The 57,671-nt window shown below is 31.3% G+C and carries 48 protein-coding genes (2 of these 48 only partly in view); 19 read left to right on the top strand and 29 right to left on the bottom strand.

All coding sequences use genetic code 11. From position 1 onward, the window contains the following. The 3 genes from Q0842_RS03645 to Q0842_RS03635 all read left to right on the top strand — a co-directional run. Positions 1 to 1,448, top strand: the 3' portion of a protein-coding gene (locus Q0842_RS03645; RefSeq protein WP_298494440.1) for a hypothetical protein. It extends 217 nt beyond the left edge of the window; only the last 1,448 of its 1,665 coding nucleotides appear in the window; its start codon lies beyond the left edge, outside the window; it ends in the stop codon at positions 1,446 to 1,448. A gap of 73 nt (positions 1,449 to 1,521) precedes the next feature. Further along, positions 1,522 to 3,147 (top strand): Ig-like domain-containing protein, encoded by a 1,626-nt coding sequence (locus tag Q0842_RS03640; RefSeq protein WP_298494438.1) that lies wholly within the window; start codon positions 1,522 to 1,524, stop codon positions 3,145 to 3,147. A gap of 84 nt (positions 3,148 to 3,231) precedes the next feature. Then, positions 3,232 to 3,672, top strand: coding sequence for a hypothetical protein (locus Q0842_RS03635; protein WP_298494436.1), 441 nt, complete (start codon positions 3,232 to 3,234; stop codon positions 3,670 to 3,672). A 6-nt stretch (positions 3,673 to 3,678) separates the two neighbouring features. Here the strand turns inward: Q0842_RS03635 and Q0842_RS03630 are convergent, their stop codons facing one another. Continuing rightward, on the bottom strand, positions 3,679 to 4,728 hold the full coding sequence (locus Q0842_RS03630; RefSeq protein ID WP_298494434.1) for an endonuclease/exonuclease/phosphatase family protein: 1,050 nt from the start codon (positions 4,726 to 4,728) through the stop codon (positions 3,679 to 3,681). A gap of 133 nt (positions 4,729 to 4,861) precedes the next feature. On the opposite strand from Q0842_RS03630, the gene Q0842_RS03625 reads away from it, so the two are divergent. Genes Q0842_RS03625 through Q0842_RS03615 form a run of 3 tightly spaced genes read left to right on the top strand, consistent with a single transcriptional unit; the run spans position 4,862 to position 9,536 of the window. Next, the gene (locus Q0842_RS03625) at positions 4,862 to 7,663 is read left to right on the top strand and encodes a TonB-dependent receptor (protein ID WP_298494432.1); all 2,802 of its coding nucleotides are present in this window, start codon (positions 4,862 to 4,864) and stop codon (positions 7,661 to 7,663) included. Positions 7,664 to 7,673: 10 nt separating this feature from the next. Then, entirely contained in the window at positions 7,674 to 9,119 is a 1,446-nt protein-coding gene (locus tag Q0842_RS03620) for a DUF5689 domain-containing protein (protein WP_298494429.1), read from the top strand. Between the two features lie 39 nt (positions 9,120 to 9,158). Then, complete coding sequence (locus tag Q0842_RS03615; RefSeq protein WP_298494427.1) at positions 9,159 to 9,536, top strand: hypothetical protein; 378 nt, start codon at positions 9,159 to 9,161, stop codon at positions 9,534 to 9,536. Here Q0842_RS03615 and Q0842_RS03610 read toward each other — a convergent pair whose 3' ends face one another. After that, the gene (locus Q0842_RS03610) at positions 9,537 to 10,376 is read right to left on the bottom strand and encodes an endonuclease (protein WP_298494482.1); all 840 of its coding nucleotides are present in this window, start codon (positions 10,374 to 10,376) and stop codon (positions 9,537 to 9,539) included. It lies immediately after the preceding gene. A 187-nt stretch (positions 10,377 to 10,563) separates the two neighbouring features. On the opposite strand from Q0842_RS03610, the gene hflX reads away from it, so the two are divergent. Beyond that, complete coding sequence (gene hflX / locus Q0842_RS03605; RefSeq protein ID WP_298494425.1) at positions 10,564 to 11,787, top strand: GTPase HflX; 1,224 nt, start codon at positions 10,564 to 10,566, stop codon at positions 11,785 to 11,787. A gap of 156 nt (positions 11,788 to 11,943) precedes the next feature. On the opposite strand, the gene Q0842_RS03600 is transcribed toward hflX, so the two are convergent. From Q0842_RS03600 to Q0842_RS03525, 16 genes are all read right to left on the bottom strand, one after another. Beyond that, entirely contained in the window at positions 11,944 to 12,870 is a 927-nt protein-coding gene (locus tag Q0842_RS03600) for a DUF3078 domain-containing protein (protein ID WP_298494423.1), read from the bottom strand. 74 nt (positions 12,871 to 12,944) lie between these two features. Continuing rightward, positions 12,945 to 13,451 carry a DUF2480 family protein gene (locus Q0842_RS03595; protein ID WP_298494421.1) on the bottom strand — a complete coding sequence of 169 codons (507 nt, stop codon included), beginning with the start codon at positions 13,449 to 13,451 and terminating at the stop codon, positions 12,945 to 12,947. 44 nt (positions 13,452 to 13,495) lie between these two features. Then, positions 13,496 to 13,819, bottom strand: coding sequence for an SUF system Fe-S cluster assembly protein (locus Q0842_RS03590; RefSeq protein ID WP_298494419.1), 324 nt, complete (start codon positions 13,817 to 13,819; stop codon positions 13,496 to 13,498). 1 nt (position 13,820) lies between these two features. Beyond that, positions 13,821 to 14,243 carry a SufE family protein gene (locus Q0842_RS03585; protein ID WP_298494417.1) on the bottom strand — a complete coding sequence of 141 codons (423 nt, stop codon included), beginning with the start codon at positions 14,241 to 14,243 and terminating at the stop codon, positions 13,821 to 13,823. A gap of 38 nt (positions 14,244 to 14,281) precedes the next feature. Continuing rightward, complete coding sequence (locus tag Q0842_RS03580; RefSeq protein ID WP_298494415.1) at positions 14,282 to 14,707, bottom strand: hypothetical protein; 426 nt, start codon at positions 14,705 to 14,707, stop codon at positions 14,282 to 14,284. An 82-nt stretch (positions 14,708 to 14,789) separates the two neighbouring features. Next, positions 14,790 to 15,863, bottom strand: a complete 1,074-nt coding sequence (locus Q0842_RS03575; protein WP_298494413.1) for a zinc metalloprotease — start codon at positions 15,861 to 15,863, stop codon at positions 14,790 to 14,792. Positions 15,864 to 16,035: 172 nt separating this feature from the next. Then, complete coding sequence (locus Q0842_RS03570; protein WP_298494411.1) at positions 16,036 to 17,250, bottom strand: cysteine desulfurase; 1,215 nt, start codon at positions 17,248 to 17,250, stop codon at positions 16,036 to 16,038. Between the two features lie 147 nt (positions 17,251 to 17,397). Next, positions 17,398 to 18,711: a Fe-S cluster assembly protein SufD gene (gene sufD / locus Q0842_RS03565; RefSeq protein WP_298494409.1), complete on the bottom strand. Its 1,314-nt coding sequence runs from the start codon at positions 18,709 to 18,711 to the stop codon at positions 17,398 to 17,400. Positions 18,712 to 18,721: 10 nt separating this feature from the next. Then, positions 18,722 to 19,474 carry a Fe-S cluster assembly ATPase SufC gene (gene sufC, locus Q0842_RS03560; protein ID WP_298494406.1) on the bottom strand — a complete coding sequence of 251 codons (753 nt, stop codon included), beginning with the start codon at positions 19,472 to 19,474 and terminating at the stop codon, positions 18,722 to 18,724. A gap of 1 nt (position 19,475) precedes the next feature. Continuing rightward, entirely contained in the window at positions 19,476 to 19,898 is a 423-nt protein-coding gene (locus Q0842_RS03555; RefSeq protein WP_298494403.1) for a hypothetical protein, read from the bottom strand. 11 nt (positions 19,899 to 19,909) lie between these two features. Further along, positions 19,910 to 21,358, bottom strand: coding sequence for a Fe-S cluster assembly protein SufB (gene sufB / locus Q0842_RS03550; protein ID WP_298494401.1), 1,449 nt, complete (start codon positions 21,356 to 21,358; stop codon positions 19,910 to 19,912). A gap of 14 nt (positions 21,359 to 21,372) precedes the next feature. Beyond that, entirely contained in the window at positions 21,373 to 21,702 is a 330-nt protein-coding gene (locus tag Q0842_RS03545) for an iron-sulfur cluster assembly accessory protein (protein WP_298494399.1), read from the bottom strand. 522 nt (positions 21,703 to 22,224) lie between these two features. After that, positions 22,225 to 23,286 carry a cytochrome c peroxidase gene (locus Q0842_RS03540; protein WP_366941098.1) on the bottom strand — a complete coding sequence of 354 codons (1,062 nt, stop codon included), beginning with the start codon at positions 23,284 to 23,286 and terminating at the stop codon, positions 22,225 to 22,227. 5 nt (positions 23,287 to 23,291) lie between these two features. Further along, positions 23,292 to 24,062, bottom strand: coding sequence for an MbnP family protein (locus Q0842_RS03535; protein WP_298494397.1), 771 nt, complete (start codon positions 24,060 to 24,062; stop codon positions 23,292 to 23,294). Between the two features lie 22 nt (positions 24,063 to 24,084). Continuing rightward, on the bottom strand, positions 24,085 to 25,449 hold the full coding sequence (locus Q0842_RS03530) for a hypothetical protein (RefSeq protein WP_298494395.1): 1,365 nt from the start codon (positions 25,447 to 25,449) through the stop codon (positions 24,085 to 24,087). A 1-nt stretch (position 25,450) separates the two neighbouring features. Further along, positions 25,451 to 26,953, bottom strand: a complete 1,503-nt coding sequence (locus Q0842_RS03525; protein ID WP_298494393.1) for a choice-of-anchor B family protein — start codon at positions 26,951 to 26,953, stop codon at positions 25,451 to 25,453. 83 nt (positions 26,954 to 27,036) lie between these two features. On the opposite strand from Q0842_RS03525, the gene thiL reads away from it, so the two are divergent. After that, on the top strand, positions 27,037 to 28,083 hold the full coding sequence (gene thiL, locus Q0842_RS03520; protein WP_298494391.1) for a thiamine-phosphate kinase: 1,047 nt from the start codon (positions 27,037 to 27,039) through the stop codon (positions 28,081 to 28,083). A 9-nt stretch (positions 28,084 to 28,092) separates the two neighbouring features. Here thiL and Q0842_RS03515 read toward each other — a convergent pair whose 3' ends face one another. The 3 genes from Q0842_RS03515 to Q0842_RS03505 all read right to left on the bottom strand — a co-directional run bounded on the left by Q0842_RS03515 (position 28,093) and on the right by Q0842_RS03505 (position 29,519). Next, positions 28,093 to 28,353: a hypothetical protein gene (locus Q0842_RS03515; RefSeq protein ID WP_298494389.1), complete on the bottom strand. Its 261-nt coding sequence runs from the start codon at positions 28,351 to 28,353 to the stop codon at positions 28,093 to 28,095. A 73-nt stretch (positions 28,354 to 28,426) separates the two neighbouring features. Further along, entirely contained in the window at positions 28,427 to 28,681 is a 255-nt protein-coding gene (locus tag Q0842_RS03510; protein WP_298494388.1) for a hypothetical protein, read from the bottom strand. A gap of 61 nt (positions 28,682 to 28,742) precedes the next feature. Then, the gene (locus tag Q0842_RS03505) at positions 28,743 to 29,519 is read right to left on the bottom strand and encodes an alpha/beta hydrolase (protein WP_298494386.1); all 777 of its coding nucleotides are present in this window, start codon (positions 29,517 to 29,519) and stop codon (positions 28,743 to 28,745) included. A 35-nt stretch (positions 29,520 to 29,554) separates the two neighbouring features. On the opposite strand from Q0842_RS03505, the gene brnQ reads away from it, so the two are divergent. After that, entirely contained in the window at positions 29,555 to 30,835 is a 1,281-nt protein-coding gene (brnQ, locus tag Q0842_RS03500) for a branched-chain amino acid transport system II carrier protein (protein WP_298494383.1), read from the top strand. Here brnQ and Q0842_RS03495 read toward each other — a convergent pair. After that, entirely contained in the window at positions 30,832 to 31,488 is a 657-nt protein-coding gene (locus tag Q0842_RS03495) for a hypothetical protein (protein WP_298494381.1), read from the bottom strand. The two genes, brnQ and Q0842_RS03495, sit on opposite strands and share 4 nt — an antisense overlap. A 117-nt stretch (positions 31,489 to 31,605) precedes the next feature. Between Q0842_RS03495 and Q0842_RS03490 the strand changes: the two genes are divergently transcribed. After that, a complete protein-coding gene (locus Q0842_RS03490; RefSeq protein WP_298494379.1) occupies positions 31,606 to 32,928 on the top strand; it encodes an aspartate kinase in 1,323 nt (440 codons plus the stop codon). A gap of 55 nt (positions 32,929 to 32,983) precedes the next feature. On the opposite strand, the gene Q0842_RS03485 is transcribed toward Q0842_RS03490, so the two are convergent. Next, positions 32,984 to 34,276, bottom strand: a complete 1,293-nt coding sequence (locus tag Q0842_RS03485; protein ID WP_298494377.1) for an aminopeptidase P family protein — start codon at positions 34,274 to 34,276, stop codon at positions 32,984 to 32,986. A 106-nt stretch (positions 34,277 to 34,382) separates the two neighbouring features. Here Q0842_RS03485 and Q0842_RS03480 point away from each other — a divergent pair, with 106 nt between their 5' ends. The 6 genes from Q0842_RS03480 to Q0842_RS03455 all read left to right on the top strand — a co-directional run bounded on the left by Q0842_RS03480 (position 34,383) and on the right by Q0842_RS03455 (position 42,906). Further along, positions 34,383 to 36,224, top strand: a complete 1,842-nt coding sequence (locus Q0842_RS03480; protein ID WP_298494375.1) for a T9SS type A sorting domain-containing protein — start codon at positions 34,383 to 34,385, stop codon at positions 36,222 to 36,224. A gap of 235 nt (positions 36,225 to 36,459) precedes the next feature. Continuing rightward, positions 36,460 to 38,268: a T9SS type A sorting domain-containing protein gene (locus Q0842_RS03475; RefSeq protein ID WP_298494373.1), complete on the top strand. Its 1,809-nt coding sequence runs from the start codon at positions 36,460 to 36,462 to the stop codon at positions 38,266 to 38,268. A gap of 163 nt (positions 38,269 to 38,431) precedes the next feature. Continuing rightward, positions 38,432 to 39,112, top strand: a complete 681-nt coding sequence (locus tag Q0842_RS03470) for a succinate dehydrogenase cytochrome b subunit (protein ID WP_298494371.1) — start codon at positions 38,432 to 38,434, stop codon at positions 39,110 to 39,112. Between the two features lie 2 nt (positions 39,113 to 39,114). Beyond that, complete coding sequence (locus Q0842_RS03465; protein ID WP_298494369.1) at positions 39,115 to 41,130, top strand: fumarate reductase/succinate dehydrogenase flavoprotein subunit; 2,016 nt, start codon at positions 39,115 to 39,117, stop codon at positions 41,128 to 41,130. A gap of 9 nt (positions 41,131 to 41,139) precedes the next feature. Further along, positions 41,140 to 41,883: a succinate dehydrogenase/fumarate reductase iron-sulfur subunit gene (locus tag Q0842_RS03460; RefSeq protein ID WP_298494367.1), complete on the top strand. Its 744-nt coding sequence runs from the start codon at positions 41,140 to 41,142 to the stop codon at positions 41,881 to 41,883. A 108-nt stretch (positions 41,884 to 41,991) separates the two neighbouring features. Next, positions 41,992 to 42,906 carry a M28 family peptidase gene (locus tag Q0842_RS03455; protein WP_298494365.1) on the top strand — a complete coding sequence of 305 codons (915 nt, stop codon included), beginning with the start codon at positions 41,992 to 41,994 and terminating at the stop codon, positions 42,904 to 42,906. Between the two features lie 9 nt (positions 42,907 to 42,915). Here Q0842_RS03455 and Q0842_RS03450 read toward each other — a convergent pair whose 3' ends face one another. The 4 genes from Q0842_RS03450 to Q0842_RS03435 all read right to left on the bottom strand — a co-directional run bounded on the left by Q0842_RS03450 (position 42,916) and on the right by Q0842_RS03435 (position 52,310). Beyond that, a complete protein-coding gene (locus Q0842_RS03450; RefSeq protein ID WP_298494363.1) occupies positions 42,916 to 44,049 on the bottom strand; it encodes an efflux RND transporter periplasmic adaptor subunit in 1,134 nt (377 codons plus the stop codon). A gap of 4 nt (positions 44,050 to 44,053) precedes the next feature. Further along, complete coding sequence (locus tag Q0842_RS03445; RefSeq protein ID WP_298494361.1) at positions 44,054 to 48,367, bottom strand: CusA/CzcA family heavy metal efflux RND transporter; 4,314 nt, start codon at positions 48,365 to 48,367, stop codon at positions 44,054 to 44,056. A gap of 69 nt (positions 48,368 to 48,436) precedes the next feature. After that, positions 48,437 to 48,829 carry a hypothetical protein gene (locus tag Q0842_RS03440; RefSeq protein WP_298494359.1) on the bottom strand — a complete coding sequence of 131 codons (393 nt, stop codon included), beginning with the start codon at positions 48,827 to 48,829 and terminating at the stop codon, positions 48,437 to 48,439. A 58-nt stretch (positions 48,830 to 48,887) separates the two neighbouring features. Continuing rightward, positions 48,888 to 52,310, bottom strand: a complete 3,423-nt coding sequence (locus tag Q0842_RS03435; RefSeq protein WP_298494357.1) for a hypothetical protein — start codon at positions 52,308 to 52,310, stop codon at positions 48,888 to 48,890. A 270-nt stretch (positions 52,311 to 52,580) separates the two neighbouring features. Between Q0842_RS03435 and Q0842_RS03430 the strand changes: the two genes are divergently transcribed. The 3 genes from Q0842_RS03430 to Q0842_RS03420 all read left to right on the top strand — a co-directional run bounded on the left by Q0842_RS03430 (position 52,581) and on the right by Q0842_RS03420 (position 55,521). After that, entirely contained in the window at positions 52,581 to 53,342 is a 762-nt protein-coding gene (locus Q0842_RS03430; RefSeq protein WP_298494355.1) for an exodeoxyribonuclease III, read from the top strand. A gap of 21 nt (positions 53,343 to 53,363) precedes the next feature. Further along, a complete protein-coding gene (locus Q0842_RS03425) occupies positions 53,364 to 54,320 on the top strand; it encodes an OmpA family protein (RefSeq protein WP_298494353.1) in 957 nt (318 codons plus the stop codon). A gap of 169 nt (positions 54,321 to 54,489) precedes the next feature. Further along, complete coding sequence (locus Q0842_RS03420; protein ID WP_298494351.1) at positions 54,490 to 55,521, top strand: aldo/keto reductase; 1,032 nt, start codon at positions 54,490 to 54,492, stop codon at positions 55,519 to 55,521. 21 nt (positions 55,522 to 55,542) lie between these two features. Here the strand turns inward: Q0842_RS03420 and Q0842_RS03415 are convergent, their stop codons facing one another. Continuing rightward, positions 55,543 to 56,835 carry a hypothetical protein gene (locus tag Q0842_RS03415; protein ID WP_298494349.1) on the bottom strand — a complete coding sequence of 431 codons (1,293 nt, stop codon included), beginning with the start codon at positions 56,833 to 56,835 and terminating at the stop codon, positions 55,543 to 55,545. A 181-nt stretch (positions 56,836 to 57,016) separates the two neighbouring features. Then, positions 57,017 to 57,671: the 3' portion of a glycosyltransferase family 2 protein gene (locus Q0842_RS03410; protein WP_298494347.1), read on the bottom strand. 53 nt of this gene lie beyond the right edge of the window; 655 of the gene's 708 nt are visible here — the last part of the coding sequence; its start codon lies beyond the right edge, outside the window; it ends in the stop codon at positions 57,017 to 57,019.

Below are 57,671 nucleotides of genomic sequence, written 5' to 3'. Positions count from 1 at the left end.
AAGTAATACCAGACTTTTTAGCAGATAAATACCCTGTTTGGGGAGAAGGTTCTTTAGTTAATGTTACTTATGATTTATATGATGAAACTCTGTTAGAAGTAATGTCTACTACAGAAACATTATCAAATTTAAATGAAGTTGATGGTTACTTAGGTACTAACTATGAAACAGCACTTAACGGAACTTTTGTAGAGTTAACTTATAATGCAGATATATTATCTTATACATTATCTGATGATGATTTTGAAACTATTGGTAATGCTTTAAGTGCTGCATATCCAGAAGCTACTGAAAGTGCAATTAGATTTCAAAATTTTGATAGAAGATCAGATAGAGATGCATATTGGTCTGATGAGATGTTATTAGAAGGATTTACAGAATTATTAGGAGGCGAATATAACCTTGGTCAAGTTGTAGCAATTACATTTGCTATTTATGATGGTGGTACAAACTTCTCTGAAACATTTACAGTTCAATATAACGGATACGGGTTTACAAAACTAGACGTTGAGGCAAGTGGAACAACTGCAACAGAATATACATTAACTGGAACAGATTATGATATGATAGCTACCGATTTAGGAGCTACATACCCAGGTCCTGCTGAAAACTTAGGACGCTTTGGTAGCTTTGATGTTAGACCTACTAGTGATAATTACTGGAGTGAAGATATGATTCTTGAAGGTTTAAATATTATTTTACCAATGGCAACAGAAGGTGATGTTTATGCTGTAACTTATGCTGTTTACAATGGTTCTGTTGCCACAGAAACTGTAACCTTATTATATACAGCTGGAGCCTATGTTCCTAATGCAACTATTGTAGAAGTTACTACTGTAGTCGCTAAAAACGATGGCGATTGGCAATTCCCTTATGTGTTTACTAAAAAAGATTTCGATTCATTCGGGTTTAGATTTCCAAACTTTAGTAGTAGTAATATCTACATCTTAGATATCTTTTTAGAAGGATTATTCCCTTATGCTCAAGCAGGTGATGTAGCAATGGTTCAATATGATTATTTCTCTGGATCTACAAATGCTAAATACGGACACAGTATTTTTGATGGTGATAAATGGACTTTAACTCCAGATATTATTGAAACATCTTTCCAATATGGTTTTGAAGATGGTGTATGGGTACCAGATAATACTATTAACTATACATTACTATCTGCAGATGTGGCATTTATTTCAGATGCTTTTATAGATATTTATCCTGGACCTGCAGATAACGTTGGTTTCTTTGGAAGTTTTGATAGAAGAGATGGAAGTGATAATTACTGGAGTGACGATATGTTGATAGAAGTAGCTAATGTATTATTAGACTCTATAGACCCAGGTGCTCTAGAAGGTCAAAAATATGTTTTAAACATGGTAGTTTATACAGGTGCAACAGGTATTGAAAGCATTAGTGTTATCAAAACAGGTGGCGTTTGGGTAGCAAACTAAAACCTTAATTCAATTTTAAAAAACCTCTTACTAACACTAAGAGGTTTTTTTATCTTTATATAAAACTTTTATTATGAAATATGTTTATCTTTTTTTAGTTGTATTACTTTTTGGATGTGGCGGAAGTGATGATGGTGTTGAAGAAAATCCTCCAGTTGCAGCCAATGATACAGCAATTACTTTAGAAAATACATCAATATCCATAAGTGTTTTAAATAACGATACACTTACTAATAATGCAATGCTTACCGATTTTGATGCAACCTCAGTTAATAGCGGGACAATTAACGAAGCTTCTAACAAACTAATATATACACCTGCGAATAATTTTACTGGTACAGATACATTTACATATACAATTTGTGATGGTTTAAGTAATCCAAATTGTGCAGTAGCAACTGTAACTGTAACAGTTTCAGATACAGGAAATCCAGTTGCTGAAAATGATACTTTTGAAGTCACAGAAAATACCACAACAATATTTACAACGCTTTTAGATAACGATACTATAGTAGATGGAGCTATATTAACTTCTATTGATGCGACATCAAGTACAGGTATTGTAATTTTAAATAATGATAGCACAGTATCTTATACAGCAATGAATGGTTTTTCTGGAGAAGATACATTTACATACACATTGTGTGATAATGATGCAATAGCAACTTGTGTAACAGCAACAGTTACAATTAATGTATTAGATGAAGGTGTACCAGTTGCAAATAATGATGCTGTTAATATTTTTGCAAACGCAACATCTAACACATTAAATATCTTAGAAAATGACACAGTAATTGATGATGCAGTAATAACAGCAATAGATAATGCTTTAACTCAAGGAACAGTTGTATTAAATGCAGATGGTACTGTTAGTTATTCTCCACAAACAGATTTTACTGGTATAGACTCGTTTACCTATACCATTTGTGATGACGATTCACCAACCCCAACATGCTCTACAGCTACAGTTACTGTTACAGTAATTGCACCTTTAGACTTTAACATACCTGCAGAAATTATAGATTATTATAATGATGTTATTTTTTCAGAAGATGGCGATTTAATGTTTGATGAATTAGAAGATCTTACAGTAACTAATCATACCACTATTCTTGCTTACACACAACGACATAATTATTTATATCTAGCCGACGCCGATTTAAGTAATAGTGATAATGTTATTTTAATGTATTCTGGTGAAAGTAGGTATTGGGAAGAGTATACTTCAGGTTCCAACGCATACTCACCACAAACATTTAATACAGAGCACATATATCCACAATCATTATATGCAGGAGGAGATGGTGGTGCTGAAAAAGATGAAATTGTTAAGGCAGATTTACATCATTTAAGATCTTGTGATGCAACAGTAAATAGCGATAGACTTAATTATGCTTTTACAGACGGAAGTGGAACATATAAGCTTATAGGAGAAAAATGGTTTCCTGGTGATGAATGGAAAGGAGATGTTGCTAGGATGATTTTATATTTAAATATAAGATACGGAGAATCTTTTAATACAATTGGTAGTTTAGAGTTGTTTTTAAAATGGAATCTTGAAGATCCTGTTTCTGCATTCGAAGAGCAAAGAAATAACGTTATTTATGCTGCACAAGGCAACAGAAATCCGTTTATAGACAATGCTTATCTAGCTACATTAATTTGGGGTGGTGATGCTGCGGAAAATAAATGGAACTAAATAATATTTTAAAACCGCTTTTTAACAAAGCGGTTTTTTTATGCTTTTAATTATTACATTTGCTTTTAATAAAAATAAAGAATCATGTACGACGTTGTAAAATCACTTCACTCTTATTGGGCTTATTTAGTGCTCCTAATTTTAATAATTGCAACAGTAAATGCCATTTTTAAGACAATTGGCGATAAAGAATATGGAGCAAACGATTTTAGAAAATCATTATTTGCACTTATAGTGTCTCATATTCAATTACTAATTGGGTTAGTATTATATTTTGTGTCACCAAGATTGCAACTTTTTAGCGAATCTGGTATGGGCGAAATAATGAAAGATTCTATAAATAGATTATATTTAATAGAGCATCCTTTAATAAACATTATTGCTGTAGCATTAATTACAATTGGCTACTCAAAACATAAAAAGAAACTAACATCTAGCGCTAAATTAAAGACCATAGCAATTTTCTATACTATAGCATTAGTCTTATTTTTATCTAGAATTCCTTGGAGTACTTGGTTGGGATAGAAACACTTAATTAACCGCTTTAATTAGGTACATGTAAACTGGAAAATGGTCGCTAAATCCATTGCTAAATCCACCATCAGACCAACTTCTATATGGGTACCCTTTATAGGTGCCTGTTTTGTGAATTAAATAACGTTTATTAAAAATACCAGCTTTATAATATCTAAAGGAAGCATACTCTTTTTCTACTAAAGGTTTTGTTATCATAATTTGATCAAATAAACTCCACGAATCTCGGTATGCTGTAGTCCCTAATCCTTTTTTATAAAAATTTGTAAATGGATTATAAATACCTTTTAAACCTACTTTACGTTTTTCATTTTTTGCTTTTAATACAGTTTTTACACTTGCATTATTGGGGTTATCGTTTAGATCTCCCATAATAATAACTTTAGCATAAGGATTAATCGCTTGAAGCGAATCAACAATACGTTTATTTAGTTTTGCAGCTGCAACACGTTTTGGTCTACTCTTGGATTCTCCACCACGTCTAGATGGCCAATGATTAACTATAAGGTGAATTAAATCACCATCTAATTTTCCACTTACCAACAATTGATCTCTAGTATAAATCCTTTTTTTGTTTTCATCATCATAAATTTTTAAAATATGAGAACTTGAACTAATTGGTGTGAATAAGTTTTTTTGGTATAATAGTGCAACATCTATTCCTCTAATATCTGGAGAATCATAATGAATTATAGCATATTGTTTTTTAAGTAAAGCGGAATCATTAACAAGATCTTCTAAAACTTCTTTATTTTCTATTTCGCAAACACCTAAAATAGCTGGTGTATTATGAGTTATATCCTTACCAATCTCAGATATAACACGCGCCATATTACTTATTTTTTTCTTGTATGCTTCTCCACGATTAGTTTTAAGTTCCATCATTGGACTATACTCATCAAATTTCGTAGGATCATTTATGGTATCAAATAAATTCTCAAGATTATAAAAGGCAACAGTATGTATTTTAAATTTTTTGTCTTGTGCATTTAAATTAATAAACAGACTTAAAAATAAAATTGGAATACTAAATTTTATAAATTTCATGTAATTATTTATAGATTTTTTTCCTCATTGCTATAATACAAAACTTAAGCCAAAGTTACGATTTATAATAATTGTTGTAAATTCCTGCGAGAAACTTGTTACTTTTTAATATTTTATGTGTCTCATAATTATTATGAATAAAATAACCCTCATTTTTTTATTCGGATTTTTTTCAATTTCCATAAATGCTCAAAACACCTTAATTAAAGGTAGTGTTATAGATGCTGTAAGTTTAGAACCTATTGAAGGAGTTACTGTAACAATTCAAGATTCTGGAGCAACTCAACTTACAAATGCTTTAGGAACATTCATTTTTAAAGAAAATATTCCCTTAGGAGAACAAATTCTAAGAATTTTCAAAACTGGATTTATTTCTAAGCGCTATCCTATAACTGTAAATGAGGGAGAAACTGTTAATATAACAGATATGGTTTTAGAAAGAGATCCTTCTCTAACCGCAGATTTATTTACTATTACTCTTTCTGATGATGAGTTGAATGACGATGTTAGTGGCGCCGATAATATTTCAGGGCTGTTAGCATCGTCACTAGATGTTTTTCAAAGAACTGCAGCTTTTGAGTTTAGTTCCTCATTCTTTCGAGTACGTGGTTTAGATTCTAATAACGGGTCTGTTCTAATCAATGGCATCGAAATGAATAAAACCTATAACGGAAGGCCACAATGGAGTAATTGGGGTGGTTTAAATGATGTATTGCGTAATCAAGAATTAACATGGGGACTAACACCATCAAATTATAATTTTGGTGGCGTTTTAGGAAGTACAAATATAAATGTTAGAGCTTCAAAGGCTAGACCAGGTAGTAGATTAACCTATTCGTCTTCAAATAGAAGTTACACTAATCGATTCATGGCAACTCATGCTTCAGGGTTATTAAAAAATAATTGGGCATATACAGTTTCTATAGGCAGACGCTGGGGAAATGAAGGCTATCAAGATGCAACAAATTATAACTCTAATTCTTTTTTTACTTCCGTAGAAAAGAAAATAAATGACAACCACAGCCTTAATTTAACCGCTATGTATACGCCTAATCGTAGAGGTAAATCATCTCCAAATACTCAAGAGGTTTTCGATTTAAAGGATATAAAGTACAACGAATATTGGGGCTGGCAAGATGGCGAAAAACGAAATTCTAGAATTAAAGAAGTTAATGAGCCTATAATTATGTTGAATCATTATTGGAACCTAAATAGTAAAACAACTTTAAACACAAATATTGGCTACCAATTTGGGAAATTAAGCAACAGTCGTTTAGATTATAATGGTACCGATTTAATTGATGGATTTCCTCAAGGAGGCGGTGCAAACCCAAGCCCAACGTATTACCAAAAGTTACCTAGTTATGCCGAACGTAATTTTCCTGATGATTTAAGTGTTGCTTATAAAGCTTTAAAAGCATTTCAAGATAATGGGCAAATAGATTGGAATGCTATGTATACTGCTAATATTGGAAATGCCAATAACGGAAGGAATGCCATTTATGCATTATATGAAGACCGGGTAGATGACACTCAAATATCTGTAAATTCTATTTTAAATAATGAAATTAATGATAATGTTATACTAAATGCAGGTATTCACTTTAAAGCTTTGAAATCTGAAAACTTTGCTCAAGTTTTAGACTTGTTAGGTGCTTCAACCTATTTAGATGTTGATGGTTTTGCAACAGAAATTAATGAAGCTCAAAACGATTTACTAAACCCAAACAGAATTGTTGGCGAGGGCGATAAATTTAAATACAACTATAATCTTTTTGCAAACGAATTAGGTATTTATGCACAATCTCAATTCACGTATAATAAAGTCGATTTTTACGTTTCTGGAAGTGTGAAAAACACCCAGTATCAAAGAGAAGGAATTTATCAAAATGGAGGTTTTCCAGATAATTCATTTGGTAAAGGAAACAAACTCAAATTTATAGGCTTTGGGGCAAAAGCAGGATTAACATTTAAGCTAACAGGAAAACATGTGTTCGATTTTAATACGGGTTATATTTCAAGAGCACCATCAATACAAAACACGTATTCAAATTCTAGAGAAAATCATAATACGGTTCCTAATATTTCAAATGAAAATATAGCATCTTTAGATGCGAGTTATATATTCCGTTCGTCAAATGTAAAAGCAAAATTAACGGGTTATTATACTAAAATTTCTGATGCTAGTGAGATATCTTTCTTTTTTGCCGATGGTATTGGTGGCGATAATACAGCCTTTGTTCAAGAGATTTTACAAGGTATAGACAAAAAACATTTTGGAGGAGAATTAGGAATAGAAGCGCAAGTTACACCAACAATTAAATTGAAAGGAGCAGCAGCGGTGGGGCAATTTACATATGCTAATAATCCCAATTTATTTCTATCTACAGAGCCAGATGCTGAGGCTGAAGCCGCTGGATTTGTAAACGGATTTAAAGATTTTGGGCAATCAAACCTAAAAGGGTATAAGTTAGCGTCTGGTCCACAACAAGCATATTCGGTGGGTTTTGAGTATCGCGATCCCGATTTTTGGTGGTTTGGTGCTACTGTAAATTTTTTCCAAAATACGTTTGTAGATGTTAGCCCATTAACCAGATCGTCAAATTTTAATACCGATTTTGATGGCAATGTGTTTAATGATTACGATGAAGATTTGGCAAGAGAATTATTGCAGCAAGAACGTTTTGATGATTATATGTCGGTGAATTTGGTAGGCGGAAAATCATGGAAAATTGGCAAATACTATGTTGGATTCTTTGCAAGTATTAATAACCTATTAGATGCTGTTTATAAAACTGGTGGTTTTGAGCAAGGTAGAAATGCCAATTATAGAGAATTACGAGACGATAAAGCTTTAAATTCTCCTGTTTTTGGCCCGAAATATTGGTATGGTAGAGGTGCAACCTATTTTCTGAATTTAAATGTAAGATTTTAAAAAACATATTATGAATAATATTTATAACATTAAAAGAATATCGTTAGTCATTCTAATTCTTTTCTTAGTTTGGTCTTGTGTTAAGGATGATGATTATAGTATCCCAGATATTTCTGTAACAGAACCAAGTATTCCACAAGAAAAAATAACAACATTCAAAGCTATTAAATCACTTTATGAGCAAGCTGTAAATGGTGGTAATTCTACCGTGGTTATTGATGATGAAACCGATTTATATATTGAAGGTTATGTGGTGTCTTCTGATAAATCAGGGAACTTTTTTGAAGAATTAATCATTCAAAATAAAACAGATGATAGTAGTACTGATAGCGACCCAAGACTAGGTTTTAAAATTGATATTAATGTGAGTAGTTTGTCTGATACCTATCAATTTGGGCAAAAAGTATATGTAAAAATGGATGGTTTAACCATTGGAGAAACTAGTGGCGTTATTACCATTGGAAAAGGAGATGCGGTTCAAGTAGAACAAATTCAACCCGCTGAATATAAAGATATTGTTATTAGAAGTAATGAAATAGTCTCTATAACACCTAAAATTTCAGGTTTAGCAGATTTAAATGAAAATGATGAAAACACTTTAATTCAATTAGATAATATGCAATTAAATCGATTTGAATTAGGGGCAACTTATGCAAGCGAATCTTTTGATGAGTTCGATGGGCTTCGTTTATTAGAAAGCTGCGATTCTGGTATACAAATGATTATGCAAACCAGTACCTTTTCTGATTTTAAAACCTTAATTGTGCCTCAAGGACAAGGTAGTATTTTAGGTATTTTTAGTCGAGATTTTAGAGATAATTTTAATGTGTTAGTTATTAATAGCTCTGCTGATGTTAATTTTGATAGCGAAACACGATGCGACCCTAAGGAATTAACTTGTGGATTAGCACCTACTGTAGGTTCAGGAAATATTTTGTATGAAGATTTTGAACCTCAAAAAAATAATAAACCAATAGCGATTGATGGTTGGACAAATTATATAGAAACAGGTACAGAAGCTTGGGAAGGCTATTCGTCAACATCATCAAATGCATCATTAGGGCGTTCTGCTAGATTTCAATCTAGTAGTTCTGGAGATATAAGTAATATAGGTTGGTTAATTACACCAAGTATAAATTTAGATGCTCAAGATGGCGAAACGTTGCGTTTTAAAACGTCTAATAGTTTGGCTGATAGTAGTTATATGGAAGTATTATATTCTGTAGATTGGGATGGAACCGAAGCTAATGTTACCTCTGCTAAATGGGGAGTGTTATCTGCCGCTTATGTAGTAAAGGATTCCGATTCTTTTGTCGAGTGGTTTAGCTCTGGAAATGTCGATTTATCTTGTATTACAGGAATAATTCATATCGCATTTAAATATACAGGAAGTGGGCAAGATACGTTTGATGGTATTTATGAATTAGATGAGATTAGTATAGATTATGTTGAATAGTAAAACTTTAGTTTTACCTTTGGCATATTAAACAACTAGATGACAACATTCGATTCCTTATTTTTTCATTTCTTCCAGCATTACAAAACCAAAAAAAGTAAAAATGCTAATAGTATTGCTACGTTTTACATAACTGTTTTACAATGTAGTTTGCTATTACTTTTAGGTGTGTTTTTTGCCGGTTTTTTTAGGCAAATGCATGTCAATACAATGTCGGCCCCAAAAGCATGGACCTTATTTGTATTGGTCACTATTTTTCTTTATTTCAAAAACTGGATGCAATACGGCGGCAGAAAACGAAAAGTATTAAATGCAAAAATGCTTAAAAAGAAAAAACTGTCTTATAATATTTGGTTACTTTGGTTATTTCCTGTTGCTATTTTAGGATTAACATATATTCTTTATCAAGCAACGTAATTATTTTTTTAAAATCATATATACAGGGAAGTGGTCACTATAGCCACCTTTGTATTTAGGGCCAACATAAGTTCTAAAAGGAGACCCTTTAAAAGGACCTTTAAAAAGTTTCAGAAAATCTTCGTCAAAAATATTAGCTTTAAAAAATTCGAATTCATTTTTAGAACTCTTAAAAAAGTTGGTAGATACTAAAATTTGATCGAAAGTAAACCATTGTCGTCTATGCTTTACAGAACCACGAGTAAAAGAGCGCAAAGTTTCCATAGGATTAAATAAATCAAATTCATCTACTAAACGTTTAAGACTATTGTTTTGTGGGGTATCATTAAAATCGCCAATAACTATAATTTTGGCGTGTTCTTCATTTTGTTTTATAGATGAAATAATCTCGCTTACTTTTTCTGATGATGCTAAACGTTTAAATTCAGTTTCCTTTTCACCTTCACGTCTAGAAGACCAATGGTTTACAATTACATGTACTTTTTCATTATCTAAAATACCAGAAACTAATAAAACATCTCGAGTGTAATCAGGTGTACCATCATCATCTATTAGGCTTACAGCAAATGCTTCAGAATCTAATACTTTAAAAGCAGTAGTATCATATAACAAAGCAACATCAATACCGCGTTCATCTAAAGAGTCAAAATGTATATAATCATAATTACAATGCTTTAAATGCTTAGAAGCCATTAAGTCTTTAATAACTGTAGCGTTTTCAATTTCAGCTAAACCAACTAGTGCTGGGTGTTTTCCCGTTTCTCGTCTCCCAATATTAGATATAGCATAGCCAATTTTTCTTAACTTATTTTGGTAACGTTTTGGTGTCCAGTTTTTAATAGAACCAGGTAAAAAATCATTATCATGTTTAAGTTTGTTTTTGTTTATATGTTATTTTCAACATTATAAAACGCAACAGTTTGCATATCGTGGCGTACTGGAATATCATTAAAAGGTTCTGTCATAGGTCAAAAATAGGCTTAAAAATATAAATATTAAAATGCCCACAATTACGTAACTTTGTAACATGATAGAAAAGAAAGATGTTAGCCTAGAAAGAGCAGTTTTAATAGGCGTTATTACCAAAGAACAAAACGAAGAAAAATCTAAAGAATATTTAGATGAGTTGGAGTTTTTAACTTTTACAGCTGGAGGTTATGCAGTAAAACGATTTACTCAAAAAATGGATATGCCAAACCCTAAAACCTTCATAGGAACAGGGAAGATGGAAGATGTGCGCCAATTTATAGAAGAGCACGATATTAGTACCGCTATTTTTGACGATGAACTTTCCTCTGCACAAGAACGAAATATTAGTAAAATTTTAAATGTAAAAGTTTTAGATAGAACCAATTTAATACTAGATATTTTTGCCCAACGTGCACAAACTAGTTATGCTAGAACACAAGTAGAGTTGGCTCAATGCGAATATTTATTACCACGTTTAAGAGGTATGTGGACACACCTTGAGCGCCAAAAAGGTGGAATAGGTATGCGTGGACCTGGTGAAACCGAAATTGAAACAGATAGACGTATAGTTCGAGATAAAATAACATTACTTAAAGCCCGTATTAAAACCATTGATAAGCAAATGGCTGTACAGCGTGGTAATCGTGGTAAAATGGTTCGTGTGGCACTTGTAGGATACACCAATGTTGGTAAATCTACGCTCATGAATGTTATTAGTAAAAGCGAAGTGTTTGCAGAAAATAAATTGTTTGCAACTTTAGATACTACTGTTAGAAAAGTAGTTATTCAAAATTTACCTTTTTTATTAAGTGATACTGTAGGGTTTATTAGAAAGCTACCAACACAATTGGTAGATAGTTTTAAAAGTACTTTAGATGAGGTAAGAGAAGCCGATTTACTGCTACATGTGGTAGATATTTCGCATCCTAATTTTGAAGAACATATAGAATCTGTAGAGAAAATCTTAGGTGAAATAAAAAGTGGTGATAAACCAACTATTATGGTTTTTAATAAAATTGATGCCTATGAGGCAGAACCATTAGAAGCTGATGATTTAGAAACAGAACGTACCGAAAAACATTATTCATTAGAAGAGTGGAAAAGCACTTGGATGAGTAAGGTAGGAAACAATGCTTTGTTTATCTCGGCATTGAATAAAGAAAATTTAGAAGATTTTAAAAAGCGGGTTTACGATGAGGTTCGCGAAATACACGTTACACGTTTCCCATACAACCATTTTTTGTATCAAGATTATAATGAAGATGGTATAATAGAAGAATAGTACTTGGGCGTTACCACAAGGGGCGGGCTATACATTACAAGTCCTCGCTAGTACCTCGCTGTGGGCTTTTCATTACTATCCCTAACGCAAAAAATGCGCTTCCTTAAAAAAGGAAGCGCATTTTTTTATAAATTTATTAAATCTATGTATATAGTATTAAAACTTGTAGCTTAAACCAAAAGTGTAATAAGATTGTAAATCGTTATCAACACTATCAAAAGTTTCTCCAGCATTACCTAAAGTTTCAATAGAGTAGTTTAAAGCTTCTTGTTTATTACTTCTTAAACCAAAATCAAAACCAACACCAATCATTTTCCATAGTGTATAGCTAAAAGAGTTTGTCCAAGTCCAGTTTGAAAAATCTCCAGACTTATAGCTTTGGAAAGCAGATAAGTTTGTTTTGAAATTTACAGCTCCAATTTGTCTTGTATAATCTGCAACAATTTTAGCACCTAAAGAAGATTCGAATACAGAATCACCATCAGCAAAAACAAAATTGTAGTTTAATGGGTGTACCACTAATATAAAGTTTTCAATAGGAGTCCAAGTAGCACCTACACCAACGTCTAAGTAACCTGGGTCGTTAAAATTATCTAATATTGTAGTTCTGTACTCAGCTAAACCAGAAACTGCTAAGTTTTTAGCAATATTTCTACCGTATAAAGAAGAAATGTTAAAAACATCAGTAGTAGGACTAAAGCTATCATCGTCTAAAGGATTATCCTTGTTATCTAATTTTACCCAGTTTAAGTTTGTAGTTAAAGAGTTTCTCCAAAAGAATTTCTCTTGAATTAAATTAGCAAAACCATTTACAGTAAAACCAATGTTACCAGAATTGTTGTTTGGAGTACCTTGAGAATACCAGTTATTGAAACCAGATAAGCTACCACCAATAGTACCAAAAGCACCTTTTCTCCATCCTGGAAGCGCATCAATTTTAGCTTGTAAAGCGTTTGCTTCAGCTTGAGCAGCATCTGCTATAGCTTGCTTTTCAGATTTTTGAGCTTGTAGCTCTTCTTTAGTTTGTGCGTTAATTGATAAAACGCTAACAGATAATAATAATGTGAAAAATAATTTTTTCATAATTTTAATTTTTGTTAAAAATTTTTGCAAATATACATTTTAGACTCAATTAACAGCCTATAGTCACATAAAAATTACTTTTTCTTAAAAAGTGGTACCGAAGAGCAAGCTTCACCATACATAATAGACTTGCAAATTGGTTGTAACTTGCTGGAAAGCATAATGTAAGCATTTTGTGGTACGGGCTTATTTGAGCAACCTTTTATTATTACAGGTTTGTCTTTAAAATCTGAAACATCAAGATTATTAATAATGTCTTGATAAATTGAAGTTTCTAATTGATCTAAATTACCTACAATAATTTTTTTAGCATAAGGTTTTAACTGTATGCTTAAAAGCATATATGCCCAACCAGGAATAATAGCATCGCTACTGCAAGTTAAAGCTATGTATTGGTCTTGATAAATGCCCCAATCAAATTCTGTAACTTGAGCTCTAAACTCTTTTTCACGAAGCACAAAACCTTCAAATAACCAATCTTTAATATCGAATAAAATACGATTACCTTTAGGATAATAATCCTCAAGGTCAATAGTAACTAGTTTGCTATTCGCTACGCGATTTATAATTTCGTCTTTCAAGAAGTTATACTATTAATTTTAATGAAAAATGATTGTTTGAAATACTAAAGCATTCCAAGTTCAAGTTTAGCCTCTTCACTCATTAATTCTTGTGTCCAAGGTGGATCAAAAGTAATTTCAACTTCAGCATCTTTTACCTCATTAAGCGATTTAACTTTCTCTTCAACTTCTAAAGGCAATGTTTCTGCAACTGGGCAGTTAGGTGTTGTTAAAGTCATTAATATCTTAACATCATAATCTTCGTTAACAAATACATCGTATATCAAGCCTAATTCGTAAATGTCAACAGGTATTTCTGGGTCGTAAATTGTTTTAAGAACGTTTACTATTTTCTCACCCAATTCGGCAGTATCTATAACTTCACTCATTTTAATTTAATTGTGTTTGGTATGCTATAGCATACATTTTTAATTGCTTTACCATACTTACTAACCCGTTAGCTCGTGTTGGTGATAAATGCTCTTTTAAACCAATTTTGTCTATAAAATCAGTATTAGCATCAATAATGTCTTTTGGATGCTGATTAGAAAATGCACGAATCAATATGGCTATAATGCCTTTAGTAATTATGGCATCACTATCGGCAGTAAACTCTATTTTATCATTTTTCATTTCTGCATGTACCCAAACTTTACTTTGGCAACCTTTAATAATGTTACTGTCTGTTTTGTATTGGTCGTTAATTAAGGGTAAATCTTTCCCCAAATCAATCATATATTGATAACGTTCTTCCCAATCTTCAAACATTGAGAATTCGTCTATTATTTCATTTTGAATCTCTTCAATACTCATAGTTCCAATTTTATACAAAAATACAACAAGAATTGTTGCTATTCAATGTTTTCGACAATTGATAAGATTTCTTTAACTATTGTAACAATTTCTGTAGGTGGGTTGTTGTGATCAAAGTTTTTAGATTGATATGTTTTATTGTTTTTTATTACCTGTAGATTAGCTATATGCGCACCATCAAATTGGTGATTTACTGAAGGTGGCTCAAAGTTTTGAAGTTGTTTTATATCTAGCTTATTTAGTTCTAATAATAATGCATTCTTTAATGCTTCAGGGCATGATTTAACTACTGGATTGGCACCTCTTTGTTTTATTATTGAAATAATGTCATTTTCCACAATTACTTGAAAGTAATACGCTCTGCTACTTTCAGTATAAATAATGGATGTTTCTATTTGATTGAGTTTCGTTGAGCAATCTTGGTTTATTAGAAGTATTGAAAAAAGTAAGAATATGGTTTTCATGTGATGTGTTAAGTTTAGTTTAATAATACAAAAAAGACGCCAAAATAGGCGTCTTTTTAAATAATCTTATATTAAAGCTTTTTTAAGGAAGCATACTTTCTCTAGCACCACCAGAAGCAAAAATGGCTCTCATTCTAGTTTTCTGACCTTCAGAAAACATATACATACAAGCATCATCAACATAATCCATATAATTCATTGTCATATCAGTTGATCTGCAATTAACAGTTGGATATGATGGGCAACCATAATTTGGTCCATCTGATGATGGCGTATCAGAAACAAAATCGTCTTGCTTACATCTGCCATCGCCCCAAATGTGACGTAAATTTAAATAATGTCCAACTTCGTGAGTCATTGTTCTTCCTTTATTGAATGGCGCTTGAACATATCCTGTAGAACCAAAGTATTGAGGTGAACAAACTACACCATCGGTAGATAAATTACCACCTGGAAATTGTGCATAACCTAAAATACCTCCACCAATATTACAAACCCAAATGTTTAAATGAGTTTCTGGAGATACAGGAGGATAAGCATTCTTTACAGCATTGTTAGTACCCCAAGACGTATTTGAACTAGCATATCTATAAGTATTTGCAAGCGTAAATGTAATTTCACTATCTGCAGCTACACTAGAAAACTCTGTAGGTGCTTGATTAATATCGTTATTTGCTTTTCTAAAATCATCATTTAAAACGGCAATTTGTGAACTTATTTGAGCATTACTAATATTTTCATTAGAGTTGCTATAAACTACAATAACATTAACTGGAATATTAATAACACCTAAGTTATCTGGAGTTGGCTCTTCGCCTCCGCCGCCATTTCCACCACCGTTTCCATTTCCTGGTTTGGTTGGTTTTCCTTTAGCAGCAATAAAACTTCTTGTGTGGTATTCAATATCATACATCTTTTTTGCAAGACCTGGATTAGCATCAAGTTGTTTGTTTAAAACATGCATGGTGTGGCATGTTTTTACCTTGTTTTTACTATTTGGTGATTTTGAAAGTATGTCATTGGATGTATCTGTGTAAACATAAAAGTCGCTCATATCAACTTTTACAGATTGATCTTCAATAATTTCATTTTTGTCATTATCACAAGCTGTGAATAGTAAGGCTAAGGCAGCCATACCTAAAAGAATTTTTTTCATATTTTATTAATTATTTGAATTAGTCGATGCTGAAGATAAAATATTTTTGTAAAAATTTTAATAATTTCACAAAAAAATTGTTAATTATTCGACAAAAAGCAGAACGGTGTTATATTTTTAACAAAATAAATTGTTCCAAATTATAGAAATAGTAAAATAACACAATAAGAATTTAAGACAACATCATTTTAGCTTTCTTAACACCTTCAACTAAAGTATCAATTTCTTCTTTAGTGTTGTAAAATGAAAATGAAGCCCGAACTGTTCCTGGAATTTTATAAAAATCCATAATAGGTTGTGCGCAATGATGTCCTGTTCTTACGGCAACACCTAATTTATCTAATATAGTACCAACATCATAAGGATGAATACCATCTAGATTAAAAGAAATGACTGAAGTTTTATGTTTTGAGGTACCATAAATTTTTAAGCCATCTATAGCTAAAAGTTGTGTTGTACCATATTCAAGTAGCTCATTTTCATAAGTTGCAATAGTATTGAAGCCAATACCATTCATATAATCTATAGCTACGCCAAAAGCAATACCACCACAAATATTTGGTGTTCCGGCTTCAAACTTATGTGGTAAATCAGCGTATGTTGTTTTTTCGAAGGTTACTTCTGCAATCATCTCGCCACCGCCTTGGTATGGTGGAAGTTTATTTAACCACGCTTCTTTTCCGTAAAGCATACCAACACCTGTTGGACCACACATTTTATGAGCGGAAGTAACATAGAAATCGACATCTAAAGCTTGTACATCTGGTTTTATGTGCGGTGCAGATTGTGCGCCATCTATTAAAACAGCAGCGCCAACTTGATGTGCTTTTTCAATAATATATTCAATAGGATTTATAGTTCCTAATGCGTTTGAAATATGATTTACAAATACCAGTTTGGTGTTAGTTGATAGTAATTGATCGAATTCAGACATGATAAGCTCACCATCTTCATTCATTGGTATTACTTTTAAAGAAGCACCAGTACGCTCGCATAGCATTTGCCAAGGTACTATATTGCTATGGTGCTCTAAAGCAGATACTATAATTTCGTCTCCTTTTTTTAATATAGATGAAAATCCATTTGCAACAAGATTAATACTATGAGTTGTCCCTGATGTAAATATAATTTCGTGCGAGAATTTAGCATTAAAATGTGCTTGTATTTTATGTCGTGCTTGTTCGTATAAATCGGTTGCTTCTTGACTTAAAGTATGTACACCTCGATGAATATTTGCATTATAATTTGAATAATAATCTACAATAGCTTCAATAACCTGTTGTGGTGTTTGGGAGGTTGCAGCATTATCAAAATACACTAAAGGTTTGCCATTAACTTTGCGAGAAAGAATGGGGAAGTCTTTTCTTATTTCTTCTACGTTGAACATAATTGTTATGTCTAGCCCCGATAGTAATGGCATCCATTTTTGATTTTATCAAAAAAAGATAGAATGAATAGCGGGAAATAGCTTCAAAAAATTAATAATTACACTTGTTTTTATGAAATTCCCAATTTCAAGGGAATAACAAATAACCTATAAATCGAAACCAATATTTACACCCAATTTGTTGGCAATAATTTTGGTAATACGTTGTTTTAATTCTGGTATTTTAACCGAACTTAACACGTTATTACTAAAGGCAAACATTAATAATGCTTTGGCTTCTTTTTCTGGAATACCACGCGAACGCATATAAAACATAGCGCTTTCATCCAATTGTCCAATAGTACAACCGTGAGAGCATTTAACATCGTCGGCAAAAATTTCTAATTGCGGCTTGGTGTTTATAGATGCTTTATCGCTTATTAAAATGTTATTATTAGCTTGAAAGGCATTGGTTTTTTGTGCTTCTTTATTTACAACTACTTTTCCGTTAAAAACTCCAGTTGAATTGTCGTCAAAAATACCTTTGTAATCTTGATGACTTTCGCAATTTGGTTCTATATGATGTACTAAAGTATTGTGGTCTACATGTTGTTTGTCACCAATTATAGTAACTCCTTTTAAAGTTGAATCAATACGTTCGCCTTCTTGATAGAAGTTTAAATTGTTACGTGTTAATTTACCACCAAAAGCAAACGTATGTACAGATGCATGACTTTCTCTTTTTTGTTTAATAAACGTATTGTCTATTAATGAAGCGTATTTATTGTCGTTTTGTATTTTGTAATAATCTACAATAGCACGTTTGTTGCAAAAAATTTCGGTAACGCTATTTGTTAATACAGGATTGTTTGTTAAACTATGATGACGTTCTATAATTTGCACATGCGAATTTTCATCAACAACAATTAAGTTACGTGGTTGTAACATAGTTGCAGCTTCATTTCCTGTTGAGAAATGTAGAATTTGAATGGGTTTTTCTACGACCTTATTTTTTGGAATATGGATATAGGCGCCTTCACTTGAAAATGCTGTGTTTAAAGAAGATAAACTATCTTTTTCTGCAGCTTTATTGAAGTAGTTTTCAATAATCAATTGATATTTTGGTTTATTTAAGGCTGCAGACATCAAGCAAACATCAATACCATCATGAGTGGTTTGTGATAAATGCGAAGAATACTTACCATCAATAAAGATGATTTTGTAGCTATCTATATCATGTATAAAATACTTTTTAACATCTTTAAATTCTAGCGCGTTTTCTTGTTTTGGAAACACACTATAATCTTCTTTTAATATGCTGTTTAAAGAAGTATATTTCCAGTCTTCTTCCTTTTTTGAAGGAAATCCTTTTTCTTCAAATGTTTTAATAGCTTCAGATCTTACATCGTGTACGTAGCTGTCAACATCAACTGTGTTCTCTAGTGCTAAAAATGATGATACTAATTTTTCTTTTAAATCCATTTGCTTGTTATTAAGCGTTCACTTCTTCTTTAATCCAGTCGTATCCTTTTTCTTCTAACTCATGTGCTAGTTCTTTACCGCCAGATTTTACAATTCTACCATTATAAAGTACATGAACAAAATCAGGAACTATATAGTCTAATAAACGTTGGTAGTGTGTTATAACAATAACAGCATTGTCTTTACTCTTAAGTTTGTTTACACCGTTTGCAACAATACGAAGTGCATCAATATCTAAACCAGAATCTGTTTCGTCAAGTATGGCTAATTTTGGTTCAAGCATAGCCATTTGAAAAATCTCATTACGTTTCTTTTCACCACCAGAAAACCCTTCGTTTAAAGAACGAGATAAAAATTTTCTGTCTATTTCTAACAATTCAGATTTTTCGCGAATCATTTTAAGCATGTCTTTAGCAGGCATATCTTCTAAGCCTTTTGCTTTGCGTGTTTCGTTAATTGCAGTTTTCATAAAGTTTGTTACAGAAACTCCAGGGATTTCAACAGGGTATTGAAAGGATAAAAACACACCTTTATGAGCACGTTCTTCTGCAGCCAATTCCTCAATGTCTTCACCATCAAAAACCATGTTTCCGTCAGTTACTTCATATTCCTCTTTTCCTGCAACTACAGATGCTAATGTACTTTTACCAGAACCATTAGGACCCATTATAGCATGAACTTCGCCTGCTTTTACTTCAAGGTTAATACCTTTTAAGATGCTTTTGCCTTCAACACTTGCGTGTAAATTATTTATTTTTAACATACTATTGATTTCCTAGTTTTATTACGTTGTTTTCTTTTTTTGGGTTTGGTTTAACATTTAATATTTCTACTATTTCAACCTTGTTTTCCCAAAGAATTTTATCGTCTTTTTCGTTTGTAATTCTTCCTCTTATTTCAACTTGAACCATATCTGTTGGTTCTGTTTTGTATTGTTGAGCTTGTTTGTTTAATTCTTCAAATTTGTTTGTAATTAAAACACCATAAATTTCGGCGTTTGTTTGTAAAACGGCAGCACCATCATAATACACAAATTCACCTTTTAAATGTGTTAAGCCATCATTTTGTTTTGTTGTTTTCAAAGAATCATCATTAACGACTGTTTCTTCTAATTTTTGAGATTTGCCTTCTTCTTTACAGCTTAAAAATGCTGTGAGACATACAAGTAGAATTAATACTTTTTTCATTTTTTATTAATTTATCCAACACTACCTTCTAAACTTATTTCTAATAATTTTTGTGCTTCAACAGCAAACTCCATAGGAAGTTTGTTTAAAACTTCTTTACTAAAGCCGTTAACTATTAATGCTATAGCTTTTTCTGTATCGATACCACGTTGATTGCAATAGAAAATTTGATCTTCACCAATTTTACTAGTTGTTGCTTCGTGTTCTATTTTTGCAGTTTTGTTTTTAGCTTCAATGTATGGGAAAGTGTGAGCACCACATTCATTACCCATTAATAAACTATCACATTGTGAAAAATTACGTGCGTTATCTGCTCTTGAGTTAATTTGAACTAAACCTCGGTAACTATTCTGAGATTTTCCGGCTGAAATTCCTTTTGAGATAATGGTAGACTTCGTGTTTTTACCTAAGTGAATCATTTTTGTTCCAGTATCGGCTTGTTGATAGTTGTTAGTTACTGCAATCGAGTAAAATTCACCAACAGAATTATCTCCTTTTAATACACAACTTGGGTATTTCCATGTAACTGCAGAACCTGTTTCAACTTGAGTCCAAGAGATTTTTGCGTTTTTCTCGCACAATCCTCTTTTGGTTACAAAATTGAAAACACCACCTTTACCTTCAGCGTTTCCAGGATACCAGTTTTGTACTGTTGAGTATTTTATCTCGGCATCATCTAGAGCAATTAATTCTACAACTGCTGCGTGTAATTGGTTTTCATCACGACTTGGCGCAGTACAACCTTCAAGGTAACTTACATAACTACCTTCATCAGCTATTACTAGAGTTCTTTCAAATTGACCTGTTCCTGCTTGGTTAATTCTAAAATATGTTGATAGTTCCATTGGGCAACGTACTCCTTTTGGAATGTAACAAAAAGATCCATCGCTAAAAACAGCTGAATTTAAAGCTGCATAAAAATTGTCTTTTTGTGGGACAACAGTTCCTAAATATTTTTTTACAAGTTCTGGATGCTCTTTAATAGCTTCAGAAATACTCATGAAAATGATGCCTTTTTCACCTAATGTCTTTTTAAAGGTTGTTGCAACAGAAACAGAATCTACTACAACATCCATAGCGACATTAGCTAATTTTTTTTGCTCGTCGATAGAAATTCCCAGTTTAGCAAAAGTCGCTAAAAGTTCTGGATCTACTTCATCTAAACTATCGTATTTAGGTTTGCTATTTGGTGCAGAATAGTATGAAATACCTTGAAAATCTGGCTTTTTGTAGTTTACATTAGCCCATTCAGGTTCAATCATACTTTCCCATACACGAAAAGCTTCTAAACGCCATTGGGTCATCCATTCTGGTTCTTCTTTCTTTTTAGAAATAGCACGAACGATATCTTCATTTAAACCATTAGGAAAAGTATCAGATTCTATATCAGTATAAAACCCATATTCATATTCTTTGGTTTTTAATTCTTCGCGTAAATCATCTTCGGTATACTTCGACATATTAATTTCTTATTTTATAATGAAAATGATTCACCACACCCGCAAGTTCGGTTAGCGTTAGGGTTGTTAAAAACAAAACCTGTTCCGTTTAAACCTCCTGAGTATTCTAGTGTTGTACCAATTAAGTACAAAAAGCTTTTTTTATCAACTATGATTTTTATATCATTATCTTCAAAAAGTTTATCACCTTCTTGTTGTTCTTTGTCAAATTTTAAATCGTAAGATAAACCAGAACAACCTCCACTTTTTACTCCCACGCGTACATAGTCTGTAGAAGCGTTATAGCCATCATCGGCCATAAGTTCAACGACCTTCTTCTTAGCTGTTTCAGAGACTTTTATCATAATTAATTTTATTATTAAATTTAGTTGTGAATTAATGCTTTTTATTAAGACAGTTTCTAAATAAAGCACAAATATACAATATAAGTCACTAAAAGTCGAATAACCTAACATTATATTAGCATATAGTTTAATAGGTTTTTCTTATCGTTTAATTAGTAAACAATTAAGCGTTGTTACCTCTAGCTTTTGTGATTAATAAAGGGTTGATTTTGCTGTTTTAAGCGATCTTTTTTTTGTAGAGAAGTGATGAGAATTTTTCGTTCTCTTTGTTTGAAACGGGTGATATTGAACCATCATTTTCAAATTTAAAATAACCTTTACAACATTTACAAATTAACTCAGGAGTGTTAGCATTTGCATGACTCAACCGAAAATAATTATGCCCATAAGTTGTGCAAAAAATGTTTGATGGTATTTTTTGATTCATATTTTGAATAGTTACTGGGATAAATTTATAAAAAATTATAAAATCCTAGACAAAAATCATATTATTTTCGACGAAATACACTATTTTTTGTAGTATTATTCTATTATAAAGTTTGGATTGTTTATGAAATCATAATCTGATAATGATAATAAAAAGGCTTTTAAATCGTTTTTTTCTTGATTTGATAAACCTACGCCTCCTTGTGCTACTTTTTTCATTAAAGGGTCTATGGTAGGGGAGTTTTTTAAACCTTCGCTATAATGATTTATAACATCATCTAAAGTTTTAAACCTGCCATCGTGCATGTACGGTGCCGTAAATGCAAGGTTTCTTAGTGATGGTGATTTAAATTTTCCATTATCTGCAGGATCTCCACTTATAGTGCCTAAACCTAAATCTGAGAAAGTTTCATCTAAGCCATTATTGTGAAATAGATTGTCTGTCCAAAGTGGATTTTTATCACTTCCGTGACAGTGAAAACAATCGCCTTTAGCTTCGTTCATAAAAATGTTGAAACCATTAAGTTCTTCTGGGCTTAAAGTTACTTTGCCTAAAAGATGTTTATCAAATTTTGAGTTTGATGAAATTAGAGTGCGTTCAAATTGCGCAATAGCTTTTGTTATAAGTGTTGAGTCTATTTTTGAAACTCCAAAAGCTTGTTCAAATAAAACGGGGTATTCTGAGTGTTGTTGTAGTTTTTGTTCAACCTCTGTCCAGTTACTATTCATTTCTATAGGGTCAGATACTGGTACAAAAGCTTGGTGTTCTAAGCTAAATGTATTGCCGTCCCAAAAGAATTTCTCATCGTAATTCCATGCTAAATTAAAAAGAGGCATTGAGTTTCGGTTTCCTAAAACACCCTCAACACCTTCACTAAATTTATTGGAATCTGTAAATGCATTTTCTGGATTATGACAGTCTGCACAGGCTTGTGTGTTATTTGAAGATAAAATGGGATCGAAAAATAATTTTTTCCCTAAAGCAATACCTTCAATTGTTAGTGGGTTGTCTGTCGGAATTATTGGAGCTAAAATATTGTCTTCAAATAGTTTAGGTATGTTAAGAGGGCTAGGGGTTGCTACATATTGCTCAACCGATTCGTTTTCACAAGAGAAACAAAGTATGAAACAAATAATATGTAGTTGCCATGCTTTCAAAATGATTATTGATTAACAGATTTTAAACTAAATACATTTTGACCATTTTCATACATCATGATTTGAGCTGATGAATTTGGCATTAACATTTGGTTTAAAGCATTTAAATCCCAAGTGTTAGGGTTTTTAAACCATTCGGCTATATTCATTTCAATATTAAATGTCGTGTTGCTTGCTATTGTTATAGCGCCAAGGCTTACATTAAAAAAAGTATCTTGTGGAAAGGTTGGGTTTTCGCCAGGGTTGTCTGCTGCTCTAATAGCATGATAATTAAATCCTTGTTCTTCATTTGAACCATTTAAAAATTTACCATCAAATTGCATATAGTGATAACCACCACCAAGCATTTCAGGGACATTCCATGAAGCAGTGTTTAAATCTGTATAGTTTTTTGAGTTGTCTTCATTATTAAATCCAAAAGTAAAAGTAACGTCATTATAAGAACCGGTTGTTATAAATGCTGCTGGAGAAAAAGATAAATTCTCATTATTTGTAACATCTACTAGATTATAGCCATCTATTTCAGTTATGCTTCCATCAGATTTGTAAAAGGTGATTTTTGATATTAGGTACCTTAATCTTTCAATACTTAGTTGGTTGCCTTTTTCATTTGTAAATTTAATGCTGTTAAAATCAGAATTTGTAACAGATGTACCATCCCAATTATGACTGAAGTTAAAGGTTACATTTGCTAATGTTATTTTATCATCATTGTCTTCGTGACACGAAGAAAAAGTTATTAATAAAATCATTAATATGGGGATTATTCTTTTCATTTTTAATTGCTATTTTAAGCGATTATTTTAATTTAAAAACAAGTAAGTCTGAGAAGCCTTTATTGTCTGTAATGTCTAAATTAGAGCTGTTTGAGTCACCAACTATGATGATGCTTTTATTGTTTAATTCTACAGCATCATAAGCAAAATCAATTTCTGAGCCACCAATTGATTGTTGCCATTTTAATGCGCCATTAGTGTCAATTTTTATTACCCAACCATCATTTTGTCCATTATTATTTGCTAAGTCTCCATCCATACTTCTAGAACTTCCAGAAATAATAAAATCGCCATTTTGGGTTTTAGAAATTGAACGTGCAGCATCAAAACTATTACCACCATAAGTCTTCTCCCAGATAAGACTCCCGGTAGGTGATATTTTAATAACCCATAAATCTGCTGCGCCTTTGTTTATAGTAACGTCAAAATCATTGCTTCTAGTGTCGCCAACTATAATATAGTTACCATCGTTTGATTTTGCAATAGCTCTGGCTTCGTCGGTTTGTGAACCTCCAAAAGATTTTTCCCAAGATATTGTGCCTGTTTCAGATATTTTTAAAACCCAAAAATCGTAAGTGCCTTTGTTGTTATTAATATCTACATCTCCACTATCAGATGAACCTACAAGTAAATACCCATTATCTTCTGTTTGAGTTACATCATAAGGTGTATCAGTAAATGTGCCACCATAATATCTGCTCCATTGTTTGTTACCAAATGCATCTATTTTTATTGCCCAATAATCGCCACCAGCATGCTGTATTTTTGAAGATTTTGAATTTATACTTTTACTATTGCCTTCTCCATTAGAAGCAGAAACATCTATAACACCAATTAAAAGAAAACCACCATCTTTTGTTTGAATTATAGCATTGCCAATATCTGCACCTAAGAAACCAAAATTTTTTTCCCATGAAATATTTCCGGATGTGTCTAATTTACAAACCCAAAAATCATGTGCCCCATTGTTTTCTGAAACATTGCTATCATTACTTTTGCTATAGCCCATAATAGCATAGCCGCCATCAAAAGTTTGAATGATATCGTTGCCTCTATCATCTTCACTTCCTCCATAGGTTTTTTGCCATAGAAGTTCGTCGTTTTGATTATATTTAAGCAACCAATAGTCAAAGGATTCATTTGATTTATTAATAATGTCTCCATCCATACTTTGTGTATAACCAAAAATAGCATAACCACCGTCTGTAGTTTTTATTACAGATTGTGCGCTTTCGTTTTTAGTTCCACCCAAGGTTCTAACAAAATCAATATCAACAGTTTCAAATGAGTCTTTATTATTATCGTCATTTTTAGAGCAATTAACAACTAAAAAAATAACAGAAAAGAGACTTAGGGTTAATATGTGTTTTTTAGTGTAAGTATACATTTTAAGTACCACTTTTTCTAATAACAAACAACCCTCTTTCAATGTCGCTTACTATTATATTTCCGCTGTTAAAATAAGGGTAAACATTCCAAGCTCCATTAAATTCTGTAGCATTATCAGTTGGGTATGTGTCAAAATAACCAACTTCAGTAAAAGAGCTACTTCCAATATTTGTTATATCTAACATACGTACACCAGCTCTGTAGTTTGCAAAATAATAAGTGTTATTATTAACATAACCATTATGATCTACAGCTGCACTAGTACCAAAATAATCAAAATGAAAGGCAGGATTATCCAAATCTGTAAAATCAAAAACAATAGTTCTTGTATTTCCACCAGCTCTAAACTCATCAAGTTCGTCACCTAAAATAAAATATTTCATGTCCTGAGAAAACCAACCTTGATGTGCATACCACACATTACTATAGCTAATAGTTGAAATAATTTTTGGGCTAGATTTATCTGTAACATCGGCAATTACAACTTCATTTTCGTTACTGCCAATTAAAATTTCTTTACCAGAATAATCAGTATCTGGACCATTGTAAGTTACAACTTGTGCATCATGAGAATAACCACCTTCTTTAAAGCCACCTTCTGAAACAGGGTTTTTAGGGTCTTGAATATTTATAAAAATGGGTCCGCCTGCATAAGTGGAACTTCTATTGGCTCCAACTATATACGCATAACCACTATCTTCATTAATTACAATATTGTGAGCTTTACCAAATTCGGTAAAATGTGTGTCAGCATTAAATGTTTCAGGTGGGTTAGGTACATTTCTTAAACGTGTTAAATCAAATACCTGCATACCATGATCGTCATTACAAGTAGGGTCGCCAAAACTACAATCTGCAACAATAAAGGCGTGGTCTTTATAAACTTTAACATCACGCCATGGGCTACTTGTTGTTGCCGTTGGAAGGTTGCCTAAGTAAATAGGTTCGTTAGGCTTTGTTATATCTATAAATGATGTATTGTGCGAAGTAGCCATTAAAGCATATTCTTTACCAGTTGTACTATCAGTCCAGCCCCAACAATCATTCCCTTCTGCAGCTCCAAATATATTCAATGGAACATGCGCCATTAAATCATAATCATTACAAGGATAAATGCCTGCAAAACCATCTTCGCATTTGGCTAATGGTGTGTTAGGGTCATTAAAATCCGGGTCGCATAAATCTCCAATACCATCGTTATCTTGGTCTTCTTGGTTTGGGTTTGCAAATTCTAAGCAATTATCATCACTATCTGCTATACCATCGTTATCAGAATCAGCAGCATTTGTTTCAATATCACATAAATCGCCTATACCATCGTTATCACTATCTTCTTGATTTGGGTTTTCTACTGTAGGACAGTTATCTAGATTGTCTTCGATCCCATCATTATCAGTATCAACAATAGGAATAATTTCAACAGGTTCGTCATTGCAAGATTGAGTGTTGAAAATAAAAAAGCATACTATTAAAATAGCATAAAAAGGGCGTAGAAATTTCATATAAATTTTTAATATTATAACTAAATAGGTTTAGTTTTAGTATAAAGATAGTAAAAACAAATATAGGTTCTTATTTTTGCAATATGATAGAAGATAAAAATCAACAACGAACTCAATTGAGTGATTTAGGTGAATTTGGATTAATTGACCATTTAACAAAGCATTTTAAAATAAAACAAAACTCTACTATAAAAGGTGTTGGCGATGATGCTGCAGTTTTAAACTTCGATAAGAAAAAAGTAGTTGTAACAACAGATTTACTTATTGAAGGTGTGCATTTTGATTTAAGTTATGTGCCATTAAAGCATTTGGGGTATAAAGCTATTATGGTTAATTTATCTGATGTGTATGCAATGAATGCCAAAGCAACTCAAGTAACTGTATCAATTGCTGTATCTAATAGGTTTCCTTTAGAGGCTTTAGAGGATTTATATGCAGGAATTGAAACAGCAACAAAAATATATAATGTTGATCTTATTGGGGGCGATACAACATCATCTAATACAGGTCTGTTAATATCAGTTACTGCTATTGGTGAAATAGAAAGTGATAATGTTGTTTATAGAAGTGGAGCCAAACCAAATGATTTATTAGTGGTTTCGGGAGATTTGGGAGGTGCTTACATGGGGCTTCAAGTTTTAGAAAGAGAAAAAGAAGTATATAAAGTAAACCCAAATAGCCAGCCAGATTTAGAGATTTATTCTTATATAATTGAAAGACAGTTAAAACCTGAAGCAAGACAAGATATTGTTAAATTATTAAGTGATTTAAATGTTAAGCCAACATCAATGATAGATGTAAGTGATGGTTTATCGTCTGAAATTATTCATATATGTAAACAAAGCAAAGTAGGTTGTGATATTTATGAAGAAAAAATTCCCTTAGATCCTCAAGTAATATCAACATGTGAGGAGTTTGATATTGATAGCACAACAGTAGCTTTAAATGGAGGTGAAGATTATGAATTGCTGTTTACTATTTCTCAAGATGATTTTCCTAAAATAAAAGCTAATCCTAATTTAACAGTTATAGGATTTATTAAAGAGGAAAAAGAAGGTGTTCATTTAGTTACAAGAGCAGACACAAGAATTCCTGTAAAAGCTCAGGGATGGAAAAACTTTAATAGTTAAGCGCGCTCTCTAAGCAATACGTAATTTTATTTCTTTTAGGTTGCTTGTGTTATGGTTTTTAGAATTTATTCTCATTATACGTCTGTGATGAATGCGCTCTAAAACATCATTTATTTCTCTAAATTTTGGAGTTAGTTCGGTTAAGTTACCATTACCACTTGTAGTAAGCTCTCTTTTACAATTTTTACAAGTATATTCTTTAACATGATAAGTCACGTTTCTGGTCACTTTATAGTCATGACCAAATACTTTGCACTGAATGTTTTTCATTTAATTTCAAATTAATTAATTTAAGAGAGACCCTTAAAAGTATTAAAAACCAAACTATTATGTTAGTAAGTGGTTAATAAATCGACGAAGAGATAGTTTTTTTCTTTAAACGTTCAGTTCTTGAGGTATGAATCTGACCTAGGATATTGTTTATCTCTTTAAATTTAGGAGTAAGCTCTATTAATTTACCATTACTATTAGTTGTTAATTCTTTTTTACAATGTCTACAAGTATATTCTTTAACATGATAAGTTACACGTTTAGTAACTTCATAATCATGTCCAAAAAAATTACAATATAATTTAGGGATCGAAGTAGGTTTTTTCATGATTTATTGATTTGGCTTATATAAAAATACAAAAAAAAACAAATAAATCGATAAAAAGTTATTAATTTTCGATGAAATGCACTATATTTTGTAGGAATAATAATTCGTTCTCAATGTGACTCATGTGTCCGTCAGGAAATTCAACTATTTTTATGTTGGTGTTTTTTAATTGAGATATTAACTGTTTGTAATTTAAAACGGGGTCCTTTTTACTAACAATTAGCATTTTTTTATAAGGAGCAGAATGGAAAATCATTTGTCTGTCTTTCCTAATTTTCATTCCCTCAAGTGCAGCTATTATACCTTGCAATGGTGTTAGCTGTGCATCTTTAATAATAATTTTTATTTTTTCAGAAAAAATGGTCCTGTTTTCGGGACTAAACAAATTCCCAATTGCCATTCTAATAAATGTTTTATGATTTTTTTTAACAGCTAAAATGGCGCGATCTCTATTCTCTTGCTTTTCTTTAGTATCGGCATTTGGAGTAGAATTCATCAAACATAAACTATTTATAGCTTCTGGGTTTTTTTCTGCAAAAGCAAGTGCTACATAACCACCCATAGAGTGACCTATGAAAGTTGATTTGTTTATTTTTAAATGATGTAATACAGCTTTAACAGTTTCAGCCATTAGTTCCATGGTATGAACATAACCAAGGCAACCCGTTTTACCATGTCCTAATAAATCTATAGTAACAACTCTATTTTTCTGAGAAAGCTTAGCAATGAAAGGATTCCACATAGAAGCATTTTCTAAAAAGCCATGAAGTAATATAATTGTATTTCCTAAACCTTCATCAGTATAAAAAATATTGATGCCCTTATGCTCTAAAATCATTTTTAATTTATCTTAGGCAAAGATAAAATCATAACATGAATAAAACTAAAGAAACATTTGTATTTGGGTTTGCTTTATTTGCTGGCTTTTTTGGAGCAGGAAATTTAGTTTTACCGCCGTTGTTAGGTTTTAAATCTGGGACAGACTGGTGGTTAGTAACTCTAGGGTTTATAATATCTGCAACTATAATTCCCTTGCTAGCTATTTTTGCACACGCTAGATTACAAGGTACGATGTTTGATTTTGGAAAAAAAGTGTCACCAATTTTTAGCCTTATTTTTTGTTTTTGTCTATTTGCTATTACGGTTGCTTTGCCATGTCCGCGTACCGCAGCAGTTACTCATGAAATGGCAATTGCACCATTTTTTGGTACAAGTTCTTTACTTACTAGTGTAGTATATTTTGTATTAGTATTTGTTTTTGTAATGAACAGAAATAAAGTATTAAGTATACTTGGCAAATATTTAACTCCAATAATTGTTTTAATAGTATTGGCTATAATTGTTATTGGTGTTCTTTCTCCAGCAACAAAGATGAATCCATCAAGTTTTGAATTGCCAATTATAAGTGGATTACTGGAAGGTTATCAGACTTATGATGCTATGGCGGGAATCATTATGGGTGGTGTTGTTTTAGTATCCATTAATAATTCTAAAAATGTGTTATCGTTTACTGAGAAAAAAAGAATGGTTGCCAAATCTGGGTTAATTGCCATGTTTGGATTGTTGATTGTTTATGCAGGTTTAATCGCAGTAGGGGCTTTTTATAATGGGCAATTTGATAATAATATATCTAGAACTGATTTACTCTCTGGACTAGCTGTGAAAACTTTAGGGGAAATTGGTTCAACCTTTTTAAGTATTCTAATAGCTGTAGCATGTTTTACAACAGCCATAGCTATTATTGTTAGTTTTGCAGATTTTTTTAAAGCCTATTTTAAAACCTTTAAAAATGCGTATCTATTAACTGCAATTTTTTGCTGCATAGTTGGTATAGGAATTGGGCAAATGGATGTAAAGTATATTATAGATATTGCTTTACCAGTCTTAATGTTTATTTATCCGCTGTGTATTGTACTTATTTTATTAAATATAATTCCAGAAAAATTAGCATCAGCACTTGTGTTTAAATGGGTTGTTTTAATAACTTTTATTTTTAGTATTCCAGATTTTTTAGGATTTGTAATACCTGCTGAAAATTTAGAACCTATTAAATTAATAATTCCTTTAGCACACCAAAATTTAGGGTGGGTTATGCCTGCTATAGCTACTTTTATATTGGTGAATATTTTTGAAAAAAGTATAAAAAGTAATTAAGATTTAACCTTTTTTATAGCTGTAAAAGCTTTGTCTACAAATTCGTCTTCAACTAAAATTGTAAACTCGTTAGTAGTAGATAAAACCTCATATAAAACAATTCCTTCCCAGGCTAATCGTTTAAAAAAATGATAGTATAAACCTGCTATTTTTGAGTTGTCTTGAGGAAGGTTAATGCTTATGGCAGATAAATTTTCTTGTACAGCAATAAAGGTTTCGTTTCCAAGATGTTCATTAATAAAATCATTCAAACTACTTGAAACTACAATGTTACTTTCGTGAATTCCGCGTGTAAAAGCATAAAACAATTTGTCTTCTTTATTAATACGCTCTAGAATTTTGGCATGATTATCAATTAATGTGGTTGAATTTCTAACAGTAAAGTCGGTAAGATTAGAGCGAACTGTTATATCACCAAGGTTTTGTATAACTCGTTTCATTTTAATAGAATTACCCAAAGTTACTGGCGGATTATAACGCCTTAATGCCATCATTATGGCTCCGGGTTTTACATCTTTTTTAAGCATTTTACTTATAGGCTCTACAAGTTCTATGGCAAGGGCACTAAAATTTATTATATTCCTAGATAGTGCTTCTTCTAAATAAGGCTGAGTTATTAAAATATCTTCAACACAGTTTGATACTGTTTTCATGTGTTACGCTAACTTTAATGTTAATTATTTAACAATTTGTGTAAAAATAACTTTTTTTTATTAAAAATATAGTTGTTTCGTAAATGAGTTATAGTTTTGTAATACAAATTAGTGAAAATGAAAGTATTAAAATTTGGAGGAACTTCTGTAGGCTCTGTTAAAAACATGAGTAACGTTAAAAATATAATTAACGACGGAAGTAAGAAAGTAGTAGTGCTTTCAGCAATGTCTGGTACAACAAATCAATTAGTTGCCATTGCAAATGATATTAAGATAGGTGAATCAAACAATGCTATAGATAAGATAAACAACTTACATGAAGCATATTTTGTAACTATTGATAATTTATTAAATGATACGTTTTTAAATACTAATGTTAAAAATTATGTTTCTGGTATTTTTGAATTGTTAGTAAAGTGTACAGATGTAAACTTTTCTGAAACTTTAGAAAACAAAATATTAGCTCAAGGTGAATTGCTTTCAACTTATATGTTTAACAGCTATTTAAAACAGGAAAACATTAGTTCAACGTTATTGCCAGCGTTAGATTTTATGAGAATTGATGCATTTAAAGAGCCTGATTCCAGTTATATAGAAACTCAGTTTAAAAGTGTTTTAGATAAAGCTGATGATTCAGAAATATATGTAACTCAAGGTTTTATTTGTCTTGATGATCAAGGTGAAATTTCAAACCTGCAACGTGGTGGTAGTGATTATACCGCAACTATTATTGGGGCAGCAATTAAAGCTGAAGAGGTTCAAATCTGGACAGATATTGATGGTATGCATAACAATGACCCAAGATATGTTGAGAACACTAAAGCTATTTCAAATTTATCTTTTGAAGAGGCTGCGGAGTTGGCTTATTTTGGAGCTAAAATTTTGCACCCACAAACAGTAACACCAGTTAGGAAAGACAGTATTCCTGTTAGGTTAAAAAATACTATGAAACCAGATGCAGATGGTACATTAATTTCTAGTAACACTTCAGAAAACGGAATTAAGGCCATAGCTGCGAAAGATAACATTACTGCTATTAAAATTAAATCGGCTAGAATGTTACAGGCACATGGTTTTTTAAAGAAGGTTTTTGAGATTTTTGCGACCAATGAAACGTCTATTGATATGATTACAACATCAGAGGTAGCGGTTTCATTAACAATTGATGATGATAAAAACTTAGATAAAATATTAATAGAATTAGAAAAAATAGCTTCCATTGATGTTGATAGGAACCAAAGTATAGTTTGTTTGGTTGGACAATCAGTAGTAAATCATCAAGATACTTATAAGCTGTTTCAAATATTGCAAGATGTAAAAATTAGAATGATCTCTTATGGAGGAAGCAACAATAATATTTCTTTATTAATAGATTCTAATGATAAAATTAACACACTACAAAAACTAAACAATTATTTATTTGAATTAGTCACTCTGTAAATTATAATATTAGTGTTTAGCAAAAAGGGTCGTTTAAAAAACGACCCTTTTAATTTTATAAATTCATTATACTTTCAATCTCTTCAACTTCTATAGGGATGTTTTTCATTAAATTTATAGGTTCCCCTGATTTTTGAATAACCACATCGTCTTCTAGTCTTATCCCAAAACCTTCATCTGGGATATAAATACCTGGTTCAACTGTAAACACCATATTTGCTTGCATAGGTTCTGTTAATATGCCATAATCATGAGTATCTAAACCCATATGATGACTGGTGCCATGCATAAAGTATTTTTTATATGCTGGCCATTCTGGATTTTCATTTTGTACATCGGCTTTATCCAGTAAACCTAAGTTTAATAATTCATTGGTCATGATTTTTCCAACTTCAATATGATATTTAGCCCAGTCAGTACCAGGAATCAGCATTTTTGTAGCTTCATTCTTAACTTTAAGAACAGCATTGTAAACTGCTTTTTGTCTTTCAGAAAACCGACCAGAAACAGGAACACTACGTGTCATGTCACTTGAATAATTAGCATATTCTGCACCTACATCCATTAAAATCAAATCACCGTCTTTACATTGTTGATTGTTCTCAATATAATGCAACACATTTGCATTATTTCCTGAAGCTATAATAGGCGTGTAAGCAAACTTTTTAGAGCGATTAATTAAAAACTCATGTATAAATTCTGCTTCAATTTCATATTCCCAGACACCTGGTTTAACAAACTCTAATATTCTACGGAAACCTTTTTCTGTTATATCGCATGCTTTTTGAATCAAATCAATTTCAACAGGTTCTTTTACAGATCGTAATTCTTGTACTATAGGGTTGCTCTTAGCTACAGAATGTGCAGGGTATTTGTTTTTTAGCCATTTAGTAAATCGGTCTTCGCGTGTTTCGGTTTCAACATTTGCGCGGTAATGCTCGTTTGTATTAATGTAAATTGTGTTACATTGTGTCATGATTTCAAACATGATTTTTTCCATGTCTTGAAGCCAATAAACCGTTTTAATACCACTAGTTTCAAAAGCTTTTTCTTTAGTTAGCTTTTCACCTTCCCATATGGCAATATGTTCATTTGTTTCTTTTAAAAACAATATTTCACGATGTTTTGCAATTGGGCAATCAGGAAAAAGTATAAGAATACTTTCTTCTTGATCTACACCACTTAAATAAAAAATATCTCTGTGTTGCTCAAATGGCATGGTGCTATCTGCACTTATTGGATAAATATCATTAGAGTTAAATACGGCTAAACTTTTAGGTTTCATTTTAGCACTAAATTTTGCTCTGTTTTTTTCAAAAAGTGATTTATTTATTGGTAAATATTTCATGTTAAGTTGAGTTTGTTTTTACGACTGATGTAAATGTATAAATAAAAAGTAGATTTTTATTTCCTATATTTGATAATCCCTCAATACAATTTTTAAATTTAAAAATATGATTAACAAATTACCATTTAAATTCATTTTTACTGCATTGGTTTTTTTTATGAGCATTACTACAGTTTCTTCTCAGGTTTCATTAAAAGAGATATCACTTAAAGATCAAATTGGTAATTCTAGTTTAGTTGTTGAAGGAAAGGTGATAGCAAAAAAATCATTTTGGGATGCAGATCATAAGATGATATATACGGCTTATACTATTGATGTTTACAAGGTTTTTAAAGGGGAGTCTTATAAGCAAATAGAAGTCATAGTTAAAGGAGGTATTGTAGGTTTAAATGCTTTTATAGTGTCGCATGGCTTAAAATTAGGAAAAGGATTAACAGGTGTTTTTACTTTAAATGAAAGTAATTTAAATATAGGTTTAACAAATACAATTAGTGCTAAAACTTATAAAGTGTATAGTGGTGTTCAAGGCTTCTATAATTATAATTTAAGTGATGATATAGCTACAAATCCTTTTAGTGAAAGAAAAGGTATTAAGTCAACATTATATGAAGATATAATTAAGGTTACTAAAAAAAATTATAAAATAGTATCAAATTTTGATATTGATAGTGTAGTTAAAAAATCAACTCAGAAAAAGAGTTCGAGTACACCAACAGGAATCACTTTTTCGCCAACTACAATTTCTGCGGGGACAGGTTCTGTTTTAACAATTCAGGGTTCCGGTTTTGGGTCAACTCAAGGTAAAGTAGGTTTTAGAGATTCTGATTCAGCAGGTTCGCCATTTTTTGATGCTTTAGATACTCATGTTCTAAGCTGGAGTGATAATTTAATAACTGTTGAGGTACCTGTTATTTTGTCTAATGATGATAATATAGATGGAACTGCAGGCACAGGTAATATTCGTGTAACAGATTCTGAGGGCTCTAGTAATACTTCTAGTGCTGTTTTGTCAATTAGTTATTCAGAAATAAATGTGTCTGGTGATTTTGGTGTAGGAGATGGATTTAAATCTTATCAAACACAACATCATAATAATAATGGATCTGGAGGATATACTTGGATAATGGAAAATGATTTTTTTAATGAATTAACACATGCTGATGCTCCAGATGCTTTTTTAAGAGCTTTTAATAATTGGCGTTGCGAAACAAAAGTAAATTGGGAAATTAGTAACACATTTACTAATACTAGTGTTATTTCAACTTCAGAAAACATTATTTCTTTTGATTATGATGGTACTGATGGTGAGCTCGATGCGGGTATTCTGGGAACTTGTACTTATGGTTTTTCGGGGAGTGTTTGTAGTAGTGGCATTGTCTGGTATGTTACAGATATAGATATTGTTTTTGATAGAGAAACAAATTGGTATTTTGGAACAGGAGATATTACTAATAAGTTTGATTTTGAAACAGTAGCATTACATGAATTAGGACATGGGCATCAATTGGGACATGTAATTAATACAAGTAATGTTATGCATTTTTCAATAGGCGAAGAAAATATAAACACCATTCTAGACACCAATAGTATTACGGGAGCTAATGATGTTCAAACAAGAAGTGTTTTTAGTCATTCTTGTGCTCCAGCAATTTCACCAATGACAGAGTATACAGGAAATTGTGAGCTTAGTGTTGAAGATATAAATTTAGAAAATAGTGTTTCTGTTTATCCAAATCCTACCAAACAAAAAATTTATATTGATTCTCCATCTTATAGTTTAGATAGAATAGAAATATATGATGTTAGTGGAAGATTAATATCTCAAATTGATGTTTCAAATAGCTCAAATTTTAACACTATAAATTTAGAAAACACTTCTAAAGGCATGTATTTTGTAAATATTTATTCTGGTGTAAATTTTATAACCAAAAAGATAGTAGTAGAATAAATTATTTTATTCGTTTTTTAAAAGAGGCATTAATACAATATTGTATTAATGCCTCTTTTTGTATGCATAAATTTTTTAGACAAAGTTTGTTGTGTAATAGAAGACTTTCAGTATTTGGTATTTTGTCGATTTTAACATTTCAGCATAGTCCATAAGTTTAAAGCTCAACGTAAATAAACTTAAAGCAATCATTCCCTCAGTATTGTAAACGTATAATTTTAAAAAAATCGAGAGAATGAGAAAACACAAACTAATTAGTTTATTATTAATTTTAATAGTATCGGAGTCATTATCGGCGCAGTTAATGTTAAAAGAAGTATCCTTAAGTAAGCAAATCGAAAAATCAAGTTTAGTTGTAGAAGGAAAAGTAATTTCAAAACAATCTTTTTGGGATTTAAATCATGAAAAAATATATACAGAAAACACAATAGAAGTATATAAAGTATTTAAAGGAGAAGCTTTATCAATAGTTAAAGTAATCACACAAGGAGGCGTTATAGATTCTAATGCTCAAATTGTTTACCCTAGTTTAAAATTAAATATTAATGATGTAGGTGTTTTTACATTATTTAATGATTTTATAGAATTGGATTCTAAAGAGCAAATAAATATTAGGCAGTTTAGAGCGTATGGTTCATTACAAGGTTTTTATAAATATGATTTTTCAAGAGATGAGGTTGCGAATCAGTTTAGTGTAAATAAAGGAATTGTAAGTGGTTTTTATGGTGAGATTAAAAATCAATTAAATAAAGATTATATACAATTATCAAATTTTGATGTTAAAAGTAAAATATCTGTAAATAATAAAACAAGTTTATTACCAATAACTATACAAGGTTTCTCTCCTACAACCTTGTCTGCTGGGACAAAATCTGTTTTAACAATTAATGGTTCTAATTTTGGCACCATAAAAGGCAATGTAGGTTTTAGAAATGCAGATAATGGAGGAAAAAGTTTCATTAATGCTTTAGATTCTCAGGTTTTATCTTGGGAAGACACAAAAATTACTGTAGAAACTCCTTCTGAAGCTGGAACAGGAGAAATAAGAATAACACATAACGATGGCAGTAACTTTACATCAAGTAATATATTAACTATTAGTTATGCTCAAGCAAATATTGTTAATGATAATATTGCATATAAAACACAATTAGTTAGCAATAATAATAATGGTGGATATACTTGGCAAATGACATCGGGCTTTGCTCAAAATAATGAAGCAAAAACAGCCTTTCTTAATGCTTTAGAAACTTGGAGTTGTGAAACAAAAATGAATTGGGATTTAAATGAGTCAAGTCTTGTGTCTGATTCTAACGCTATGCATAAATCGCTTTCAGATAATAAAAATGTTATAGCGTTTGATAGTAGTACAAGTACTAATGCTAATGAGGATTTACCAGATACTGTTCTTGGACAAAGAACCAGTTATTATTCTAGATGCACCACTATTATAGATGGAGTTCCAAGTTTTCAATGGTATATAAAAGAATTTGATATTGTTTTTGATGATGAAACAAATTGGAATTTTAATATACAAAACCCAAGTGATGTTGAATATGATTTTCAAAGTGTAGCGCTACACGAACTAGGTCATTGTAGGCAATTAGACCATATTATTGATACTAACAATGTAATGCATTATGCAATTGCAAAAGGAGAGTCATTAAGGGAGTTAAATAGTGATAATAAAGAGTTAGCAAATGTAATACAAAATGAAAGCACCAATTCATCAGTATGTAATCAACCGTTAGTTACAAATTATTCTGGTAGTTGCTCTTTGGGTATTGAAGAAGATAAGCTTAATGCGGGTGTTAAAATTTATCCAAACCCAACAAATGGTGTTTTTTTTATTAGATATGATAGTTCAGTTAATTTAGATAAAGTAACTGTTTACGATATTAGCGGTCGGCTTATTACACAAAATAATAATTTAAATACATCGCGCTTAAATACCATTAACTTAATAAATGCTTCAAAAGGGGTTTACTTTGTAAATATCTTTTCAGAGAGTTATTATATTACAAAAAAACTCATAGTTAATTAATCTTAAATTTAAATAAAGAAAAGACTCTAAAAAGAGTCTTTTCTTTTATAAGACTCAACTTACTTTAAAATCGTTCTAAATAACAAAAACATGACATTTGTTATTTGTCTATGAGTGCGTCCATAACTACCTTTGTTAAAACCAAAAAAACAACTTCAAAAAAATGGGCGGATTTTTTAAATCTTCGATTGGAAGAAAAATAGCTATGGCACTTTCAGCTTTCTTCCTAATGTTTTTCTTAATTATTCATTTAGCAGTAAATATCACATCACTTTTTAGTGAAGATGTTTTTAATGAATTATCCCATTTTATGGGAACAAACCCTTTAGTACAATTTGCACTACAACCAGTTTTAATTTTTGGTGTAGTATTTCATTTTGTTATGGGATTTGTATTAGAAATTAAAAACAAAAAAGCTAATGGTGTTGCATATGCCAAAAACAATGGTGCTGCAAATTCTACTTGGATGAGTAGAAACATGATTTACAGTGGCTTGGCAATATTAGCTTTTATTGTACTACACTTTATCGATTTCTGGATACCAGAATTAAATACTAAATATGTTGTTGGAGATATGTCTGGATTACACCATGGTGAGTTTAGATATTTCAATGAGTTAGTAGAGAAGTTTCATAGTCATATTAGAACTATAGCTTATGTTTTAGCATTTATCCTTTTAGGATTGCATTTAGCACACGGGTTTACGTCTGCGTTTCAATCTATGGGAGTAACCGCTGGCAGAAAGAAAACATTACAAAATATAGGGAAAGCCTATTCAATTATAATTCCATTAGGTTTTATAATTATTGCACTTTATCATCACCTTAAATACGTATTATCATAGATATGGCAACATTAGATTCAAAAGTACCTAAGGGTCCAATTCAAGATAAATGGACAGATTATAAAAATCACATTAACCTTGTTAATCCTGCAAACAAACGTCACATAGACATTATTGTAGTAGGAACAGGTTTAGCTGGAGGTTCTGCTGCAGCAACATTAGCTGAGCTAGGATACAATGTAAAAGCATTTGCTTATCAAGATTCTCCTCGTCGTGCGCACTCAATTGCGGCACAAGGAGGTATTAATGCTGCTAAAAACTACCAAGGTGATGGTGATTCAACATATAGATTGTTTTATGATACTGTAAAAGGAGGTGATTACCGATCTCGTGAAGCTAACGTATATCGTTTAGCTGAGGTTTCATCAAACATAATTGATCAATGTGTAGCTCAAGGTGTTCCCTTTGCTCGTGATTATGGCGGATTATTAGATAACCGTTCATTTGGTGGTGTATTGGTATCAAGAACATTTTATGCAAAAGGTCAAACAGGACAACAACTCCTATTAGGAGCATATTCTGCTATGAACCGTCAAATTGCGCGTGGTAAGATTGAAATGTTCAATCGTCATGAAATGCTTGATGTTGTAAAAGTTGATGGTAAAGCAAGAGGTATTATAGCCAGAAACTTAATTACAGGAGAAATTGAGCGTCATTCTGCTCATGCCGTAGTTATCGCAACTGGTGGATACGGAAATGTATATTTCTTATCCACAAATGCCATGGGTAGTAATGTAACTGCATCATGGAAAATTCATAAAAAGGGAGCGTTTTTTGCTAATCCTTGTTATACTCAAATTCACCCAACGTGTATACCACGTTCAGGAGACTATCAGTCTAAATTAACTTTAATGTCTGAATCATTAAGGAATGATGGACGTATATGGGTTCCAAAAAACTTAGAGGATGTTAAGGCTATTCGTGAAGGGCGAAAAAAACCAACGGATTTATCAGAAGATGAAAGAGATTATTACTTAGAGCGTCGTTATCCAGCCTTTGGAAACTTAGTACCTCGTGATGTAGCATCTCGTGCTGCAAAAGAACGTTGTGATGCTGGTTATGGAGTAAATGCTACAGGCGAAGCGGTATATTTAGATTTTGCAGCTGCTATTGAACGTTATGGAAAAGAGCAAGCTAAAATTCATAATATAGATAATGCATCTGAAGCAAAAATATACGAATTAGGTCAAGCTATTGTTGAAGCCAAATATGGAAACTTATTCCAAATGTATGAGAAGATTGTAGATCAAAATCCATACGAAACACCAATGATGATTTATCCAGCCGTACATTATACAATGGGAGGTGTTTGGGTTGATTATAATTTAATGACAACCGTTCCTGGATTATATTGTATTGGTGAAGCTAACTTCTCAGATCATGGTGCTAATAGACTTGGAGCTTCTGCTTTAATGCAAGGTTTAGCCGATGGGTATTTTGTATTGCCATACACAATAGGAGATTATTTATCTGATGATATTCGTACAGGAAAAATATCAACAGATACTAAAGAGTTTGAAGAAGCTGAAAAAGAAGTTAAAGACAAAATAGAATTCTTTGTAACTAACAAAGGAACTAAGTCTGTTGATTATTTCCACAAAAAACTTGGTAAAGTAATGTGGGATAAATGTGGAATGTCTAGAAACGAAAAAGGCTTAAAAGAAGCCATGGTAGAGATTAAGGCTATTCGTGAAGAATTCTGGAAAGAAGTTTCGGTACCAGGAAATTCTAACGAAATGAATCCAGAATTAGAAAAAGCAGGACGTGTTGCAGATTTCTTAGAATTAGGAGAGTTATTTGCCAAAGATGCTTTAACAAGAGAAGAGTCTTGTGGAGGGCATTTTAGAGAAGAATCTGCTGAATTAGATGGACCTCAAAAAGGAGAAGCAAAACGTAATGATAAAGATTTTGCGTTTGTTTCAGCTTGGGAATACAAAGGAGAACCTGCAGATGCAGTTTTACATAAAGAAGAATTAGAATTTAAAGATATTGAACTAAAACAACGTTCATACAAATAAGAAAGACCTATGAATTTAACACTTAAAATTTGGAGACAAAAAGACTCAAATGCAAAGGGTCAAATGGTCGATTATAAAGTAACTGATATCTCAGAACATATGTCCTTTCTTGAAATGATGGATGTTTTAAATGAGCAGTTAGTAAACTCTGGAGAAGAACCAGTTGCTTTTGATCATGATTGTCGTGAAGGTATATGTGGAATGTGTTCTATGTACATTAATGGAGAAGCACATGGCCCAGATAGAGGCATCACAACCTGTCAATTACACATGCGAATGTTTAAAGATGGCGATACTATAACTATCGAACCATTTAGAGCAGCAGCATTTCCGGTAATTAAAGATTTAGTAGTAGATAGAATGGCTTTTGAGCGTATCCAACAAGCAGGAGGTTATATTTCTGTAAATACATCTGGTAATACTCAAGATGCCAATAATCTACCAATATCAAAACATGCTGCAGACGAAGCAATGGATGCTGCAACTTGTATTGGTTGTGGAGCTTGTGTAGCAACTTGTAAAAATTCTAGTGCTATGTTATTTGTTGGAGCAAAAGTATCTCAATATGCATTGCTACCACAAGGGCAAGTTGAAGCGGCAGATCGTGTGCAAAACATGGTAGCCCAAATGGACCTAGAAGGGTTTGGTAACTGTACCAATACAGGTGCCTGTGAGGTTGAATGTCCTAAAGGTATTTCATTAGATAATATTGCTCGTATGAATCGAGAATTAATGAAAGCGGCTATTAAATAATTAAGCCAAAAATTTATACATAAAACCCATATCAACTTGTTGGTATGGGTTTTGTTATTTATAAAGGGTATGAATTAATTTAATTATATTTAGTCCCTAAGAAAATTTATGCGAAAAATATTTTTACTATTAGCATTTTGTTTCACTTGTTATGGAACAAAAATAGCAGCTCAAACAACTCCAGAAAAAAGTGCTTTGTTTGATGAAACAGAATTACTAAAACATTTAAAGTCCTTGTCGTCTGATGCCTTTGAGGGACGAAGAACAGGTACAAAGGGGGCAATTAAAGCTAGAAAATATATAATTAACCAATTTCATTCTTTAAAAGTAAAACCATTAGGTAAATCTTTTAATCAATCTTTTTCATTCGTTAAGAAAAAAAATTATTATGGCATAAATGTATTGGGACTTGTTGAAGGTGTAAAATTCCCTAAGAAATATATTGTAATTAGTGCACACTACGATCATGAAGGAATAAAGAATGGCAAGATATATAATGGCGCTGATGATAATGCTTCTGGTTTAAGTGCATTATTTGCGTTTGCTGAATATTTTAGAAATAACCCTCCAGAACATTCAGTCATTCTAGCTGCATTTGATAGTGAAGAATTAGACCTTCAAGGATCCAAATATTTTGTAAAAAACACATTTATTCCTTTTAAAGATATACTTGTTAATTTGAATATGGATATGATAAGTCGAAGTGATAAGAACGAACTATTTGTTACAGGAACTTCTCAAAATAAAAAATTAGCGAATTTAATAACCAATGTTAAGCATTCAGAAAATATTCAACTAATTACAGGCCATGATGGTAATGATGATTTAGATAACTGGACTTATGCCTCAGATCATGCTAATTTCCACAAAAATGGCATTCCGTTTTTGTATTTTGGAGTTGAAGATCATAAAGATTATCATGAACCATCAGACACTTACGAGAACATACACCCCGAGTTTTATATTGAAGCCGTAAAATCTATTATTTCAGTATTTAAAGAAATAGATACTTCTAGATTTTAAAAAAAGCGTTTATTCATCGCCTTCGGCTAATAACATAAAGCCGCCTTTTATTAAAATAGCTTTATTAATTAAATTATCGGTATTTAAAACAGAAACGTAGTTTTCAGTTTGATTGACAATGGCTATTTTGTTTTTTTCAAAATAATAATAATCATTTGTTTTTTCTTTTAAAGCTAAAACAAATGCATCATTTTCAACTTCAATAATGGCGTCTTTTGGTAATGCTAAACTTGTGTTAGTTTCAGTAATAATGTCTGCTTCTGCAAACATACCAACTATAAAATTGGTCTGTTCCTCATTTAAAATATGCCCGTGTACTTTAACAATTCTAGAGGTTTCATCAATACTGGTACCAACTAAATGAACTTCTGCTTTAAAAGTTTCTTTTGATGCTTCTGGGATTTTAAATTGTATTTTTTGACCTTTTTTAATATTCAAAATATTTTTTTCAAAAACAGATAATTCTAAATGGATATGATTGGTGTCTACTATTTCCATAATAATATCTGATGCCGAAACAGGCATGCCATTACTAATATTTACTTTGGTTATAAAACCTGCAATAGGTGAATATAAATTTATTGTGGATGTAATACGGCCTTGTTCAACAGATGCAGGATTAATGTTAAGCATCGTTAGTTTTTTACGAAGGCCATTAGAAAGTGCTAAACTACTTTTATAAGCGCTTTCGGCTTTTAAAAAGTTTTTTTGAGATGTAATGTTTTCATCAAAAAGCGTTTTTTGTCTGTTAAATTCAGATTTTAAATAATTAAGTTGTTCAGCAACTTCTAAATATTGTTGTTGCATTTCAACAAATTCTGGATTTTCTAATGTTAATAATACTTGCCCTTTTTTTACTTTATCTCCTACCAATAATGGTGTTTTTGTAATGTAACCACCCATAAAAGTGCTTATTATAGCTTTGTTTTGTGGTGGAACATCTATCATTCCTGTAGTTTTAATAGTTTGATTAAACTCCTGTTCTTCAAGTTTACCTAATTGCATTTTTCCGCTTGAAAATTGTGATTTTGTAATCACAATTTCGTTTGTATTGAAGTCTTCTTGCAAAGTTTCGTTGCTTTTTTCTGAGTTTCCACAAGCCACAAAAACAAGTAAAATTAATAAGATATATAAGTGTTTCATTTTTTTATAGTATTAAATAATTAATGGAGATTATTGTTTGGTTGTAAGCATGAATATTGTCTAAGTAACTCAGTTCAATATCAGTTGCTGTTTCAATACTTTGTATGTATTGAAAAAAATCAATTTCACCTTCTTTAAAGGTACGTACGGCAGTTTTTATAATTTCTTCTGAAAGGGTTTTACCTTGTGTTTCGTAATAACTTATAGCTTCGTTGTATTGTTGAAGTTTAGCAAGTAGCATCTTGTATTCAGCATATAATTTAATAGTATATTCTTCTTTTTCAACTTCAATTAATTCTTGTGCAATTTTTGAAGCTTTTATTTTTGAAGCATTTCCGCTAAAAAACAAAGGTATTTTAACTCCAAATTGGTAACCTTTTATAGTACTGTTTAAAGTGCTATTTGTACCTTGAAAATATTCTACACTTAAATCTGGTAAAAGATTTTGTTTTTCTTTCCTATTTAATGCTTTGTAATAGGCTTGAGAGTTTTCGTAGTAAGTGAATCCAATATTATTTTCGATTGAAATATCTTGTAGTTTTAATTTCTGAAGGCCTTCATCAACAATTGAAAAGGTATCTATTTGAACCAATTTTTTTAACTGTTCTTTTGCTAAAACTACATCTTGTAGCGCTTGTTTATAAACTGTTTCAAGCTGTTTTCTTTTAGATTTGGCACTAATTAATTCTAAATAATTAGTTTCTCCCAACTCAAATTTACGATTAGATGCGTAAACAAATTTTTGGTATAAACTATCTAGAAACTTATAAGTTCTAGCTTTACTTTTGGTATAATTTAAGTAAGAATAGGCTTGATGAACATCGCGTTTTAAAATTTCTAGTTTAATATTGTAATTTGATTTTTGAACATTAAATTTAGCTTTATTTACTTTCTTATCAGTAAAATAAACTGTTGGAAATTTAAAATCTTGAGAGACTCCAAATACTTTTAAAGGTTCTCCGTTTATCGCCATATTGTTTTCATCATAATTATAATAAATCGATGTTTTATCGAAACTAAAAGCACTTCCAATTAAAGCTTCAGATTCATTTGTTTTTAATGAAGATGCTTTTAAATTCGAATTGTTTTCAATAGCCAAACTAATAGCTTCATTAATATTTAGTGGTTTATTTTGTGCATTAAGGTTTAAGGATAGTAAAATAATTATACCTGAAAGCAACGTTTTTTTATTCATTTTTATTTCTGTATTTTTTTCAAACCAAGCATATAAAACTGGTAAAACAATAAGTGTTAAGATGGTTGCCGTAACTAAGCCACCAATAACAACAGTTGCTAAAGGACGCTGTACTTCTGCACCAGCGTTAGTTGAAATAGCCATAGGCAGAAAACCAAGTGCAGCAGCAGATGCTGTCAAGATTACAGGCCTTAAGCGTTCAATTGTGCCTCTTTTAACACGATCGTTTATGTTTGTTACGCCTTGTTCTTTTAATTCTTTAAAATGTTCGATTAAAACAATGCCATTTAAAACAGCAATACCAAAAAGCGCAATAAAACCAACACCGGCAGAAATACTAAAGGGCATATCTCTAAGCCATAACAGTAAAACACCTCCTACTGCAGAAAGGGGGATTGCAGAATACACCATAAGTGCTTCTTTAAAAGAACCAAATGCAAAATGAAGAAGAATAAAAATTAAAACTAATGCCACAGGTACAGCTACCATTAATCTTGCTTTTGCGGTTTGTAGGTTTTCAAATTGGCCACCATAGGTTATTGTGTAGCCAACAGGTAGTTTTACTTTATTTTTAATAATTTTTTTAACATCATTAACAACCGATTGTAAATCTCTATTTCTAACATTAATACCCACAACAATACGTCGTTTGGTATCGTCTCTTGATATTTTTGCAGGTCCCGTTGTATATTTAATTTCTGCCAATTCACTAAGTGGAATTTTTATTCCATTAGGCGTGTCTACATATAAATTTTCAAGATTTTTAATGCTGGTTCTATGTGCTTTATTTAATCGAATAACCATATCAAAGCGTTTTTCACCTTCAAATACAGTTCCAATGGTTTCGCCTGCAAACCCCATAGTTATTATTTGATTTATATCGGCAATATTTAAACCGTATCTAGCAATTTTACTACGGTTATAAGTAACACTCATTTGTGGTAAGCCTTCTACTTTTTCAATAATAATATCAGAAGCACCTTCAACATTTTTAATAAGCGATTTTATTTGGTTAGCCTTGTTAGCTAGTATAGTTAAATCTTCACCAAATATTTTAATAGCTACATCGGCTCTCACCCCTGTTATAAGTTCGTTAAATCTCATTTCTATGGGTTGTGTAAATTCAACTTCCATTCCTGGAATTATAGCAAGAGCCTCCTTAAATTTATCGGCTAATTCATCTTTACTAGATGCAGAAGTCCATTCGTTTTTTGGTTTTAGTTTGATGATAACATCACTTTCTTCCATACTCATAGGGTCAGTTGGGACTTCCGCTGCACCTATTCTGCTTACAACTTGGTCTACTTCTGGGAAATTATCGATAAGAATTTGTTCGATTTTTGTGGTAATATCTATGGTTTTTCCTAGCGAAGTACCAGTTTTTAAAACTGGTTGAATTACAAAATCACCTTCATCAAGAGTAGGGACGAATTCGCCACCCATTGTGCTAAAAAGCCAGATACTAGATGCTAATAAAATACCTGCTAAAGAAACCACTATTTTTTTATGTTCTAGTGCCCAATAGATTGTAGGTTTATATAGTTTGATTATAAATTTCATTAACCTAACAGATATATTTTTGCTGCTTTGTTTATCTGGTTTTAAAAACATAGATGAAATTACAGGTACATAAGTCAAACAAAATAACATGGCGCCTGCTAAAGCAAAACTGAAGGTTAATGCCATAGGTTTAAACATTTTTCCTTCTATGCCACTTAATGATAGAATAGGAATGAAAACAATAAGAATGATAAGTTGACCAAATATGGCAGAATTCATCATTTTTGAAGCACTTTTCTGTGTGATAGTGTCAATACTAGATTGTTGATCAGCTTTAGAAAGTGTTTTAATTTTTGAACTTTGAGCAGTAATTTGAAAAGCGATAAACTCCACTATAATAACAGCGCCATCAATGATGATTCCGAAATCTATAGCACCAAGACTCATTAAGTTGGCATCAATACCAAAAATATTCATTAACGAAATGGCAAATAGTAAACTTAATGGAATTACCGAGGCTACAACCAAACCAGACCTAATATTGCCTAAAAGCAAAACCACAACAAAAATTACTATGAGTGAACCTAGTATTAAGTTTTCGGCTACTGTAAAGGTTGTTTTTCCAATAAGCTCACTTCGTTCTAAAAAGCCATTTATATATACACCCTCTGGTAAAGAACTTTGTATTGAGGCTACACGTGCTTTAACAGCATTAATAACTTCTTTAGAGTTTCCGTCTTTAAGCATCATGATTTGCCCAAGTACTTTTTCACCTTCACCATTACCAGTTATGGCCCCAAACCTAGTAGCACTACCAAAACCTACTTCTGCAACATCTTTTATATAAATTGGGATGCTTTGATTTTTTATTACTATGTTTTCAATATCTTTTAAAGAGGTTATTAATCCTTCACCACGTATAAAAAAGGCTTTATTGGTTTTTTCAATATAGCCACCACCAGCAACACTATTGTTTTTTTCTAAAGCATTAAAAACATCAACATAACTAATGTTCATGGCTTTAAGTTTTTGTGGATTTATAGCAACTTCATATTGCTTTAAATAACCTCCCCATGTATTTACTTCAACAACTCCAGGGATACCAGAAAGTTGACGTTTTACAATCCAATCTTGTATAGTTCGTAGTTCGGTAACCGAGTAAAGAGCCTTAAATTCTGGTTTAACATCAAGAATATATTGGTAAATCTCTCCCAAACCTGTTGTAATAGGTCCCATTTCTGGAGATCCAAAACCTTCAGGAATTTTTTCTGTTGCCGATTTTATTTTTTCAGCTATTAATTGTCTTGGAAGATATGTTCCTAGTTTATCATTAAAAACAATAGTAACGACAGATAACCCAAATTTAGAAACCGAACGTATTTCTTCAACACCAGGAAGATTTGCCATTTCCAGTTCAATAGGGTAGGTTATAAATTGTTCTATATCTTGAGTAGATAAATTTCTGGAGGTTGTAATAACCTGAACTTGGTTATTAGTAATATCCGGAACCGCTCCAATAGGGATTTGAGTTAAAGAAAAGATTCCTAAACCAACAATAAAAGCTGTAAGTAATAGTACAAAAAGCTTATTTTTTAAGCTAATTTTTATAATATATTCTAACATAATTCATATATAAAACATTGTAAGCTATTTATAAACAGCTTATTAATAAATGATTTTAATCAGTATGAATTATGCTAATTTTGGGGGTTGAAAAACTGATGTCTTTTCAAATAAGGAGTTGGATTCTTTATAGTGAAAATTAAGTGTTACATTAATGTAGGATAGGGAGAAAGAAGAATATGTTATAGTTTCAAATAAAGTAAAAGATGAGTTTATATGTGAAAAAACATGGTGTTCGTCTTTAAAAGGCAAATCGTCATGTTGCTTATGTTTAGTTTGGTGTGAGGCCATTTGTTCCCCATAATGTTCAGACAAGAATTTAAAGAAATTATCTCCATAAATTTCTTTATGATAGTCAGCATGTTGCAATAAGGCATTGAACTTTGAAATATCTTCAATGTTAATGTTGAAACTTTGAATAAGAATCAAACCTGAATAAAATATAACAACCAGCTTACTCATACCTATACAAATTTACTAAAAATTATAGCTTATGATGTGTCTTATGTTACATAAGTGATTAAAAATAAGCTTTTAATTGAATAGATCCAGAATGAATCGTTTTGCTGGTTTCTGTTTTTCTACCAAAGTAACTTAAGTTTAAATCTAAGAATTTAGTAAGTTTTTTTTGAGCTAATAAACTCCAAGTAAAGTTTTTTCCAGGTTGTAAACCTTCTAATATTTGATAGGCAACTGGTGTGTTTGAATTTCCGGTATAATCATTAGAGAAAAAATTAAACTCACCATTTATAGCGCTTTGTTGACCACTTGCCATTGTAAAAGACATGCCGTATTTGTTTTGTTTTAAAGCTTCTAAATCTCCTATAGTATTGTTTTTACTTGCATATTGATAAAACACATCAAAACTAGAATTATCATTAAACAAATATGACAGTTTTGGATTGAATCGAGTTTCATCGAAATTGAAATTTTTACTCGCAAAATTTTCGCTAACACTCTCATTTTTATCAAAAGCCGAAAGCATATTTATCAACCAATTGCTAGATATTTTATGGTTAAAATTAAGTTGGTGACTTTTTAAACTATTCTCAATAAATCCAACAGACAAAACACTTCTTGTTGTGTTATCTAAAAAAGTATAAGAAGTTGTATAACGCTGTTTTCCTCTGTTAAAAAACAACACGTTTCTAAAGTTTAATTGTAATCCTAATTGGTCTTCTTCTTTATTATTAAAGGGATTTAAATTAAATTTATTGCCTTCGCGTTTTATCTTTCTATCAATTAGATAACTGGTTTGGTTGTAAAAATGCGACCACAATTTTTTAGATTTATTTTTTGAAACAGACCATTGGGATGGGTTTACTGTAAGTGTTTGACTTAATCTGTTTTGATGTGTTTTTATGTATACTTGGTTTGGTAGTAAAACACGTATATAGCGACCTTCATCTTGAAATTGAGCTATTTCAAACTCTTCTAATTCCTGAATGCTATTTTGGTTATAATCATTCCAAGTGTAAGTGCCTTGTCCAGCTTCAACTTCTATATAAGTGAAATCTTGTTGTGGAAGCCTTCCAGAATTGGTTTCAAAAATGGTATTCCATTGTATTATTTGTTTAAATAGTTTTTGATTGAATTGCAATCTAGAGTTTATTGATTTTTCATCTTCAATAGTTGCATCTGTATTTTTTAGTGTTCTGTAATTAGCATATAAAGACAGGTTTGTGTTTTTATTTTGAATAAGCCTTGAGTCTAAATAAAAGGTATTTGAGATATTTACTTTTTGTAATTCATTATTTCGGATACTATCATTTACTCTATTTTTGTAGCCTATTTCAGTAAAAATATTGGTGCTATCACCAACACCAACAAATACTTCATAAGAATTAAATCTTTGACTTAGTGGTGTTAGTTCTTGAGTGGATATACTACGTTGTTCATTGTTTTCAATGGCTATTCTTGTACCAAACCAACTTTTTTCTAAGCTATAAGTTATACGATTGTAAGATCTTAAAAACGTTGAGGAATTGACATTAGAATTGGCATTTAAATAACTAGAAGTAGATATAATGTTGAATTTGTTTAAAAGTAAATTAGCATTTGCTATGTGTCTATTTCCATTAAAACCATCAGAGAAATTTAAATGTTGAAATTGATAGTTTACAAAACCTTTTTTATGATGAAATAATTTAAAGCCAGAATTTAAAAGTATTTGGTTGCCTAAATTAAGCCCAATACCGCTAGTGTTATTAAGATCTAAATTCCAATCGCGATTAAATTCTGGATTGTATAAACCTTCAATATTTCTATAATTAGAATTTATATAATCACTATCCAGATAAGCATCAATATTCCAAAGGCTATCTTTTTTTACAAGTGTTTGATTAATGTTTATTTTTCCAGCAAACCCATTATTATCATCATCACCAAAATCAGAAAAGGCATTTAAATCATTTTTACTTCCAGAAGCTTCAAAATTAATAGTGGTTTTTTCAGATGGATTATAACTACCATTTAAAACAGCTATTTGTAGTTTGGTTGGTGCTACTAGCTGAACAATAGGAGCATAACTTCCTTGATTTATACCAACAAACTCGTAAATATTGTTAATAGCGTTAATGCTACTTAATGCATAATGACCTTGATTTTCTCCAACAAAAGTGAAGGTGACACGATATAATTCATCATCAGGATTATTTGAAAAAACAAAAGCTTCATTACTACCAACAAGTTCTTTCTTATATAAAATTCTATTATCATTCAAATCTTCTCTAACTTCTGATGGGGCTACCATTTGCGATTTATCATCACCAGCATTAGCTAGAATTTCGACTTGTTCTTCAGATAAATTTTGTTGTAAAGGTTGATTCTTAGCATCATTTTCTGAATACACCGAAACACCAATTTTAAGTTTTTCACTTTCATAATTTCCACCGCCATGGGCAACAAATCTGGAATAATTACGATCGCTAAATTGATAATCGACAGTAATTCGCATTTCAGAGGTTATAGGGTAGGTAGCATTGAAAATTATTTCGCCAGCATTATAATCTATAATATAATCTTGGTCTTCCCCACGTTTTATAGGTATACCATTTACATAAACTGTTTCGCTACCAGATACTATGAGAACAAACAATTCGCCATTTGGACCTTGGAGTTTATAAGGGCCTTGGTTGCCTTCTTGTGCAGTAAACTGGCTAGTGGTAAATTGCCCACGTACAATAGCACCAGCAGCAAATAAGTTGGTTTTTACATCATCATCGCCTAGCTTTAAATTAAAATTTAGACCTTGTACACGTTTTGAGAAATTTGCAAAATAAGATGTGGTATTTAATAAATCAATATCTCCTGCACGTACATTCCAATGGTCGCTAAACAATTCTATAAATACTTGATCAAACTCATCTAAACGTTGGCTATATCCGCTTTCTTGTAAAGGAATGTTAGCGTCTTGTAATGATGCTCGTAGAGAAACTTTATTATTTAATTTTCCTGTAATTTGAAGATCTAGTTCGCTATTTAAAACAGAGTTTTGATTATTACCAACAGTTACACCTCGTGAAATACTTCCTGAAGTTGTTAAGCCATCAAAAGGAATGTAACTCCTATCTATATTTGATTGAGTTAGTTTGTATAAATTTTGATTGTTAGTATTGTCTTCAACAATAATACGCTCATCAAGTTGCTTGTAAGTTTTTGTTAAAAATTCTGGAAACTTTAAATAGCTAATAATTATTGAATCTGTTTCAATAGGTTTTTTTAAAATTAAGAGGGCTTTAGCAAAATTAACCTTGTAATAAGTAGTGTCTATAATAGAATTATCTTTTTTTCTTATAGAAAATGTATTGGCACTAATACTAACACTATCAATTTGTATAGTGTTTTTTACAGCAAAACTTTTTGTTTTATAATTAGTGTTTAGACTTTGCGAAAAGCCTAAATAACTAATAAAAATCATAAGAATACATGTAAAAAACTTCATCAGGTACTTAAACTACAAATCGTTTAAAATATTTTAGCGAGTTCTGTTTTTCACAGTCCTAAAAGGTGTAATTATAAACAGATTGCCAAACTATCTACATTGATACAATACAATTAACCTTCTGGTCAAAAAAAATAGTTAAATCTCGCTTAATTTAATAGTGTAAAAGTAACGCATTATTTATTTTAGCTAAAATTGATTTTGTTTTCATTTCTAAACGAAATCAATCCTGATGCATATCAGGATATTTTTAAACTTTAAGTAAGAATTATGAAAATCATATCATATAACGTAAACGGAATTCGTGCAGCAATTAACAAAGGATTTATAGATTGGTTACAAGCAGCAAATCCAGATGTTGTTTGTTTACAAGAAATTAAAGCCATGGAAGAACAATTGGATTTAAGTCTTTTTGAAAAAGCAGGCTATAAATACAATTATTGGTTTAGTGCTCAAAAAAAAGGATATAGTGGTGTCGCAATATTAAGTAAAACAGAACCTAAACATATTGAATATGGTACAGGTATAGAGTCAATGGATTTTGAAGGTAGAAATATTCGAGCAGATTATGAAGGAGTTTCGGTTATGAGTTTGTATTTACCATCAGGAACAAATGATGCTAGACTAAACCATAAGTTAGAATATATGGATATGTTTCAAGAATATATTAACAATCTTAAAAAAGAAATTCAAAACATTATTATTTGTGGCGATTACAATATTTGTCATGAAGAAATGGATATTCATAATCCAAAAATGAAGGGTGTTTCGGGGTTTTTGCCAGAAGAACGCGAGTGGATTGGGAGCTTTATAAATAGTGGTTTTATTGATTCTTTCAGGTTTGTTAATCCCGAATTACAGCAATATAGCTGGTGGAGTTATCGTGCTAATGCGCGTGCTAATAACAAAGGTTGGCGATTAGATTATGCTATGGTTTCAGAACCATTACAAGAAAACATAAAAAGAGCCGTTATACTTTCAGAAGCAGTACATAGCGACCATTGTCCTATTCTGGTTGAAATAGAAAATTAATAACAAATGAACCCAAACAAAATGATTAAAAAAATCGTATTTACATTTTTTACATTAGTAGTTTTAGCATCTTGTGTATCGCCAAAAGTTTACAAAGAATTAGAAGCAAAGTATGCAGATTTAAAAAAGGAAAACAAAAAGTTATCCACCAATAACGAAGCGCTTTTAAGTGCTAAAACAGCAGCCGAAAACGAATTAAAGCAATTACAATCTGCCTATGATGAGGCTGTTGAGCAGCGTGATAAATTACAAGCCGAATATAACGCAGCTAAATCAAATTTAAATAATTTAAAAGCATCCTATGATGCTTTAGAGAAAAATAGCTCTGCATCAATTGCAGCAAATTCAAAAAAGAACCGAGAGTTATTAGCACAGCTTGAAGCTAAAGAGCAAGCTTTAGCAGCAGAAAATGCCCGTTTAGCAAAACTTAAAAAAGAACTTGAAGATCGCTCAAACCGTGTGGCAGAATTAGAGCAAGTTATTGCCTCAAAAGATGCGGCCATGACTGCGCTTAAAAACGCCATTTCAAGAGCTTTAACCGATTTTGAAGGTAAAGGTTTAACTGTAGAGCAACGCGATGGGAAAGTATATGTCTCTATGGAAAACAAATTGCTTTTTAGTTCTGGAAGTTGGGCCGTTGGTACAGAAGGAACAAGAGCTGTAAAGCAATTAGGAGCCGTACTTGGTGATAATCCAGATATTGCCGTTTTAATAGAAGGACATACAGATAATGTGCCATATAAAGGCAACGGAACATTAACAAGTAACTGGGATTTATCGACCAAACGGGCAACAGCAATAGTAAATATATTACGTCAAAATAGTAGTATAAATCCAGAGAATTTAACAGCTGCAGGTCGTGGTGAATTTGCACCAGTAGCCTCTAATGATTCTCCCGAAGGAAAAGCAAAAAACAGACGTATAGAAGTTATCTTAACACCAAAGTTAGACGAACTTTCTAAGTTGTTAAGCGAGTAGTAATATTTGGGCGTTACCGCAAGGGTCGGGCTATTCGCTATATCTTTTTTGCATTATAAATAGCAAAAAAGGATACCGCTACTATCCCTAACGCATAAAAAACCTTTAAAAGCTTCAAGGCCTTTAAAGGTTTTTTATCTTAGCACTTCTTTTAATAAATATAAAATCAATGAAATATACAACACTTCCAAACACAGATATAAAAGTGAGTAAGATATGTTTAGGAACAATGACATTTGGAAACCAAAACACAGAAGCAGAAGGCCATGAGCAATTAGATTATGCTTTTGGTAAAGGTGTTAATTTTATTGATACAGCCGAATTATATCCTGTTCCAGCCACAGCAGAAATAAGCGGAAGAACCAGTAAAATTATTGGAACCTGGTTAAAAAAAACTGGAAATAGAGATAAGGTTATTATCGCATCAAAAATAGCAGGATCTGGTGATTATACTGCGCATATTCGTACCACAGGATTTAGTCCAAGTGCAATTAAAGAAGCCATAGATTTAGAGTTAGAAAGATTGCAAACCGATTACATAGATTTATATCAGTTGCATTGGCCAGAACGTGATACCAATCGTTTTGGCACTAGAACATTTAATCTGGATACCAAATGGAAAGATAATTTTAATGAAATTTTACATAGTTTAGATGCTGAAATTAAAGCAGGTAGAATAAGAAATATAGGAATCTCTAATGAAAACTCATGGGGAACTATGCGTTATCTAGAAGAAGCTAAACACCATAATTTACCAAGAGTGGCAACTATTCAAAATGCATATTCTATGTTAACTAGAACTTTTGAAACCGATTTAGCAGAAGTAGCTTTAAGAGAAAATGTGGGCTTATTAGCTTATTCGCCAATGGCTTTTGGAGTGCTTTCGGGTAAATATATAAACGGCACAGCTGCAGATAATGCACGCCTTAAATTATTTCCAAGATTTGCAAGATATAGTGGGGAGCAAGCTACCGAAGCATCAAAAAAATATTTAAAAATAGCAGAAGCTAATAATATGACTTTAGCACAAATGAGTTTAGCATTTGTAAACCAACGTCCTTTTGTAACAAGTACCATCATTGGAGCCTCTAAATTAAAGCAACTTAAAGAGAATATAGATAGTATAAATGTTACTTTAAGTGAGGATATTTTAAATCAAATTAATGAGGTGCACCAAGCCATACCTAATCCTGCACCTTGATAAATATTTATTGTGTAATGTTTAAAAAACAACTTTACCTACATAAACCTTTTTGTTTAGAGAGGGTACCGAATCTAAAATTTTAATGTTTTCTATATTTTTTTCAGAATATATTAATATGGACCCTTCTTTTAATTTAGTATCCTTATTTAATAAAGTATAATTTATCTCATTAACTTGTAAATAAGCTTCAATAGGTGTTTTTAAATAATCGTGAGTATTAGGTGTCAAATAAACATCTCTATTATCAAAATGTTTAGATAAATATTTTACTCGATATGATGTTTCTAATCCACCGTTAGGATTTTCAAAAAATAAAAATGTTGAAATAGCAATCGAAACACCTATGAAAAGAATGTAAATCATAGGATTAAGTTGTTTTGTGTTTTTAAAACCATCCTTTAGGTCTGCAATTGCTAAAACCACAACAACTATAGCTAATGGTAAGAATACACGTGAAAAAGGGGTTTGTTTTAACACGAGCATTAAAATTATTGGAATCAAAAATAATACTAAAATTACAAACCTTCTTTTTACTATAGTATAAAATACAACTAATAAGAGTACTAAGAGACTTATAATTTTTCCTCCTAAAACTTCTGTAAAAGATATAGTAATATGATTAAAGGCTTCATGAATACTTAAATGATCTAACGGGGCAACATATCTATTATGTATAATAGATTCATAACCTCTAAATATCATTATGGGTGCATATAGGAGAATAACTGTAAGCGTAAAAAACACACCCGATTTTAAAATATATTTTACAAACTCTAAACAAAAATTCTTATTAATTATTAAAAACAATGAATATAAAGGTAGAAAAGTATAAAGGTATGCAGGACTAGTATAGAGACCAAGTGTTGAAAAAAAGAGAATTAAATTATTTTTGTCTTTAAAGGTCTTAATGTTTGAACTTTTAAAGATAATAACTAATGTTATAACAGCAATTAAAATTTGAAATGAATAGCCTCTAGCTTGAAATGAAAAAGCTAAATAGGGGAAATTAAACAAAAGTAATATTAAAAATAACCCAGAATAAAATAAGTTGTTTTTTGATATTTTAGTAATAAAAATATTCATTAATAAATAAGAAGCCAATATAGAGGGTATCCTTACAATTAATGCCAAATTTGTCCAGCCTAATATATGCCATGAAATATTACTAAAGATAGAATGTAATACATGATTGTTTGGTACTGGGTAAGTACAGGTAGCATAAAAAATACTTCGATTTACAAATTGAATAAAGGTGTATGACTCATCATAAGATAGAGGCAAATAAAAACCATAACAAAGCAATACAATCAAAAAAATGGCTGATAACCAATAGAACTTAAAAGAATCTTTTAAAAAAAATAAGATTTTTGAAAAAAAAGATAAAAATGACTTTTTGTTAAACGATAATAAAATCAACCAAAAAAATAATATAGGTAAAATGAAATAAAGGTTTTTATGATTTGGATTTCCGAATAATAATTGAAAAATCATTTTAATATTTTAAAATACAGTAAATAGCTCTAAAACCATCCTTCCAGCTAATTTTTTTACCTTCTAAATAAGTTCTTCCATAATAACTAATTCCTATTTCATAAATCCGTATTTCCTTTATTTTAGCAATTTTTGCAGTTACTTCTGGTTCAAACCCAAATCTTTTTTCTTTTAATTTTAAGCTTTGAAGAATTGAAGTATTAAACATTTTATAACAGGTTTCCATGTCTGTTAGGTTTAAATTGGTAAACATGTTGGATAAAAAAGTAAGAAATTTATTCCCTATTGTATGCCAAAAGAATAGAATTCTATGAGGTTTACTTCCCATAAAGCGAGAGCCATAAACAACATCTGCAGCACCTTTAACTATTGGAATTAATAATTCATTATATTCTTCTGGATCGTATTCTAGATCTGCATCTTGAATTACTGTATACTCACCTTTAGCCATTGAAATACCAGTATGTAATGCAGCTCCTTTGCCCATATTCACAGGGTGTTTAAAGTATTGAATCTTTAAATTAGAATTGTTTTTTGCATATTTTTGTATTGCAATTTCGCTATCATCTGTAGAACAGTCATTAATAATAATAAGTTCTTTTTCAATATTATTAATTAGTTTAACATCTTTTATTTTATTTAATATTTTATGAATG

It is taken from the genome of uncultured Algibacter sp. (genome assembly GCF_947495675.1).
In the GTDB taxonomy this organism is placed as follows: domain Bacteria; phylum Bacteroidota; class Bacteroidia; order Flavobacteriales; family Flavobacteriaceae; genus Algibacter_B.
Note: the sequence above shows the minus strand (reverse complement) of the source record. Positions and strands in the feature narration are given on the sequence as shown.

Bases quoted from the DNA above. Each gene is read 5' to 3' on its own strand.
- Q0842_RS03640 (WP_298494438.1), top strand. From the start codon at position 1,522: ATGAAATATGTTTATCTTTTTTTAGTTGTATTACTTTTTGGATGTGGC.
- Q0842_RS03635 (WP_298494436.1), top strand. From the start codon at position 3,232: ATGTACGACGTTGTAAAATCACTTCACTCTTATTGGGCTTATTTAGTG.
- Q0842_RS03630 (WP_298494434.1), bottom strand. From the start codon at position 4,728: ATGAAATTTATAAAATTTAGTATTCCAATTTTATTTTTAAGTCTGTTT.
- Q0842_RS03625 (WP_298494432.1), top strand. From the start codon at position 4,862: ATGAATAAAATAACCCTCATTTTTTTATTCGGATTTTTTTCAATTTCC.
- Q0842_RS03620 (WP_298494429.1), top strand. From the start codon at position 7,674: ATGAATAATATTTATAACATTAAAAGAATATCGTTAGTCATTCTAATT.
- Q0842_RS03615 (WP_298494427.1), top strand. From the start codon at position 9,159: ATGACAACATTCGATTCCTTATTTTTTCATTTCTTCCAGCATTACAAA.
- hflX (WP_298494425.1), top strand. From the start codon at position 10,564: ATGATAGAAAAGAAAGATGTTAGCCTAGAAAGAGCAGTTTTAATAGGC.
- Q0842_RS03600 (WP_298494423.1), bottom strand. From the start codon at position 12,870: ATGAAAAAATTATTTTTCACATTATTATTATCTGTTAGCGTTTTATCA.
- Q0842_RS03590 (WP_298494419.1), bottom strand. From the start codon at position 13,819: ATGAGTGAAGTTATAGATACTGCCGAATTGGGTGAGAAAATAGTAAAC.
- Q0842_RS03585 (WP_298494417.1), bottom strand. From the start codon at position 14,243: ATGAGTATTGAAGAGATTCAAAATGAAATAATAGACGAATTCTCAATG.
- Q0842_RS03580 (WP_298494415.1), bottom strand. From the start codon at position 14,707: ATGAAAACCATATTCTTACTTTTTTCAATACTTCTAATAAACCAAGAT.
- Q0842_RS03575 (WP_298494413.1), bottom strand. From the start codon at position 15,863: ATGAAAAAAATTCTTTTAGGTATGGCTGCCTTAGCCTTACTATTCACA.
- Q0842_RS03570 (WP_298494411.1), bottom strand. From the start codon at position 17,250: ATGTTCAACGTAGAAGAAATAAGAAAAGACTTCCCCATTCTTTCTCGC.
- sufD (WP_298494409.1), bottom strand. From the start codon at position 18,711: ATGGATTTAAAAGAAAAATTAGTATCATCATTTTTAGCACTAGAGAAC.
- sufC (WP_298494406.1), bottom strand. From the start codon at position 19,474: ATGTTAAAAATAAATAATTTACACGCAAGTGTTGAAGGCAAAAGCATC.
- Q0842_RS03555 (WP_298494403.1), bottom strand. From the start codon at position 19,898: ATGAAAAAAGTATTAATTCTACTTGTATGTCTCACAGCATTTTTAAGC.
- sufB (WP_298494401.1), bottom strand. From the start codon at position 21,358: ATGTCGAAGTATACCGAAGATGATTTACGCGAAGAATTAAAAACCAAA.
- Q0842_RS03545 (WP_298494399.1), bottom strand. From the start codon at position 21,702: ATGATAAAAGTCTCTGAAACAGCTAAGAAGAAGGTCGTTGAACTTATG.
- Q0842_RS03535 (WP_298494397.1), bottom strand. From the start codon at position 24,062: ATGAAAAGAATAATCCCCATATTAATGATTTTATTAATAACTTTTTCT.
- Q0842_RS03530 (WP_298494395.1), bottom strand. From the start codon at position 25,449: ATGTATACTTACACTAAAAAACACATATTAACCCTAAGTCTCTTTTCT.
- Q0842_RS03525 (WP_298494393.1), bottom strand. From the start codon at position 26,953: ATGAAATTTCTACGCCCTTTTTATGCTATTTTAATAGTATGCTTTTTT.
- thiL (WP_298494391.1), top strand. From the start codon at position 27,037: ATGATAGAAGATAAAAATCAACAACGAACTCAATTGAGTGATTTAGGT.
- Q0842_RS03515 (WP_298494389.1), bottom strand. From the start codon at position 28,353: ATGAAAAACATTCAGTGCAAAGTATTTGGTCATGACTATAAAGTGACC.
- Q0842_RS03510 (WP_298494388.1), bottom strand. From the start codon at position 28,681: ATGAAAAAACCTACTTCGATCCCTAAATTATATTGTAATTTTTTTGGA.
- Q0842_RS03505 (WP_298494386.1), bottom strand. From the start codon at position 29,519: ATGATTTTAGAGCATAAGGGCATCAATATTTTTTATACTGATGAAGGT.
- brnQ (WP_298494383.1), top strand. From the start codon at position 29,555: ATGAATAAAACTAAAGAAACATTTGTATTTGGGTTTGCTTTATTTGCT.
- Q0842_RS03495 (WP_298494381.1), bottom strand. From the start codon at position 31,488: ATGAAAACAGTATCAAACTGTGTTGAAGATATTTTAATAACTCAGCCT.
- Q0842_RS03490 (WP_298494379.1), top strand. From the start codon at position 31,606: ATGAAAGTATTAAAATTTGGAGGAACTTCTGTAGGCTCTGTTAAAAAC.
- Q0842_RS03485 (WP_298494377.1), bottom strand. From the start codon at position 34,276: ATGAAATATTTACCAATAAATAAATCACTTTTTGAAAAAAACAGAGCA.
- Q0842_RS03480 (WP_298494375.1), top strand. From the start codon at position 34,383: ATGATTAACAAATTACCATTTAAATTCATTTTTACTGCATTGGTTTTT.
- Q0842_RS03475 (WP_298494373.1), top strand. From the start codon at position 36,460: ATGAGAAAACACAAACTAATTAGTTTATTATTAATTTTAATAGTATCG.
- Q0842_RS03470 (WP_298494371.1), top strand. From the start codon at position 38,432: ATGGGCGGATTTTTTAAATCTTCGATTGGAAGAAAAATAGCTATGGCA.
- Q0842_RS03465 (WP_298494369.1), top strand. From the start codon at position 39,115: ATGGCAACATTAGATTCAAAAGTACCTAAGGGTCCAATTCAAGATAAA.
- Q0842_RS03460 (WP_298494367.1), top strand. From the start codon at position 41,140: ATGAATTTAACACTTAAAATTTGGAGACAAAAAGACTCAAATGCAAAG.
- Q0842_RS03455 (WP_298494365.1), top strand. From the start codon at position 41,992: ATGCGAAAAATATTTTTACTATTAGCATTTTGTTTCACTTGTTATGGA.
- Q0842_RS03450 (WP_298494363.1), bottom strand. From the start codon at position 44,049: ATGAAACACTTATATATCTTATTAATTTTACTTGTTTTTGTGGCTTGT.
- Q0842_RS03445 (WP_298494361.1), bottom strand. From the start codon at position 48,367: ATGTTAGAATATATTATAAAAATTAGCTTAAAAAATAAGCTTTTTGTA.
- Q0842_RS03440 (WP_298494359.1), bottom strand. From the start codon at position 48,829: ATGAGTAAGCTGGTTGTTATATTTTATTCAGGTTTGATTCTTATTCAA.
- Q0842_RS03435 (WP_298494357.1), bottom strand. From the start codon at position 52,310: ATGAAGTTTTTTACATGTATTCTTATGATTTTTATTAGTTATTTAGGC.
- Q0842_RS03430 (WP_298494355.1), top strand. From the start codon at position 52,581: ATGAAAATCATATCATATAACGTAAACGGAATTCGTGCAGCAATTAAC.
- Q0842_RS03425 (WP_298494353.1), top strand. From the start codon at position 53,364: ATGATTAAAAAAATCGTATTTACATTTTTTACATTAGTAGTTTTAGCA.
- Q0842_RS03420 (WP_298494351.1), top strand. From the start codon at position 54,490: ATGAAATATACAACACTTCCAAACACAGATATAAAAGTGAGTAAGATA.